The following is a 57464-nucleotide window of genomic DNA, read 5'->3' as shown; positions in this document are numbered from 1 at the left end:
GGGCAGAAACGTTTCTCGCTGGAAGGCGCCGAGACCGTCATCCCGATGATGGATGCCGCGATCGATCAGGCCGCCGAGCACGGACTCGACGAGGTCGTCATCGCAATGCCGCACCGCGGCCGGCTCAACGTGCTGGCCAACATCGTCGGCAAGCCCTACTCGCAGATCTTCGGCGAGTTCGAGGGCAACCTCAATCCGTCGCAGGCCCACGGCTCCGGCGACGTCAAGTACCACCTCGGCGCCACCGGCACCTACCTGCAGATGTTCGGGGACAACGACATTGCGGTGTCGCTGGTCGCCAACCCGTCGCACCTGGAGGCCGTCGACCCGGTGCTGGAGGGCCTGGTCCGCGCCAAGCAGGATCTGATCGACTTCGCCTCCCCCGAGGAGCACGAGGCGTTCTCGGTGGTGCCGATGATGCTGCACGGTGACGCCGCGTTCGCCGGCCAGGGTGTGGTCGCCGAGACCCTGAACCTGGCGCTGCTGCGTGGGTACCGCACCGGCGGAACCATCCACATCATCGTCAACAACCAGATCGGCTTCACCACGTCACCGCACGACTCGCGGTCCAGCGAGTACTGCACCGACGTCGCGAAGATGGTCGGCGCGCCGATCTTCCACGTCAACGGTGACGATCCCGAGGCCTGCGTCTGGGTGGCGAAGCTGGCCATGGACTTCCGGCAGCAGTTCGGCAAGGACGTCGTCATCGACATGCTGTGCTACCGCCGCCGCGGGCACAACGAGGGCGATGACCCGTCGATGACGCAGCCCGGCATGTACGACGTGATCGACACCAAGCGCGGTGTCCGCAAGACCTACACCGAGGCGCTGATCGGCCGTGGTGACATCTCGATGAAGGAGGCCGAGGACGCGCTACGCGACTACCAGGGCCAACTGGAGCGGGTGTTCAACGAGGTCCGCGAGCTGGAGAAGCACGAGATCGAGCCGAGTGAATCGGTGGAATCCGACCAGCAGACCCCGAAGGGGCTGAACACCGCCGTCGACAAGTCGGTACTGGCCCGGATCGGTGACGCGCACCTGGCCGCGCCGGAGGGCTTCAACGTCCATCCCCGGGTGCAGCCCGTGCTGGAGAAGCGCCGCGAGATGGCCTACGAAGGCAAGGTGGACTGGGCGTTCGGCGAGCTGCTGGCACTGGGATCGCTTGTCTCCGAAGGTAAGACGGTTCGGTTCACCGGCCAGGACGTCCGGCGTGGCACGTTCACCCAGCGGCACGCGGTGATCATCGACCGCAAGACCGGCACCGAGTTCACACCGCTGGATCTGCTGACCGCGGATGCCGACGGCAACCCGACCGGTGGACGCTTCATGGTCTACGACTCGGCGCTGTCCGAGTTCGCGGCGGTGGGCTTCGAATACGGCTACTCGGTGGGCAACCCCGAGGCGATCGTGTTGTGGGAGGCCCAGTTCGGCGACTTCGTCAACGGCGCACAGTCCATCATCGACGAGTTCATCTCCTCCGGTGAGGCCAAGTGGGGCCAGCTCTCCGACGTCGTGCTGCTGCTGCCGCACGGCCACGAGGGCCAGGGACCCGACCACACGTCGGGGCGCATCGAACGCTTCCTGCAGGTGTGCGCCGAGGGTTCGATGACCGTGGCGATGCCTTCGACCCCGGCGAACTATTTCCACCTGCTGCGCAGGCACGCCCTCGACGGTATCCACCGGCCGCTGATCGTCTTCACCCCGAAGTCGATGCTGCGCAACAAGGCTGCGGTCAGCGAGGTCAAGGACTTCACCGAGATCAAGTTCCGCTCGGTGCTCGAGGAGCCCACCTACGAAGAGGGCATCGGCGAGCGGTCCACGGTGAAGCGGGTGCTGCTCACCAGCGGCAAGATCTACTACGAGCTGGTGGCCCGCAAGGCCAAGGAGAAGCGCGACGACGTGGCGATCATCCGCATCGAGCAGCTCTACCCGCTGCCGCGGCGCCGGCTGGCCGCCACGCTCGACGAGTACCCCAATGTGTCGCAGTTCTTCTGGGTGCAGGAGGAGCCGGCCAACCAGGGTGCCTGGCCGACGTTCGGGCTCTCGCTGCCGGAGTTGTTGCCGGAGAAGCTGACCGGGATCAAGCGGATCTCCCGGCGGGCGATGTCGGCTCCGTCCTCGGGTTCCTCGAAGGTGCACGCGGTCGAGCAGCAGGAGATCATCGACGAGGCGTTCGCGCCGTAATCTCGTTCGGACCAGAGAATGGGGCGGGATTCCGAAAGGGGATCCCGCCCCTTTTTCGTGCCGGCGACGGCCCCGGAATAGCCGGGCCGGCGGATCGCTTGTAGATGCTGCCCGACGCGGTCTCGCGCGGACATCACGACAAGGAGAGGCACGCGCGTGAACTATTCGATCATCGGCTCGGGCAACATCGGCTCGGCTGTCGCCACTCAATTCGCCCGCACCGGAATCGATGTCGCCGTCGCCGGTTCACGGGGCCCCGAGTCGGTGGCGCCGCTGGCCGAGCGGTTGGGCTCGCACATTGCGCCGACCGCGGTCGCCGAGGCCCTGACGGCCGACGTCGTGGTGCTCGCAGTCCCGTTCGAAGCCGTACAAGGGTTGTTGGAGCAGGTCCCCGACTGGGGTGGGCGCATCATCGTCGACGCGACGAACGCCATCGACTACACCGACTTCTCCCCCGCCGACCTCGGCGGACGTGCATCCTCGGATGTGGTGCAGGACTGGGCCGTCAACGGCCGGGTGGTCAAGGCGTTCGGTCACACCTGGGCCAAGGTGCTCGCCCGTGAACCCGGTGACGGCAACGGCGGTCGCCGGGTGCTGTTCGTATCCGGCAATCATACCGACGCCAACGCACAGGTCGCCGGGCTGATCGAAGCACTCGGGTTCGAGGCGGTCGATCTCGGCCGCAACGATCAAGGCGGATTGTTGCAACAGTTCGGAGGGCCACTGACCACACGAAGCTTCATCTCGCAGGCGATCAGCGGCAGCACGCCGCCCGAGATGGATCTCGCCGGCGCGTCCTGAGCGGTGGTGACCTCAGGGGTCAGAAGCCGAGCAGTCCCAGCGGGATCGGCGACTCACCATTGGCCAGCGATGTCATCGCCCCGGGGCAGAACGCCGAGATCGCGAACCCGGTGAACATGGTGGCCGGCCCAATGGGACGCCCGATCGTGTCCGACACCTGCCCGGCGACATCGGCGAGGTTCTGACCCCCGTCGGCCAGCATCGGGCACACCGACTGTCCCGCCGAGACGGCATCGGCCGGGTTGATACCGCTCAGGCCCGAGCCGTCCAGGGTGTTCAGGAAGTCGCCGGCCGGATCGGCCTGGGCGGGGGCGGCGGCCAGCAGACCGGCGGACAAGACAGCACCGGCGGCAACCGCGAATCGCAAACGCATCATGGTGGGGGCATCGCTGCGCGCGCAGGCTTCGTTACAGCGCAACGCACAAAGTGCACCACCGAGCAACCAATGGGATGCGTTCTGCCACTGGGCATCGCGAGACGGTCGTCACATCATGATCGGATGCACCTTCTGACTGTCGATGACCGTGCCGTCCGGGTTCAGACAGCAGGTGACCCCGAGAACACGCCGGTGCTGTTGTTGCACGGCATCTCGCGCAGCCTCGAGGACTGGTCCGAGCAGGTGGAGCGGCTGTCGCGGCGCTTCTATGTGATCGCTCCGGACCAACCGGGGTTCGGGTTCTCGGCACGCCGCGACGGGCCCGCCGATCTGGTGGCGCTTGCCGACGGGGTGGCCGGCACCCTCGCCGAACTCGGCGAGAACCGCCCGTGTCACGTCATCGGCAATTCGCTCGGCGGGGCGGTCGCCATGCAGCTGCTGGCGTCCCACCCCGACCGGGTGGCCAGCCTTACCCTGGTCAACAGCGCCGGCTTCGGCGCCGAGGTCACCCCGCTGCTGCGGATGTTGTCGCTGCCCGGGCTGGGCCGTTATGCCGCAACCCACAGCACCCCGGCCGGCACCCGGCTGATGGAACGCCGGATCTTCGCCGATCCGGCGCTGGCCACCCGCGAGCGCGTCGAGCACGCGCTGCGCATCGCCGCGCAGCCCGGCACCGGGGCGTTCCTCTACGAGATCGCCAACCATCTCGGCACCGCCCGCGGGGTACGGGCGCAGTGGCGTGACGGGCTGCTGGCCGCGGTGGCCGCGCATCCCCGGCCCACCCTGGTGATCTGGGGTGAGCGCGACCGCATCCTGCCCGCGGCACACCTGGAGGCGGCCCGGCGGCAGTTCCCCGGCGCCCAGGTCCATCTGTTCGCCGGCACCGGGCACATGCCACAGATCGAGCGGCCCGACGAGTTCGCCGACCTCGTCACCGCGTTCGTGGAGAACGGGCCGACCCTGTCGGCATCGGTACCGCCGGTAACGGCTAAGGTCGAACGCAATCGAGCAACAGTTGGTCACGACAGGAGTGTGCGCATGGAGGGCTTCGCCGGGAAAGTTGCCGTCGTCACGGGAGCAGGATCGGGCATCGGGCAGGCCCTGGCCGTCGAGCTCGGCCGTTCGGGCGCCAAGCTGGCGATCAGCGATGTCGACACCGAAGGCCTGGCCGTCACCGAGGAGCGGCTGAAGGCCATCGGCGTGGAGGTCAAGGCCGACCGCCTCGACGTCACCGAGCGGGAGGCCTTCGAGATCTATGCCGACTCGGTCAAGCAACACTTCGGCAAGGTCAACCAGATCTACAACAACGCCGGCATCGCCTACAGCGGTGACGTCGAGGTCAGCTCCTACAAGGACATCGAGCGCGTGATGGACGTCGACTTCTGGGGCGTCGTCAACGGCACCAAGTCCTTCCTGCCGCACCTGATCGAGTCCGGCGACGGTCACGTCGTGAACGTCTCCAGCCTGTTCGGCATCTTCTCGGTGCCCGGCCAGGCCGCGTACAACTCGGCGAAGTTCGCGGTGCGCGGCTTCACCGAGGCCCTGCGCCAGGAGATGGCCGTGGCCAAGCACCCGGTCAAGGTGACCTGCGTGCATCCGGGCGGCATCAAGACCGCGATCGCGCGCAACGCCACCGCCGCCGAAGGCATCGACGTGCAGAAGATGGCCAACGCCTTCGACAAGAAGCTCGCCAAGACCAGCCCGGAGAAGGCCGCCAAGATCATCCTGGAAGCCGTCCGCAAGGACCGCGCCCGGGTCCTCGTCGGCGCCGACGCGAAGATCCTCGACGTGTTCGTGCGGATCACCGGTTCGGGCTATCAGAAGCTGTTCTCGACGGTGGCCAACGGCCTCATCCCGAAGTGACTAGTGACCGAGCGGGTGGGCGTCCAGCCAGGCACTGGCCACCGCCCCCGGCTCGGCCCCACCGGCCACCTCGGCGCGCATCTGCGCCAGCGCATCGGTGTCGAGCACTCCGGCCAATTCGTTGACCGAACGTAACTGCGTCTGGCTCAAGGTGTTCCGGCGGAAAACCGGCACCACGTTCTCGGCGCGGATCAGCGCAGTCCGGTCCGACAGCATGGTCAGGTCCTCCGGGAAATCGGGGGCCGCCGCCGACGTCCAGGCGATGTCGATCTGACCGCTGCGCAGCGCCGCCCACAGCACCTCGGCGTCCGGGAACTCCTCGGAGGCCGGTGGTGTGCAGGTGCCGAACGACTCCGGTAGCCGCGCCCCTTCCACCGCGCCGGGTTTCAGCGAATCGCAGCGGGCGATCAGCGCGGTGACGTCACCGGCCTCCCACTTCGCGGCGGTCGGCGCGGTCACCGCGACGACCGGCTTGTCCGATGTGCCGTCGGCATAGTCACCGGCGCCCAACCCTTCGGGCAGTGCTCCGACCATGGCGCGATACACCTGCGCCGCCGACCGCGCCGCGGCGTCGGGGGCGAACCGGGTCAGGACGTCACCGGTGAATGCCGGGGCCACATCGATCTCGCCGGAATCCAGCGCCGCCAACGGATCCGGCGTGTTCTGCACATGCGCCGGGCTGCCGTAATAGCGCAACGCGGCGGCATACAGGTGCGCCAGCAGCGCCGACTGCCCGTCGGCACCGACCGACACCGACGGCGGGGGCGGCGCCTGCCCGCCACAGCCGGCGATCAGCAGCGCGACCAGCGCGACTGCCCACCGCCGCATCGTCGACCGGATCTCAGACGCCGGAGGCTTCCGCGACCGCAGCGGCCACCGCGGGACCCACCCGCGGGTCCAGCGCGCTCGGCACGATGTGGTCGGTCGCGAGGTCGTCGCCCACGACCGAGAAGATCGCATGCGCGGCAGCGACTTTCATCTCCTCGGTGATGCGGCGCGCACCGGCGTCCAGCGCACCCCGGAACACACCGGGGAAGGCCAGCACATTGTTGATCTGGTTCGGGAAGTCGCTGCGACCGGTGGCCACCACCGCTGCGTACTTGCGTGCGGCGTCGGGATGGATCTCCGGGTCGGGGTTCGACAGCGCGAACACGATGCCATTGGGCGCCATCGTCGCGATGAACTCCTCGGGCACCAGACCGGCGGAGACGCCGAGGAAGACGTCGGCGCCGGTGAGCGCCTCGGCCACGCCGCCGGTGAGTCCGCGCGGGTTGGTGCGCTGGGCCAGTTCGGCCTTGAAGGAGTTGAGGTCGCTGCGACCGCTCTCCACGATGCCCTTGCTGTCCAGCACGACGATGTCGCTGATCCCGCTGTTGAGCAGGATGTTGGTGCAGGCCACCCCGGCCGCACCGGCACCGGAGACCACGACCTTCAGGTCGTGGATGTCGCGGTCGAGCACCTTGACCGCACCGAGCAGTGCGGCGAGCACCACGATGGCGGTGCCGTGCTGATCGTCGTGCATGACCGGGCAGTCCAGTGCCTCGATGACGCGTCGCTCGATCTCGAAGCACCGCGGTGCGGAGATGTCTTCCAGGTTCACCGCGCCGAACGTGGGCCGCAGCCGGATCAGCGTCTCGACGATCTCGTCGGGATCCTTGGTGTCCAGCACGATCGGGATGGAGTTCAGCCCACCGAAGGTCTTGAACAACGCGCTCTTGCCCTCCATGACCGGCAGCGAGGCCGCGGGGCCGATATCGCCGAGGCCGAGCACCGCGCTGCCGTCGCTGACCACGGCCACCAGACGGTTCGCCCAGGTGTACTTCTTGGCCAGCGTCGCATCGGCGGCGATGGCGCGGCTGACCTGAGCGACACCCGGGGTGTAGGCGATGGAAAGTGCGCGCTGGGTGTCCAGCGGTTCCTTCAATTCGACCGAGAGTTTGCCACCCTCGTGGGCCGCGAAGATCTCCGCGTCATCAATGACAACCTGTGGGGTCTTGACCAATTCCGACACGGCCGTCACGTTACTTCACCCAAGGAACTCACAGGCACCGGTTCCCTGTCCGTGAGAGGTTGGAAACGCGACTGACGAGTAACATTCGGCCACGGGGCATGCGGTTGCGCCCCCCGATGATGGAGGTCGCGATGCCGTCTTTCCGCCCCCTGCCACCGTCGATGCTGAGGCCGGCCGGGCGCCGGATGCCCGACCTTCCCGACGCTTCGGGCATTCACGTCCCGGTCTCGCAGTCGGTCGTCGACTGCGGCGTCTACAGCGAGGGCGCCCGTCTGCCGGGCAAGTACACCCATGCCGCCGCGCTGAACAAGGTGCGCGAGATCGAAGCCGGCGGCGGCAGCGCGTTCGTCTGGATCGGCCTGCATGAACCCGACGAGCATCAGATGCAGGCCGTCGCGGAGGTGTTCGGGCTGCACGAGCTGGCCGTCGAGGACGCGGTGCACGCGCACCAGCGGCCCAAGCTGGAGCGCTACGACGACACGCTGTTCCTGGTGCTCAAGACGGTCAACTACGTCGAGCACTCCTCGATCAGCAATGCCCGTGAGATCGTCGAGACCGGCGAGATCATGGTGTTCGTCGGCGCCGACTTCGTCGTCACCGTGCGCCACGGCGACTTCAGCGGCCTGGCGGGCGTGCGCAAGCGGATGGACTCGTCACCTGCAAGTTGCGCGCTCGGACCGTACGGCGTCATGCACGCGATCTCCGATCATGTCGTCGATGCCTACCTCGACGTCACCGATCTGATCGAGACCGATATCGATGCCATGGAGGAGAACGTCTTCTCGCCCACCAGCACCACCGACATCGAGCACATCTATCTGCTCAAGCGCGAGGTCGTGGAGTTGCGCCGGGCGGTCGCGCCGCTCAGCCAGGCGCTGCAGCGCATCGGCAGCGATCACAACGACCTCATCTCCAAGGAGGTGCGGCGCTACATGCGTGACGTGCTCGACCACAACACCCAGGCCGCCGACCGGATCGCCAGCTATGACGAGGTGCTGAGCTCGCTGGTGCAGGCCGCGGTGGGCAAGGTGTCGATGCAGCAGAACACCGATATGCGCAAGATCTCGGCCTGGGTGGCGATCGCCGCGGTGCCGACCGCGCTGGCCGGCATCTACGGGATGAACTTCGATTACATGCCCGAGCTGCATCAGGTGTGGGGCTACCCGGCGGTGCTGCTGCTGATGCTGGGCGTGTGCACGCTGCTGTACCGGACGTTCCGGCGCAACCACTGGCTCTGAGACCGGGCCGCAGTGGTCAGGACGGCTCGGAGGCGCGGCGGTTCGCGTCGAGCACGTCCACCCCGTCGCTGCGCCAGGCCTCGCGCATCGCCTCGGCGCCCTTGAGCCGCACCCAGGCCGCTTCGGTCGGGGTGATCGGGGTGGCCTGCAGGATCGTCACATCCGACAGCGGATCCGGTAGTGCCACATCCTCGATATCGCTGGGGCCCAACAGGAATGCGGTGAACGGCGCGTTCTCGAACAGCGGGCCGCTCAGATCGATCAGCGCATCGGGTTCCAGCACCAGTCCTTCCACCGAGGGCGCGGCCGCCAGCACCGCCATCGACCGGGCCAGGCCGGCGGGGCTCGGTGGCCGTAGCGACACCACCACCTCGGCCCGCGGCCCGTGCTGGGTGTCGGTGACGAAGTCGGTGGGGTCCACCATCGGATAGCGCGAACAGCCCACCGAGACAAAATGGTTGACGCCGCCGGCGTCAGGTCCGTAGCGCAGCACCGAGATCCGCTCCGCGCCCAGGAAGGTGACATTCGCCTCGGCCGGGTCGCCGAGCACACCGGCGGCGGTGAAGTGCGCCTGCAGCCGGTTGCGCACCTCAGACGGTACGTCGACCACTAGCCGGCGGGCGGGATGGACAGATTCACCCCGGTGTCGCCGTCGAAGATGATCAGCTTGGAGGTGTCCACCGCCAGCTCCGCCTTCTTGCCGGCGGACACCTTCGAATCGGCCGAAACCCTTGCCACGAACTCGTTTTCGCCGGCACCGGATTCGGCGGCCAGTTCGGCGAGCTGAGCCGACTTCGCGCCGGATCCCTCGGTGCGGAAATGCAGGTACTTGTCGGCGCCCAGGGACTCCACCAGGTCGACGTCCACCTCGAAGGTGAGGCCCTTGATCCGGGTGTAGGAATCGACCAGCGCGGCGTCGTCGAAATGCTCGGGACGCAGGCCGGCGATCACGTTGGTGGGCTTGGGATGCTGCGCCAGGACCCGCTGCGCCTCATCGGTGAGCACCACCTCGTCACCGAACGGCAGCTTGATACCTCCGTCGGTCAACGACGCCGGGAAGAAGTTCATGCCGGGCGAGCCGATGAAACCGGCGACGAACAGGTTGGCCGGGGTGTTGTAGAGCTCTTCGGGAGTGCCGATCTGCTGTGCCACGCCGGCCAGCATCACCACCACCCGGTCCCCCAGCGTCATCGCCTCGGTCTGGTCGTGGGTGACATACACCGTGGTGGTGCCCAACCGGCTCTGCAGGCGCGCGATCTCGGTGCGCATCTGCACGCGCAGCTTGGCGTCCAGGTTCGACAGCGGCTCATCCATCAGGAATGCCTTGGGATCACGCACGATGGCCCGTCCCATCGCCACCCGCTGGCGCTGCCCACCGGAGAGCTGCCCGGGCTTGCGGTCCAGCAGCTCCGCCAGATCCAGGATGCTCGCGGTCTCTTCGACCTTGCGCGCGATCTCGTCCTTGCCGAGCTTGGCCAGGGTCAACGGGAACGCGATGTTCTGCCGCACCGTCATGTGCGGGTACAGCGCGTAGGACTGGAACACCATGGCGATGTCACGGTCCTTGGGCGCCTTGTCGTTGACCCGCTCCCCGCCGATGCGCAGATCTCCGGAGCTGATGTCCTCCAGGCCCGCGATCATGTTCAGGGTGGTCGACTTACCGCACCCGGACGGTCCGACCAGGATGATGAACTCGCCGTCGGCGATGGTCAGCGACAGGTCCTTCACCGCCGTGGCACCGCCGGCATAACTCTTGGACACGTTCTCCAGCACGATCTCGGCCATGAATTACCCCTTCACCGCGCCGGAGGTCAACCCGGCCACGATCCGTCGCTGAAATATGAGCACAAAGATGATGATCGGGACGGTGATGACCATCGCCCCGGCCGCGATCGACCCGGTCGGCTCCTCGAACTGYGAGCTTCCGGTGAAGTTGGCGATCGCCACCGGCGCGGTGATCGCCCGCTCGGTCGCCGTCAGCGACAGCGCCAGCAGCAGGTCGTTCCAGGCGAAGATGAACACCAGGATGCCTGCGGTGACGATGCCGGGGGCCGCCAGCGGCGCGATCACCTTGCGGAAGGCCTGCCCCGGCGTGGCGCCGTCCATCTTGGCCGCCTTCTCCAGATCCCATGGGATCTCCTTGAAGAACGCGGACATGGTGTAGATCGCCAGCGGCAGGGCGAAGGTGATGTAGGGAATGATGAGGCCCGGCCAGGTGTCGAACAGCCCGAGCCGGCGCTCGATGTTGAAGATCGGTGTCACCAGGGAGATCTGGGGGAACATCGCGATCAGCAGTGCCACCCCGACCAGAACCTTCTTGCCGGGGAAGGCCAGCCGCGCGATCGCGTAGGCGGCCATACCGCCGATGACGACCGCGATCACCGTGGTGATCAGGCCGATGCCGATGGAGTTGACCAGCGCCGAGGTGAAGATGTTGCCCTCGAAGATGGCCTTGTAGTTCTCGAAGGTGATCTCCGCCGGAATCAGCTTGCCGTCCTTGACCGTTGACGACGACTTCAACGACAGCGACAGGATCCAGAGCACCGGGAACAAGGCGTACAGCACCACGATGACGTTGATGACCGCCCAACCGGTCGCGCGGCGGGCCCCCACGTTCTCCGCCATCTAGCGGCCCTCCTCGTCCGCGCCGGGTGCCGATGCACCGAAGATCTTGATGAATATGAAGGCGATCACCGCGACGCACAGGAAGATCAGCACGCTGATGGCCGACCCCAATCCGAGGTTGAATGCCTTGAACAGGTTGTCGTAACCGAGGATCGACACCGACCCGGTGTCGTTCGCACCACCGGTCAGCACATAGATGTTGTCGAAGATGCGGAACGCGTCCAGGGTTCGGAACAGCAGCGCCACCAGGATCGCGGGTTTGATCAACGGGATGATGATCTTGGTCAGCCGCTTCCAGCCGCCGGCCCCGTCGACCTGCGCCGCGTTCAGCAGATCCTGCGGCACCAGCGCCAGACCGGCCAGCAGCAGCAGCGCCATGAACGGCGTCGTCTTCCACACCTCGGCCAGCACCACGATGGCCAGCGACGGAAGTTGTTCGGTGAGTGGCGCGCTGCCGGTCGGGAGCAGGTTGGCCAGATACCCGGTGCCGGGCGTCCAGGCGTAGTACCAGCTGTAGGACGCCGCGACGGTGACGATGCCGTAGGGCACCAGGATCGCGGTGCGCACCGTGCCCCTGCCGAAGATGGTGCGGTGCATGACCAATGCCAGGGCCATGCCGAGCACGAACTCGATGGCCACCGAGACAATGGTGATGCCCAGCGTCACGGCGAACGCCGTCCACCAGTACCGGTCGGTGAGGATGGTCTGGTAGTTCTCCAGGCCGATGAACTCGACGTCGTCGGGGGCGGCCAGGTTGTAGCGCTGCAGGCTCAGCCAGACGGCGTAGAAGATCGGGTAGGCCGTCACCGCCAGCATCAGGAAGACGGCCGGGCTGATCAGCCAGAAGGCCAACCGCCGTTCGGCGCGCGTGTCGTCCGAGCCGATCTTGGCGCTCACGGAATCAGCCCCTTGCCGTCGATGGCCTTCTGTACCTGCACGGCCAGTTCGTCCGCGGTGCGTTCCGGGTCGATGTCGGTGATCGGCGCCAGCGCGGCGGAGATCCGGGTCGACACCGCCTGATACACCGGCGTCGCCGGGCGCACCGCGGCGTTGGTCAGCTGTTGCCGGATGATCTCGTACTGCGGGTACTTCTGCTGGAAGGCCGGATCGTCGTACAGCGAGGCCCGCACCGCGGGCAGGCCGCCCTCGACCGAGGTGTAGCGCTGGTTGTCGACATTGCGCAGGCAGCGGATGGCCTCGAACGCCTCGGCCTTGTGCTGGGTGTTCTTGCCGACGGCCAGGTTGAGACCACCGAGGGTCACCCGCGCGGGCTCGCCGTCACGCACGCCCGGGAACGGCGCGAAACCGAACACCTTCTTGCTGGCCTCATACGCGACATCGAACTGTTCGTCGGTCGGCGAGAAGCTGCCGGAGTCGTTGATCGCGCCGGCCAGCGCGGGATCCTCGTTCAGCGGCAGGAACGAGACACCACCCTTGACGGCGTTCTCCAGCATGGAGGGCAGCACGAACGGCCAGTTGACCTCCAGTGCGGCTTTGCCCTGTTCCAACGCCAGGCGTGCGGTGCCCTCGTCGGTCTGGGTGATCGACGGGTCCGCACCCGGTGCGGTGGCAACGTCTTTGATGATCTGCAGCGCCTTGACGGTGGCCGCCCGGTGCTCGGGGGTGTCGGTCAGCGTGACGGTCTTGCCGTCGTCGGAGAGCACCTGCCCCCCGGCGCTTTCCAGCAGCGTGTTGAACCACACCACCAGACCTTCGTACTGCTTGCCCTGCACCGCGATCCAGCTGGGTCCGCCTGCGGCGTGCTGGCGCTTGGCCTCTGCCACCATCGCGTCCCAGTCAGCCGGCGGTGCGGGCATCAAATCTGCTCGGTACCAGAGCAATTGAGTGTTGGTCGTGATCGGCGCCGCGTACAGCTTGTCCTGCCACTTGGCAGTCTCCAGCGGGCCGGGCAGCGTATTGGCTCCTGCATCGGATTCAGCCTGGCCCGCGGGATCATCCGACAGCGGCAACGCCCAACCGGCTTCGGCGAATTCGGCCGTCCACACCACGTCCAGGGCCATCACGTCGAGCGATTTGTCGTTACCGGTGAGCCGGCGTGCGAGCTGCAGCCGTTGATCGTCGGCACCCTTGGGCAACGACACCTGCTTGATGGTGAACCGGCCGCCGAGCTGCTCGTTGCACTTCTCGGCCACCGCCGTGAACGTTGCCATCTCGTTGGCCGGCGTGTAGTAGCTGATGACGGTGCCGCCCTCGGCCTCGCCGCACGCCGTGGTCACCGAACCGACCGTCAGCGCGGCCATCACCCCGGCGCAGAGTCGTCGCTTCAGCACTTCCGGCCTCCGTCTGCGTTGATGGCACCGCCGGAGCGGCTCCGGGCGAGAACGTCCCGCGGGGCAAACCTAGGGCTATAAGCGCGTAATATGCAACCGTTTCCTGGGCGCGTCGCCCATCAGATCGTCAAGCGCGCCAAAAGATCCCGCCCCTGCTCGGCGCTCTGCGGGTCACAGAGGACGTCATAGCGGCCAGCGACAAGCTGCATGGTGGAGCTGAAATCTCTTGTGCCACGGGCCATCGCATACGGGATGGCCGAGGTGATGAGGCCGAAGAACACGCCCGCGATCAGACCGGTGGCCAGCGCACCCCACGGGCTCGGACTGAAGAACCCGAGAATCAGACCGATGAACAGGCCCAGCCACGCGCCCGAGAGCACGCCGCCGCCGATCACCTTCGGCCAGGACAGCCGGCCGGTCACCCGTTCGACCTGCATCAGGTCCACACCCACGATGGTGACCTGCTGGACCGGAAACTGTTGATCGGAGAGGTAATCCACCGCGCGCTGCGCCTCGGCGTAGGTCGGGTAGGCCCCGATCGGCCAGCCCTTCGGTGGGGTCGGCAGTGCCGCCGGGTTACGCACACCCGGCCTGCCGACGGGATCCTTGCCGGGTTGGAGGGGACCGGTCATAGCTACTCGTTCTCCTTCGTTCGCGTCAGCGCCCCACGACCTGTGCAGACGGGTACGCGTCCTGCGGGTTCGATGGCACAACCCTAGCCCCCGACAGGCCGGCGCGTGCCGCTGCCCTGCAGTCGAATCACCCCGGGTACCAGCACGTACGCTAGGTTTGAGTGATGACCAATCCGGGTGAGGACGCAGGGGCAACGCCACCATCGGATGCGAGTTCCGGTACGGAACCGACGTCCGCCGGTTACGAGGCACCGCCGATCGAGCAGTCCCCCGCCGAGCCCTCCCAGCCAACAGCGCCGAGCTATCCCGACTACTCGCCGCCGCCGGCCTACGGCGGCTATGACGCCCCGCCGAGTTACCCGCAGCCCGACGCCGCACCGCCGAACCATGGGACGCCCGGTTACGACCCGGCCGCCGGTTATCCCGCACCCGGATTCACCCCGCCGGACTATTCGTCCACCGGCTATCCGCCCCCGCCTCCCGGCTACGGCGCGCCCCAGGGCGCCCCGCCGTTCGGTGGACCGCAGTACGGCGCACCCCAGTACGGCGGGCCGCCCCCGGGTTATCCGCCGGCGCCGCCCTACGGCGCGGTGCCGGGCTACGGCGGATACGGGCCGCCGCCGCAACCCGGGACCAATTCACTGGCCATCGGGTCGCTGGTCGCCTCACTGGTCGGAGTCATCTGCGGGATCGGGTCGATCATCGGCATCGTGCTCGGCGTCGTCGCGCTCAACCAGATCAAGCAGAACAACCAGGGCGGCCACGGACTTGCGGTGGCAGGTATCGCGGTCGGTGCGCTGACGCTGGTGTTCAGCCTCATCCTGGCCTTCGCGGTGCTGTGAGCGGCGGTTCACAGCAGCCGGCTCCCGGCGACCCGAACGCACCGTGGGACTACCCGGCTGATCCGGGTCTGCCGCCGCCGATCCATCCCGGCCCGCAGGCCGGGTTCCCCGGGGGACCGGGTTTCCCCGGCGCACCCGGCTTCGCACCGCCCGGCTACCCGGTGTACCCGGGGTATGACCCGTACCGGCCGGCGAAACCGCTCGGCACCAACGGCAAGGCGGTCGGCGCGCTGATCGCCGCCCTGGTCGGCCTGCTGTTCTGCGGCGTGCCCTCGGTGGTCGGCCTGGTGCTCGGTGTCATCGCCATGCGCGAAACCAGGCGCACCGGCCAGGACGGCTACGGTCTGGCCCTGGCCGGAACCATCATCGGCGGTCTGGTCACCGCCGGCCTGGTGCTGATGATCCTGCTGTGGATCGGCGTCATCGCCAGCGGCTTCAGCCTGGTCTAAGCGGGCGGTTGATACGGCGCGCCGGAGCGCGTCATCCCTGCGGCACGTCCCTTACCCGCGACCACCAGGGCCATCTTGCGGCTCGCCTCATCGATCATCTCGTCACCGAGCATCACCGCACCGCGTGCGCCACCGGCCGCCGAGGTGTGCCACTCGTAGGCCTCCAGGATGAGCTCGGCGTGGTCGTAATCAGCCTGCCGCGGGCTGAACAGCTGGTTGCCCGCGGCGATCTGGTCGGGGTGCAGCACCCACTTGCCGTCGTATCCGAGCGCGGCCGATCGGCCCGCCACCCGCCGGAATCCCTCGACGTCGCGCACCTTCACGTAGGGCCCGTCGATCGCGTTCAGACCGCGGGCGCGCGCGGCGATCAGGATCTTCATCAGTACGTGGTGGTGGGCATCGCCGATGTCGTACCCCTCGGGCTGCCCGCCGACCTCCAGCGTGCGCATGTTGAGGCTGGCCGCCATGTCGCCGGGGCCGAGCACCAGTGCCTGCACCCGCGGGGCGGCGGCGATCGCGTCGATGTTCGTCAGGCCCAGCGCGTTCTCGATCTGCGGCTCGATGCCGATGCGGCCGACCGGCAGTCCGTGCGTCTTCTCCAGTTGGGTGAGCAGCATGTCCAGCGCGTGCACATGGGTGGCGTCGGACACCTTGGGCAGCACGATGATGTCGAGGTTCGCCCCGGCACCCGCCACCACCTCGATCACGTCGGCGTGGGTCCACGGTGTCGTCCAGTCGTTGACCCGTACACCGCGCAGCGATCCGTCAGACCAGCCCGGCCCGGCCAGAGCCGCGGCCACCCGGGTCCGGGCCTCGGCCTTGGCATCGGCGGCCACCGCATCCTCCAGGTCGAGGAAGACCTGATCGGCGGCCAGCGTCTTGGCTTTCTCAATCATCTTGTCGCTGCTGCCCGGAACCGACAGACACGTTCGTCGGGGGCGATACACGTTGTCCACGCCCCTAGTCTCTACGCTTTGAGTCATGGCGGCGGTTACCCGGGTATATGCGGCCCGCCTGGCGGGCATGGTTGTCTTCGGCCCGGACGGCGAATCGATCGGCCGTGTCCGCGATGTGGTGGTCAGCATCAGCATCGTCCGCCAGCAGCCACGAGTCCTCGGCCTGGTTGTCGAACTGCTCACCCGCAGAAGGATTTTCGTGCCGATCCTGCGGGTCACCGCCATCGAGCCCAGCGCCGTCACGCTCACCACCGGCAATGTCTCACTGCGCCGGTTCTCCCAGCGCCCCGGTGAGGTGCTGGCGCTCGGCCAGGTGCTCGAGACGCGCGTGCGGGTCGACGATCCCGACCTCGACCAGCTCGCCGGACTCGATGTGGTCGTGGTCGATCTGGGTATCGAGCAGACCCGCACCCGGGACTGGGTGGTCACCAAGGTGGCGGTACGCCCGCAGCGCCGGCTGGGGCGCCGCAGCAATGTCTATCCCGTGGACTGGCAGCACGTGCACGGGCTGACGCCGTCGGGACTGGCCATGCCCGATCAGGGTGTCGCCCAGCTGCTCGAGCAGTTCCAGGGACAGCGCCCGGTCGAGGTGGCCGATGCCGTGCGCGAGCTGCCGCCCAAGCGGCGCTTCGAGGTCGTCAACGCGCTCGACGACGAACGCCTCGCCGATGTGCTGCAGGAGCTGCCCGAGGACGAGCAGGTGGCCGTGCTGCGCCAGCTCAAGACCGAACGCGCCGCCGACGTCCTGGAGGCGATGGATCCCGACGACGCCGCCGACCTGCTCGGCTCGATGGCGCCGGCCGACGCCGAACAGTTCCTGCGCCGGATGGATCCCGAGGACTCCGAGGACGTGCGACGGCTGCTCAGCCACTCGCCGAACACCGCCGGCGGTCTGATGACCTCCGAGCCGGTGGTGCTGGCACCGGACACCACGGTCGCCGAGGCACTGGCCCGGGTCCGCGATCCCGATCTGACGCCCGCGCTGGCGTCGCTGGTCTTCGTGGTGCGCCCGCCCACCGCCACGCCGACCGGCCGCTACCTGGGCTGTGTGCATCTGCAGCGGCTGCTGCGCGAACCGCCGGCCGCACTGGTCAGCGGCATCGTGGACAAGGACCTGCCCAGCCTGCGCCCGGAGCAGACCCTCGGGGCACTGACCCGCTATTTCGCCGCCTACAACCTGGTCTGCGGGCCGGTGGTCGATGAGGAGCACCATCTGCTCGGCGCGGTGTCGGTCGACGACGTGCTCGACCATCTGCTGCCCGACGACTGGCGCGAACGCGAAGCCGAGTCGCTGATCGTCACCACGGAGAAGGCGACTTGAGCGACCGGATCGACACCCCACGGGCTTCCCGGCGGCGATTCACCCCGCAGTTCGACGTCGAGGCCGCGGGCCGCTTCGGTGAGCGGTTCGCACGGTTCCTGGGCACCGGCCGCTATCTGGCGATCCAGACGGTGTTCGTGATCGTCTGGATCCTGCTGAACCTGTTCGCGCTCACGCTGCAGTGGGATCCGTACCCGTTCATCCTGCTCAACCTGGCCTTCTCCACCCAGGCCGCCTACGCCGCGCCCCTGATCCTGCTGGCGCAGAACCGCCAGGAGAACCGCGACCGGGTCGCGCTGGAGGAGGACCGCCGCCGCGCCGAGCAGACCAAGGCGGACACCGAGTACCTGGCCCGCGAGCTGGCCGCGCTGCGCCTGGCGGTCGGCGAGATGGCCACCCGTGACTACCTGCGCCGCGAACTCGAGGAGTTGCGCGAGATGCTGGTCGAGTTGGTGCCACCCAAACCGAAGAAGAGCAAGGGCAAACGCGCCGCCGAACCGGTGTCACCGATCGATGAGCCGGAAACCGATTCCTAGCCGCCTGCGCGCCGATGAAAATCCTTGCCACCCATACCCGCACCACGGAGACATGCGACTAGGTATGGTGACCTGGTTCACAAACGGTCGGGTACCGCAAATCTAGGACGGTTGAGTGGTCAAAGGGGGAGCCTCCGCCCTCGCTGCAGCGCGGCACGGAGCAAGTCGACTGATGCGCACCGTGGCTGATTCGGCTCCGAGTACCCGTGGATTGCTGGGAATCGCCATCCTCACCCCGCTGGTCCTGACGCTGGGCGTCGGGGCCTCCGCGCCCATCGTGAAGCCGGTCCTGGAGACCACCGTGACGCCGCTCGCGGCCGTCGTCACCACACCCGACAGCGATACCGGTGTCAGCGTGGTGGCCGCCGTGAAGGCACCCCGCCCGTTCCAGACCGCGGGCACCGCACTGTCCGCTCCCCCGCCGGCCGCCGTGGTGAGTGCCCCTGGCAACCTCCGCATTCCGACGGTCGCCCTCAACGCCTACCGCAACGCCGAACGGATGATGGCCTCGGCGGCGCCGACCTGCGGGATGAGCTGGAACCTGCTCGCCGGTATCGGCCGCATCGAGTCCATGCACGCCAACGGCGGCGCCACCGATGTCAACGGCACCGCGGTCAAACCCATTCTCGGACCCAGCCTGGACGGAACCCTGCCGGGCAACGAGGTCATCGTGCAGAGCCGCAACAACGAACGGGTGACCTACGCCCGGGCGATGGGCCCGATGCAATTCCTGCCGGGCACCTGGTCGCGGTATGCCTCCGACGGCAACGGTGACGGCAAGGCCGAGGTGCAGAACCTGTTCGACGCGACGCTGGCCGCCGCCCGGTACCTGTGCAGCGGTGGCCTGAACATGCGCGATCAGAGCCAGGTGATGACGTCCATCCTGCGCTACAACAACTCGGTCGCCTATGCGCGCAATGTGCTGGGCTGGGCCGCGGCGTACGCCACCGGTGTGGTGCCGGTGAATCTGCCGCCCATCACCGGACCGGTGCCCGCACTGGGCATGGGCAATGTGCACCTGGATACCAATGCCGAGGGCCTGGGGCCCGGTCTGCCGCTCAACGCGCTGGGATTGCCGTCGACCGACCCGATGGCCGTCATGCCGTTCTTCGATCTCGGCCGCGCCGATGTGGCGGATCGCCTGCCGGTGCCGCCGGGCCCGGGTGATCCCGCGGCTGTCCCGAACTGCGCGGTGTTCTGCCTCGGCGAGAACACGCCCGCTCCGGCGGCGCCGTTCAATCCGTTCGCACCGCCGCCCGCGGCAGCGCCGTTGAACCCGTTCGCACCGCCGCCCGCGGCAGCGCCGTTCAATCCCTTCGCGCCCCCGCCTCCGGCCGCCGCACCGTTCAACCCGTTCGCACCGCCACCCCCGGCTGCTGCGCCGGCCGCGCCGTTCAATCCGTTCGCTCCGCCGCCTCCCGCTGCGCCGGTGGCTCCCGGGCCGCTCGGCGCGGCACCGGGCCCCGCGCCCGGCCCGGTGGCCTGAGCGTCGGACGCCGCCCCGCGGTCTGAGCGGCCCGGCGGACCGTGGGTCTGTCGGCGCGGCCTAGACTCGCGGGTGATGTCCTCGCCTAATACCGACCTGGAAGCCGCGGTTCGCACCGCGCTCAGCAAGGTCGTCGATCCCGAACTGCGCCGCCCGATCACCGAAGTGGGCATGGTCAAAGGTGTCACCGTCGACGCCGATGCCGGCGTACACGTCGAGATCTACCTGACCACCTCGGCCTGCCCGAAGAAGAACGAGATCACCGACAAGGTGACCGCGGCGGTCACCGACGTCCCGGGCACCGGTGCGGTCAAGGTCACCCTGGACGTGATGAACGACGAGCAGCGCACCGAGCTGCGCAAGCTGCTGCGCGGCGACTCGCGCGAACCGGTGATCCCGTTCGCCCAGCCCAACTCGCTGACCCGTGTCTATGCGGTGGCCTCCGGCAAGGGCGGCGTCGGAAAGTCAAGTGTCACCGTCAATCTCGCGGCGGCGATGGCCGAGCGCGGTTTGTCGGTGGGTGTGCTCGACGCCGATATCTACGGCCATTCGGTGCCGCGGATGATGGGTGTCGTGGACCGGCCCACCCAGGTCGATTCGATGATCCTGCCGCCGATCGCCCATGACGTGAAGGTCATCTCGATCGCCATGTTCACCCAGGGCAACACCCCGGTGGTGTGGCGCGGCCCGATGCTGCACCGCGCGCTGCAACAGTTCCTGGCCGACGTCTACTGGGGCGATCTGGACGTGCTGCTGCTGGACCTGCCGCCGGGCACCGGCGATATCGCCATCTCGGTGTCGCAGCTCATCCCGGGCGCGGAGATCCTGGTGGTCACCACCCCGCAGTCGGCGGCCGCCGAGGTCGCCGAGCGCGCCGGTGCGATCGCTCTGCAGACCCGTCAGCGCATCGTCGGCGTGGTGGAGAACATGGCCGGGCTGACCCTGCCGGACGGCACCGTCATGAACATCTTCGGCTCCGGTGGCGGCGCCCAGGTGTCCGCGTCCCTGACCCGGGCGGTCGGCGCCGATGTGCCGTTGCTGGGTCAGATTCCGCTGGAGCCGAGCCTGGTCTCCGCCGGAGACTCCGGGGTCCCGCTGGTGTTGTCGACGCCGGACTCGCCCGCCGCCAAGGAACTGCGCAAGGTCGCCGATGCTCTCGGTGCGCGTAAGCGTGGCCTGGCCGGGATGTCGCTGGGCCTGGACCCCGCCGGACGTTAGGTCGCGTCGCTGTCGAAGCGGGCGCCGCTGGGCGGCTCGCTGCCGGTGACCGGCGGTGTCGGGTCCGGTGACGTCGGCTCGGGCGCGGGTTTCGGTGCGTCCGGGGACACCGGTTTGACCGGCTTGTCGAAGTTGCCGGTCAGGAACGAGTCGTCCCCGTCGAGCAGATGCTTGGTCAGCGCCGCCCGCGGCGTCATCCCGCGCAGCTTCTGCAACTCGCTCAGTGGTTCGCGCAGGTCGTCGAACTCCGGGCCGAGGTCCTGACGCAACTGGCTGGTCGCGCCGCTGAGGTACTCGCGCGCCTGGCGTACCGCCCCGGAGGTCCATCGGATCGCTCCGGGTAACCGTTCGGGGCCGAGGATGACCAGGCCGGCCACCACCAACAGCAGCATCTCGCCCCAGCCGACATTCGCGAACATGTTAGGGAGCGCCGTCGCCGATCGGGGTGACGGTCAGGGTGACCCGGCGACCGTCGCGGACGACCTCGATGGGGGCGGGCTCGCCGATCTTGAGCTGGCGCACGGCGACGACGAACTCGTCGGCGTCGGCGACATCGCGGTCTCCGACCTTGACCACCACGTCGTTCTCCAGGATGCCGCCACGTTCCGCGGGTCCGCCGACCTTGACATCGGCGATCTGCGCGCCGGAGGCCAGGTCATTGCTGGCCGAACGGGCGGTCAGACCGAGGGTGGGATGAGAGATCTTGCCGGCCTCGATGAGCTTCTGCGCCACATCCTTGACCTCGTTGACCGGGATCGCGAAACCCAGACCGCTGGCGCTGTCGGACAGCGACTTACCTGCGGTGTTGATCCCGATGACCTCGGCGGACATGTTGATCAACGGGCCACCGGAGTTGCCGTGGTTGATCGAGGCGTCGGTCTGCACACCGTCGATCACGGTGTCGGTGTCGGAGCCGTCGCCGGACAGCGGCAGCGGGCGGTGCAGCGCGCTGATGATGCCGTGGGTGACGGTGCTGCGCAGACCCAGCGGGGCACCCGCGGCGATCACCTGTTCGCCGACCTGCAGCTTCTCCGAGTCGCCCAGTTTGGCGACGCTGAGGTTGTCGACGTTGTCGACCTTGATCACCGCGAGGTCGGTCTTGGGGTCGCGGCCGACGAGGTTGGCCGGGACCTCCTTGCCGTCGTTGAACACGACGGTCATCTTGTACTTGCTCGGGTTGATCGCGGCCTCGGAGATGACGTGGTTGTTGGTCACGATGTAGCCACGCCCGTCGATCACGACACCGGAGCCCTGCGAGCCCTCCTGGTCGCTGGTGGCTTCGATGGTGACCACCGAATCAGCAACGGCGGCAGCAACTTCGGCGAACTGTCCGGCGGGCTCAGCGGGACGGTCACTGGTGTCCAGGGTGACCTTGGAGGTGGTGAAGGCCTCCACCACCTCGGCGGTCTTGCGGCCGACGACGCCGCCGAGGGCTCCGATGACCAGCGCGATGATCGCCAGGATCACCAGCGCGGTGATCGACACCCGGCGACCGAAGAGCACATCGCGCACGCCGAGCTTGCCCTGCGGCGCCTGCACGATGACCGGAGCGCTCGGTACGGCCGCAGGGGCCCCGAGTGCCGCAGGGGCGGACGGGTCGCGCCACGGATCGTCGATGTCGTCGGCGTCGGTGTCCCGTTCGGCTTCCAGCGCGCCGGCGTCGGCCGGGTGGCGCTGCAGCGAGTCGCCCGCGGCGTAGGGGCGTCCGAAGGCCTCGGCCAGGACCGGGTCCGGGGACAGGTTCTTGGGGGTGTACTCACCCTGGTCGCGGTGCTTGTCCTCGCCGAGGAACGATCCGGACACGCCGTCGGGCCGGCCGAAGGCGCGCTGTGAGGCCGGGTCGACGGGCGGACGCGAAACCGGACGGGGGGCCAGACGCGGGTTAGTGCCCGATTGGTCCTGATTGGTCACCCGTGCATCACTCCCCGGTCAAGCGCGCGCCATCGACGGCACCCGCAATTGAATCTCTTCGCATAAACCCTACCGGCGCTTGCGCCGGGCACGACCTGCGCCTTCAGCTACCTGCTGGGGAGCTTCCTCGGGGGCCGGTGTCTCGGGATTGCGGTCCGGTATCTGAGACAACAGACCGAGCAGAGAATTGGGCATCGCGATCGGGCAGGCGTCGCGCAGTGCCGACCGCGCCTGGCGCTGGGCATCAACCTCACCGGCGCACGACGGGCACAGCGACAGATGGTGTCCGGCGCGCAGATGCGCGGTCATCCGCAGCTCACCGTCGACGAAAGCCGCGATGGCCTCGGTGGACAGATGCTCGGTGGAGCCGAAACGGCGCGGCCCGACGGGCTCGCTGCTCTGCGATGCGAACTGCGCGGGCAGCCAGGAGAAAGCGCGACGGAACACATCGCCCGGGTCAGCCATCACCCGACTCCTCTCGGAACGCCGCGCCATTGAACACACACTGCTCATTTGAATGTAGCGCGGTAATCCGCGCCTCACACCCACGACGCTCAGGCGGAGGCGGTCAGCTGATCCGAATGCTTGGCCAGATGCTCACGCAGTGCCTGCCGACCGCGGTGGATACGGCTGCGGACGGTGCCCAGCTTCACACCGAGCGTCGCGCCGATCTCCTCGTAGGACAGACCCTCGATGTCGCAGAGGACGACGGCGGCGCGGAACTCCGGCGGCAGCGAGTCCAATGCGGCCTGCAGGTCCGGCCCCAGTCGCGAATCGTGATAGATCTGCTCGGGGTTGGGATCCTCGGCCGGAACCCGGTCGTAGTCCTCGGGCAGCGCTTCCATGCGGATGCGGGTACGGCGGCGCACCATGTCGAGGAACAGGTTGGTGGTGATGCGGTGCAGCCAGCCCTCGAAGGTGCCGGGCTGGTAGTTCTGCACGGAGCGGAACACCCGGATGAACGTCTCCTGGGTGAGATCCTCGGCGTCCTGCTGGCTGCCCGACAGCCGGTAGGCCAGCCGGTACACCCGGTCGGCGTGCTGGCGGACCAGTTCGTCCCAGGACGGCATGGCCGCCTTGTCGCCGGTGGCGTCGAACACCGCGGTGCCGGTCAGTTCATCGGAGGGCTCCACCCAGTCGCCGTCGGTGTACTGCTCCAGATGGGGCATGGACACCGGGCTGGCAACAGTGCTTCCGGCGCTTCCTGAGGCTGCGGCGTTGGCGATCGTGGGATCCTCCGAATCAAGGTGGCAGGCCGTTTTGGTCGGCGTCTGCGCGTTGTCGATGGAAACGTGGCCGAGGCCATCCGTATTCCGTGATCGCAAGCTTTCGCCGTGTTCCATGGGAAGTACCGTCTCCGACCGGGGTGTGCCTGGCATATGAGCAAACTGAACAATTCCTGAGAATGCGGATTACCCATGGTTCGACCAGGTAAAACCAGCGGAAATCGGGTGTGATTCTCGTATCAGGGGCGGGCGTGTCGGGGTGGCGCCGGTCGTCGTTCGCTCTACGCTGCGGGCATGGCCAGCACCGACGACGCCGCCCAGTCGATCGTCTCGCACGCGGAGGCGTCGATCACCGAGGACGCGGTGACTGCCGCTGCGCGCGAACGTGCGGTGGACAGCGGCGCGGGCGCGGTGACCCCCGCCGTCGGTGCGCTGCTGAGCGTGCTGGCCAGACTGACCGGCGCGAAGGCCGTCGTCGAGGTGGGCACCGGAGCCGGCGTGAGCGGCCTGTGGCTGCTGGCCGGTATGCGTGAGGACGGCGTGCTGACCACCATCGACGTCGAACCCGAGCACCAGCGGTTGGCCAAGCAGGCATTCACCGAGGCCGGCGTCGGGGCATCGCGTACCCGGCTGATCAGCGGCCGCGCGCAGGACGTCCTGACCAGACTGGCCGACGAGTCCTATGACCTGGTGTTCGTCGACGCCGCCCCGGCCGACCAGCCGCAGTACGTCGCCGAAGGTGTGCGGTTGCTGCGCCCGGGCGGGGCGATCGTGGTGCACCGCGCCGCACTCGGTGGGCGCGCCGGGGATGCCTCGGCCAACGACGCCGAGGTCGCCGCGGTGCGCGAGGCCGCCCGCCYGATCGCCGAAGACGAGCGCTTCACCCCGGTGCTGATTCCGCTGGGCGACGGCCTGCTCGCCGCGGCGCGCGACTAGCTCCTTTCCACAAGCAGTTCCCCGCGAGATTGCACGTGCCGCGGGGTCCACTCGCACGTCCACGCGGCAACCGCAATCTCGCGGCCAAACACCCTTGACGCTCGACTGAACGCGCGTTTAGTCTGTTGAACATGCGTTCAGCCGACGATCTGACCACCACCGCGCGGATCCGCGACGCCGCGATCCAACAGTTCGGCGAGCACGGGTTCAACACCGGTGTGCGGGCGATCGCCACCGCCGCCGGAGTCAGCGCCGGGTTGGTCATCCATCACTTCGGCTCCAAGGACGGCCTGCGCAAGGCCTGTGACGACTACATCGCCGAGCAGATCCGCAGCGCGAAATCGGAATCCATCCAATCCTCCGATCCGGCAACATGGCTCGCCCAGATGGCCGAGATCGAGCACTACGCGCCGATGATGGCCTACCTGGTGCGCAGCATGCAGTCCGGCAGCGAACTCGCGAAAGGCTTCTGGCAGAAGATGCTGGAGAACACCGAGGAGTACCTGGAGGCGGGCGTGCGGGCCGGGACGCTCAAACCCAGCCGAGACCCCAAGGCGCGGGCCAAGTACCTCGGAATGATGGGCGGCGGCGGGTTCCTGCTCTATCTGCAGTTGCACGACAACCCATCCGACGTGCGGGCGGTGCTGCGCGACTACGCCGAAGACATGGTGTTGCCCGCCCTGGAGGTCTACAGCAACGGCCTGATGACCGACTCCACGATGTACGACGCCTTCGTGGCCCAGCGCGAAAAAGGCGTCGCCTTCAGTGCACCCGAACAAGGAGAGCAGTGATGACCAACGCAGTCGAGATCAGCGCGCTGACCAAGAGATTCGGCCGGAGCACGGCACTGGACGGACTGGACCTGACCGTCGCCCCCGGCGATGTCGCCGGATTCCTCGGACCCAACGGCGCCGGAAAGTCGACGACCATCCGGATCCTGCTCGGCCTGCTGCGCGCCGACAGCGGCACCGTGCGACTGCTGGGCGGTGACCCCTGGCACGACGCGGTCGCGCTGCACCGCAGGATCGCCTACGTGCCGGGTGATGTCACGCTCTGGCCCAATCTGACCGGCGCACAGGCCATCGACTTCCTCGCCCGTCTGCGCGGCGGCCAGGTCGACACCCGCCGCCGCGATGAGCTGATCCAGCGGTTCGAGCTGGACCCGCACAAATCGGCCCGCACCTACTCCAAGGGCAACCGGCAGAAGGTCGCCATCGTCGCCGCGTTCAGCACCGACGCCGAGCTGTACATCCTCGACGAGCCGACCTCGGGCCTGGACCCGTTGATGGAGAAGAACTTTCAGCACTGCGTTGCCGAGGTGGCCGACCGCGGCGCGGCGGTACTGCTGTCCAGCCACATCCTCGCCGAGGTCGAAAAGCTCTGCGACAACGTCACCATCATCCGTTCCGGGCGCACCGTCCGTTCCGGCACGCTCACCGAACTGCGCCACCTGATGCGCACCACCGTCACCGCCCGCACCCGGGGTGATGGTGCACAGATGCACGAGCTGCCCTTCGTCCACGATTTCGCGGCGCAGGACGGGCAGATCAGCTTCTCGGTGGACCGCGCCGATCTCGACACCACCATGGACCGCCTAGCCGGCCTCGGTATCGACGAACTCGCCGTGGCGCCGGCCTCACTGGAAGACCTGTTCCTGCGCGAGTATCAGGGGGTGAGCTAGGTGAGCACCCCCGTCGCGCATGCCGACCACCGGGCCGGCGCCGCGCAGTCATCGTTGACCGGCACCGGCACCCTGCTCCGACTGGCGTTGCGCCGCGACCGCATCCGGCTCACGGTGTGGCTGGCCTTGCTCACCCTGATGATGGCCTACACCCCGGGTGCCCTCGAGGTGGCCTACCCGGGCGAGGAACAACGTCTTGCCCGCATCAACCTGATGCAGACACCGGCCGGGACCATCATGGGCGGCCCGATGTTCGGCGGCAACGAGACCGCACTGGGCGCCATGATCGCCAACGAACTGATGCTCACCATGATCGTGGCCACCTCGATCCTGGCCATCCTCACCGTCGTCAGGCACACCCGCCGCGACGAGGAGAGCGGCGCAGCAGAGCTCGTGCTGTCCTCGGTGGTCGGCAGGCACGCCCGCACCATCTCCGCATTGACATTGGTGGGCGCGGTCAATGCCGTACTCGCGGTCACGATGACCGTGGCGCTCGCCGGCTACGGTTTCGCCGTCCCGGACAGTGCGGCGCTCAGTCTCGGTATCACCGGGGCGGCAACAGTTTTCGGCGCCTTGGCGGCCGTCACCGCCCAGCTGTGGCGGCAGGCACGCACCGCGACGGGGGCGGCGATGGGCGCCCTCGCACTGGCCGTGCTGGTCCGCGGCATCGGCGATGTCATCGACCCCTCGGGCAGCGCCCTGAGCTGGTTCTCCCCCATCGCCTGGGCTCAGCAGATGCGGTCCTTCGTGGACGTGCGCTGGTGGCCGCTGCTCATGCTGATCGGGCTCACCGCAATGCTGGTGGCCACCGCCGTGATGCTGGAATCCCGGCGCCAGTACGACGACGGCATCATCAGGTCCAGCGGCGAACGTCCCGACGCACACGCGATACCCAATGTCTTTGTCCTGCACCTGACCCTGCAACGCGGCCAGTTGATCGGTTGGAGCGTCGGACTGTTCCTGGGCGGTCTGGCATTCGGATCGATGACGAAATCGCTGCTGAATGCGGCGCAGGAGAACGAACTGCTGGCGCGGGTGCTCGCCGTGTCGGGCACCGACGGTGTCTACACCACCATGTCGCAGTTCCTGGCGGCGGCAACCGGCGCCTATGTGGTCGCCGCCGTGCTGCGCACCTACAGCGACGAGGAATCCGGGCTGTCCGAGCCGGTGCTGGCCGCCGCGGTGTCGCGCTGGCAGTGGCTGTTGACGTCGGTGGCCGCGGCGCTGACCGGTGCGGCCGCGTTGTTGCTCTGCGCGGGGCTGGGCAATGGTCTGGGCGCCGGTCTGACCGTCGGCGAGCCGGCCACCGTGTGGCGGCTGACCCTGGCCGGTCTGGCCTTCCTGCCGGCCATGGCGGTGCTCGCCGCGATCGCCGCGCTCGCGGTCGCGCTGCGCCGGCCCTGGATCGGCTGGCTGGCCGTGGCATTCGTGGTGGTGTCGCTGTATCTCGGTGCGCTGCTGCGGTTGCCGCGATGGCTGCTGGACGCCTCCCCTGTCGGGCAGACGACCGCACCGACCGATTTCCCGCTCACCGCGCTGGCGACGATGGTGGCCGTCGCGGCCGCCGGGACGCTGCTGGCCGGGTGGATCTACCGAACAAGGGACGCGGTATGAAATTCATCGCACAGACGGTCCTCGGGCTGGTCTTCTTCGTCGCCGTCCTGTTCTGGCCGGCCGGCACCTTCGACTACTGGCAGGCGTGGGTCTTCCTGGCGGTGTTCATCGCGACGACCACCCTGCCGAGCATCTATCTGGCCGTCCGCCACCCGGACGCCCTGGCCCGGCGAATGAAGGCCGGCCCCACCGCCGAAAACCGCCCGGCGCAACGCATCATCATGACCCTCACGCTGGCGCTGGTGGTCGCGACGTTCGTGCTCTCGGCGCTCGATCACCGCTTCGGGTGGTCGCAGGTCCCGGTGTGGCTGGTCATCGTCGGCAATGTCCTGGTCGCCGTCGGGCTCAGTGCCGCCCAACTCGTCGTCGTGCAGAACAACTATGCGGCGGCGACCGTACAGGTCGAGGCCGACCAGCCACTGGTGTCCACGGGGCTCTACGGATTGGTGCGCCACCCGATGTACACCGGCGCGGCCGTCATGATGATCGGCACCCCGCTGGCCCTGGATTCGCTGTGGGGCCTGCTCGGCGTGGTGGCCTCGGCACCGGTGATCGCGGCACGCATCCGCGACGAGGAGCAGATGCTCACCGAGGAACTGGCCGGCTACCCCGAATACATGGCAACAGTGCGCTACCGGTTGGTGCCCCACCTCTGGTGATCGCACACCGGTTGGGGTGACGCCGTCGCCCTCGATACAGTGCTGGTCATGGCCGACAAAGCATGCCCGGGTAGCGGGAAGAGTTGGACGGTCGATATCGAGGGCAAACCGATATGCCCCCGGTGCCGCCGCTCGCTGGCCACCGTGGCCGGAAAAGGACGCAAGATCAAGGACCTGCCCGAGGTCCCCCGGCACGACAAGCCGTCGCGGGCGACCACCAGGAACACCCGCCGTCCGAACTGATCCGATCGGGCACCGTCCGGCCACATACTGAATCCATGGAGCTGCTCACCGGTTTCGGGCTGGCCACCGCGGCCGGACTCAATGCCTACATCCCGCTGCTGGCGCTGGGCCTGCTGTCGCGGTTCACCGAACTGGTGTCGCTGCCCGCGGGCTGGGCCTGGCTGGAGAACGGCTGGGTGATGCTCATCGTCGGGGTGCTGCTGACCGTCGAGATCGTCGCCGACAAGATCCCGGCGCTGGACTCGGTGAACGACGCCATCCAGACGTTCGTGCGGCCGACGGCGGGTGGCATCGTCTTCGGGTCGGGCACCGCCGCGCAGACCGCCGCGGTCACCGATCCGGGCGCTTTCGCGTCATCGGGCCAGTGGATCGGCGTCGTCATCGGCGTCGTCACCGCACTTGTCGTGTCGCTGACCAAATCCGCCGTACGCCCGGTCGCCAACATCGGGTCGGCAGGGATGGCAGCCCCGGTGCTGAGCACCGCCGAGGACGTCACCAGTGTGGGGTTGGTCTTCGTGTCGCTGCTGCTGCCGCTGTTGATCCTCGTCGTACTCGCCGCCGTCGCCCTCGCGGTGGTCCAGGTGTGGCGGTGGCGCCGGCGCCGCGCGCAGGCAGAGCGCTAGATCCAGATCCCCTTGCCGACGGCGACGATGCCGCCGGAACTGATCGAGAACCGTTCACGGTCCTTGTCCAGGTCGACGCCGACCATCTCGCCGGGTCCGACGACGACGTTCTTGTCCAGGATCGCCTTGCGCACCACCGCGCCGCGGCCGATACGCACCCCGGGCATCAGCACGCTGCCCTCGACGATCGCGCCGTCGTCGATGGCGACGTTGGACGACAGCACCGAATTGCGCACCGAGGCCGCCGAGATGATGCTGCCCGCGCCCACCACGGACTCCTGGGCGGAGCCGCCGTTGACGAACTTGGCCGGGGCCAGGTTCTCCGAGCCGCCACGGATCGGCCAGCGCTTGTTGTACAGGTTGAACACCGGGTGCACCGAGACCAGATCCATGTGCGCGTCGTAGAACGCGTCCAGGGTGCCGACATCGCGCCAGTAACCGTGGTCGCGTTCGGTGGCCCCGGGCACCTCGTTGTCGTCGAAGTCGTAGACGCCCGCCATCCCGTCGGCCACCAACCGCGGAATGATGTCGCCACCCATGTCGTGGTCGGAGGTGTCTTCGTCGGCGTCGGCCTTGATGGCGTCGATGAGCACCTTGGTGGTGAAGATGTAGTTGCCCATCGAGGCGAAGGTCGACTCGGGGTCGTCGGGGGTGCCTGGCGGGTCGGCAGGCTTCTCCACCCACCCGCGGATGCGGCCCGATTCGTCGGCGTCGATGCAACCGAAGGCCGAGGCCTCCGAGCGCGGCACCCGGATACCGGCCACCGTGGCACCCGCACCGCTCTCGATGTGGTGGGCCAGCATCTGCTCGGGATCCATCCGATACACGTGGTCGGCACCGAAGATGACGATGTAGTCCGGGTCCTCGTCGTAGATCAGGTTCATCGACTGGTAGATCGCGTCGGCTGATCCGGTGTACCACCGCGGTCCCAGCCGCTGCTGCGCCGGGACGGGCGTGATGTACTCCCCCGCCAAACCCGACAGCCGCCAGTTCTGCGAGATGTGCCGGTCCAGCGAGTGCGATTTGTATTGCGTGAGAACGCAGATCCGCAGGAATCGCGCATTCACGAGATTCGACAGAACGAAGTCGATCAACCGGTAGCCACCGCCGAACGGCACCGCCGGCTTCGCCCGGTCCGCCGTCAATGGGTAAAGGCGCTTACCTTCCCCCCCAGCCAGGACGATGCCCAGCACATGTGGCGCTTCCCTCATGCTGCCAACCTATCTGGCCTGCCGCGGTGCGGCTAGCCAATCGCCCGATCGAACTGCTGCGAGTCAAGGTGTTTGGGCGCTCGGGAACACGTGTGAACGCTGATCATGATTCGTGAACTGGATGAGGGGTGCGCGGCGAAGTTTCGCCGGTTACCGTGCACACCATGCGCGTGGCGATGATGTCTCGGGAGTATCCGCCGGAGGTCTACGGCGGGGCAGGCGTGCACGTGACCGAGCTCGTCGCCCAGCTGCGGCGACTGTGCGAGGTAGATGTGCACTGCATGGGCGCGCCGCGGGACACCGCGATCGTCGCGGCGCCCGACCCCGCGCTGGCGTCCGCCAACCCGGCGCTGTCCACGCTGTCGGCCGACCTGGTGATGGCCAATGCCGCCGCCGGGGCGACCGTCGCGCATTCGCACACCTGGTACACCGGGATGGCCGGGCATCTGGCCTCGCTGTTGCACGGAATCCCGCACGTGCTGACCGCCCATTCGCTGGAGCCGATGCGGCCGTGGAAGGCCGAGCAGCTCGGCGGCGGGTACCGGGTGTCGTCCTGGGTGGAACGCACGGCCGTGGAAGCCGCCGACGCGGTGATCGCCGTGAGCTCCGGTATGCGCAAGGACGTGCTGGCCACCTACCCGACCCTGGATCCCGCGCGGGTGCACGTGGTGCGCAATGGGATCGACACCGCGGTCTGGTTCCCGGCCGAGCCCGAGCCCGAGGGTTCGGTGCTGGCCGAGCTCGGCGTGGACCTCAACCGGCCGATCGTGGCGTTCGTCGGCCGGATCACCCGGCAGAAGGGTGTCGCGCACCTGGTGGCCGCGGCGCACCGCTTTGACCCCGACATCCAGCTGGTGCTGTGCGCAGGTGCACCCGACACCCCGGAGATTGCCGCGGAGATCAGTTCGGCGGTCCAGGATCTGGCCGCCGCACGTTCGGGCGTGTTCTGGGTGCGAGAGATGCTGCCGACCGGCAAGATTCGCGAAATTTTGTCGGCATCAACGGTTTTCGTGTGCCCTTCGGTGTATGAACCGCTGGGCATCGTCAACCTCGAGGCGATGGCCTGTTCGACGGCCGTCGTCGCCTCCGACGTCGGCGGCATTCCCGAGGTGGTGGCCGATCACGAAACCGGGTTGCTGGTGCACTACGACGCCAACGACACGGTGTTCTTCGAGACCCACCTGGCCGATGCGGTCAACGCACTGGTTGCCGAACCCGACCGGGCACGCCGCTACGGCGAGGCCGGGCGGCAGCGTTGTATCGAAGAGTTCTCCTGGGCGCGTATCGCCGAGGAGACCCTTGCGATCTACAACGTGGTGACGAGCTAGTTAGCTCGTCACGTTCTTGAGCTCGTCGCCCAGTGCGGCGGCCTCATCGGGGGTGAGCTCGACGACGAGCCGCCCTCCGCCTTCCAGTGGTACCCGCATCACGATGCCGCGCCCCTCTTTGGTCGCTTCCAATGGACCGTCACCGGTCCGGGGCTTCATCGCCGCCATCGTGTGCTCCCTCCGCATGAGCCGGCCCGCACTGAACGGACCCGATCAAGCCGGCGTCAACCGGCACAGAATTGCTACTGAACTAAACCTATTGTTCCCTATTGCGTCGCTGCAGTGTGAAAAGACCCGGCGAAACGCACCGACCGTGACCGGAAAGATAACGCTCACGCCGCCGCGGGCACCCAGCATGAGGCGATGTGATCGTCGACCATTCCCGTTGCCTGCATCAACGCGTAGGCCGTCGTGGGGCCGACGAAACGAAAGCCCCGACGCTTGAGTTCCTTGGCCATCGCTGTGGATTCCGGCGTGATGGCGGGCACCGCGGACAGCTCCGCGGGGCGGGTTCTCACCGCGGGTGCGAACGACCACAGCAAATCGGAGAGGTCGATGTCGAGGTCGGCGATGGCGCGGGCGTTGTTGATGGTGGCCTCGATCTTCGCGCGGTTACGCACGATTGCGGCATCCTCCATCAGCCGGGCGATGTCGCGGTCGGTGAACCGGGCGACCTTGTCGATGTCGAACCCCTTGAACGCGTGCCGAAACCCGTCACGCTTGCGCAGGATGGTCAACCAGGACAGACCACTCTGAAAGGCCTCCAGGCTGACCCGTTCGAACAGCGGCACGGTCCCGCGCAGTTGCTTGCCCCACTCAGTGTCGTGATACTCCCGGTAGAGCACTCCGTTGGGGCTGGAATCGGTTGGTACCCAGCCACATCGGATCCGTCCGTCATCGGCGACCGGCGCGGTCACGACTCGTCCGGCTTGGCGTGCGCAGCCTCGTGGACAGCCGGCCGGTCCTCGTTGTCCTCCAGCCCGTAGGCGGCACGCACCGTGTCCAACTCGCCACGCAGCGAATCGAGTTCGGCGCCCAGCCGGTCGAGCACCCAGTCCACCTCGCTGGTCTTGTAGCCGCGCAGCGTCTGGGTGAACTTGACGTCGTCGACGTCGGCACCGGTCACTCCCGAAGCCGGCAGCACGGTCGCCGTGGTGGCCCGCGGAAGTGGCGGCAACTGTTCGCCGCGGCCGAACAGCACACTGCCCAGGGCAAACAACACCGTGCCGACCAGGATCAGCACCACCAGGTACATCAGTATCAGTGTCACGCCTCGATACTGCCCTACCCGTGTGACAAGGAAGACCCCTAGCGCGGGCGCAACGTGTTCATCGGGGGCCGGTCGGCCAGCGACACCGTGGAGGTGCGCGGGGTGTAGTCGTCACCGTCGGCGAAGAACTGTGTCAGCCCCACCCCGGAGTCGGGAATGCCGCAGCGGCTCAGCAGCGTGGCGATCACCTGCCGGCTCATCGCGGCCAGCTCGGTCAGCGGGCGGTTGCGGTGCTCGCGGACCCCCAGATTGACCTGCGCGATGCCGTCCAGGCCCAGCCGGTCATAGGTGTCGATGAGCAGGCCGATCTCGACGCCGTAGGCGGGCGCGAACGGTACCGAGGTGAGCAGTTCACGGGTGCCCGCGTACTCACCGCCAAGCGGCTGCAGCAGGCAGGTCAGCTCCGGTCGCAGGGCCGCCAGCAGCGGCCGTGCCACGAGCTCGGTGACGCGACCGCCGCCGTTCTTGTCCTCRCTGCCGCTGACCTTGAGYGGCCGCCGGTAGAACCCCTTGACCAGGTGCACACCGTCGGTGGTCAGCAGCGGGCCCAGCAGCTTGGGCACGAACATCGGATCGGGGTCGATCAGGTCGGAGTCGACAAAGACGACCAGGTCACCGGTGGTCGCAGCGAGCGAACGCCACAACACCTCACCCTTGCCGGGGTTGGTCGGCACCTCGGGCAGCGCCTGTTCCCGGCTCACCACGCGGGCGCCGGCGGCGACCGCCCGGATCTCGGTGTCATCGGTGGACCCGGAGTCCAGCACGATCAACTCGTCGACCAGCCCGCCCAGCAGCGGGGTGATGGTCTCCACCACCGAGGCGACGGTCTCTTCCTCGTTGAGCGCCGGGAGCACCACCGAGATGGTGCGGCCCGCCTTGGCGGCGATCAGCTCCTCCACGGTCCAGGACGGCCGGCCAAAGCTGTGGTCTGCCATCCAGCGGTGCCCTGACACAGCGTCAGTCTCGTTCATTGCGGTCAGTTCTGGTGTCAGCTCAGATAGCACCGTCATGCCAGTCCCCTCACCGTGCGCGTCGGTGGACGCGATCCGTGGATCGACGCGACCATTTCCAGTACGCGTCGAGTGGGGCCGACCTCATGCACCCGGAACATGGCTGCTCCATCGGCGGCGGCCAAAGCCGTCGCCGCCAGCGTGCCCTCCAGGCGTTCGGTCAGTCCCACACCCAGAGTCTCCCCGACAAAATCCTTGTTGCTCAGGGCCATCAGGACAGGCCATCCCGTGTTTACAAGATCTTTTACGTGGCGCAACAAACTAAGGCCGTGGTAAGTGTTCTTGCCGAAATCGTGGGTCGGATCGATCAAGATCGCGTCCGGGGACACCCCCACCGACACGGCGTGCTCGGCCGCAGCGGTGACTTCGGCGATCACATCGTCGACCACACCGCGTTCGCTGATGCCGTAGTTCACCCGGAACGGCCGGGTCCGCGGGATGGCGCCGCCGGTGTGTGAGCAAACCAGTCCGGCACCGAACTCCGCGGCGACCTCCGGCAGGCCGGGGTCGGCTCCGGCCCAGGTGTCGTTGATGAGGTCCGCACCGGCCGCGCAGGCCTGTTTGGCGACCGTCGCGCGCCAGGTGTCCACGCTGATGAGTTGATCGGGATAGGCACCGCGCAGCCATTCGATGAACGGCACCACCCGCGCGATCTCCTCGTCGGCATCCACGGTGTTACCCGGGCCCGCCTTCACCCCACCGATGTCGATGACGTCGGCGCCGTCGGCGATCTTGCGGTGGGCGGCCTCCATGGCGGCCTCGTCGGTGAACGTGGCGCCGCGGTCGTAGAACGAATCCGGTGTGCGGTTGACGATGGCCATGATCATCGCCCGGTCACCGGCGACCGGGCGGCCCAGCCACGTCATTTTCCCGTCGCTGCGCTCACCCCTGCCTGTCAACTGCACACTCCCAGGCTACGGCCAAGCGATTTCGGCGTGATGTGTTGCGCTGACCGCAGCGGATCACGCCGAAATGGTTCAGGACTTCGGGCGCTTGCCGTCCTTGACCTCGTCGACGTACTCCGGATAGAAGGGCACGTAGCCCTCCTCGCGCCCGGCCAGCACGTAGAGCGGGTCCTCGATGTCCTCGCCGTAGCCCTGCTTGCGCAGTTCGACCTTCTGGCTCTTGAACGTCGAGGTGTGCGCCAACTCCGGCACGATCCGGATGAACAGCGGCACCGCGTAGGGCGGCAGATGCGCGTAGGCGGTCCGCGCCAAGGCGGCCCCGTCGAACTCGGCCCCCGACTTGAGTTGCAGCGCAACCATGCCCGCTCGGCCACCGGCGCCGGGCACCTCGACGCCGAACACGGTCGCCTCCTCGACCTGCGCATCGCTGGACAGGCCGGCCTCGACCTCGGTGGTCGCGACGTTCTCGCCCTTCCACCGGAAGGTGTCGCCGAGCCGATCGGCGAAGGCGGCGTGCCCGAAGCCCTGGGAACGCATCAGGTCCCCGGTGTTGAACCAGACGTCGCCGTCCTTGAATGCGTCACGCACCAGCTTCTTTTCAGACGCCGACTTGTCGGTGTAGCCGTCGAACGGCTGGAAGCTGCTGACCTTGGACAGCAGCAGGCCGGGCTGTCCGCGTTTGACCTTGCGCAGCCTGCCGTCCGCGGCGCGCGCAGGTTCCCCGGTGTCGAGGTCGTATTCGACGAAGGCCACCGGGCTCGGGCAGATGCCGGTCGACTTGGACACATTGAAGACGTTGACGAAGGCGGTGTTTCCCTCACTGGCGCCGTAGAACTCGCAGACCCGCGGGATGCCGAAGCGTTTGGTGAACTCGTCCCAGATGGCAGGGCGCAGTCCGTTGCCGACGATGACGCGCACCTTGTGTGCGCGGTCGGTCGGCTTGGGCGGCTGGTTGAGCAGGTATCCGCAGATCTCACCGATGTAGACGAACGCGGTGGCCTCATGACTGATGACCTCGTCCCAGAACCGCGACGCGGAGAACGACTTGCCCAGTGCCAGTGCCGCTCCTGCGTTCAGCGCGGAACCGACCGACACCGTGAGCGCATTGTTGTGATAGAGCGGCAGGCAGCAATAGAGGGTGTCGTTGCTGTTCAGGCGCAGGCCGAGCCCGCCGAATCCGGCCAGTGCGCGCAGCCAGCGGTAGTGGGTCATCACACTGGCCTTGGGCATGCCGGTGGTGCCCGAGGTGAAGATGAAGAACGCCTTGTCCTTGGCCAGCACCGCCGCGGTGGCGGCCGGGTTGGTGGTGGGCGCGGTGGTGGCGGCCTGCCGCAACTCTTCGACGGTGACCAGGCCTTCGGTCTCCACGCCGCTCTCGGTGATCGGTTCCACCAAGTCGGATTCGGCGATGATGGCCTTCGCGTTGAGCAGACCGATGCTGTGGGCCAGGACGTTGCCACGCTGATGGTAGTTGAGCATGCCGGCGGTGGCTCCGCATTTGACGGTGGCCAGCATCAGCAACACCGAGTCCGGGGAGTTGCGCAACATGATGCCGACGACGTCGCCGTGGCCCACTCCCCGGGCGGCCAGCACCGCGGCGTAGCGGTTGACGGTCTCGTTGGCCTGCCGGTAGGTGATCTTCTGATCTTCGAACTTCAGGAACACCCGGTCGCCGTACTGCGCGGCGCGGTCCTGGAAGACCTTGCCGATCGAGGTCTTGGCGGTGGGCCGGGCACCCATGCCCGTGACCACACCCCGCACGATCGCCGGCGCGTCCATCAGCAGCCCGGGAATCTTGGTGGCGATGTCGAGCAGGCCGACGCTGGTACGCGTTGTGTCGTCACTCATGGCCGTCAAGCCTAGTGACCGGGGCTACATGCGCTGAGAGCCGTCTCAACATCGGTGACGAGCACCAGCCGGTCCAGGGCGCGTTCGCCGACGTAACCGGTGTCGACCAGGCCCCGTAGCCAGCTCAGCAAGCCGTCGTAGTGGCCGAATGGGTCGAGCATGACGATCGGCTTGTCATGCATGCCCAGGTAGCCCGCCGTCCACGCTTCGAAGAACTCCTCCAAGGTGCCGATACCGCCGGGCAGGGCGATGAACGCGTCGGCGCGGTCCTCCATCACCTGCTTGCGTTCCCGCATGGTGTCGGTGACCACCAGTTCGTCGGCGGCGACGTCGGCGAGTTCCCGGTGCACCAGGGCCTTGGGGATGACGCCGATGGTGCGCCCGTTGCGCTGCCGGGCCCCGTCGGCCACCGCGCCCATCGCCGAGACGTTGCCGCCCCCGGATACCAGCGTCCACCCGCGGTCCGCGATGCCGCGGCCGACGTCGGTGGCGAGTTCGAGCAGTTCAGGGTGCGTTGGGCCGGACGCGCAGTACACGCAGACGGCCCACGGGCTGGTTTCGGACACAAGTGAGAACGTACCGCCGGTTTCGCCATGACCGCATGGYCGCCCGCCATACACTGCGGCTGTGTCTGAGCCGTCGAGCGACGCTGCTGCGGACGCGCTGGGCCGCGCGGATCTCGGGGCCGCCGAGGAACTGGCCCGGGCGGCATTGAGCGAGGGCGGATCACTGTCCGCGCGGTTGACGTTGGCGCAGGCCCTGGCCTGGCAGGGCCGCGGGAACGATGCCGACGCGGTGCTCGCCGAGGTCGACCCCGCGACCCTGACCGAGGCCGACCTGATCGCGTGGGCGCTGCCCCGGGCGGCCAATCAGTTCTGGATGCTCGACGAGCCCGAGCGGGCCACCGCCTTCCTGCGCGCGACACGCGCCAAGCTGCGTTCCGCGACCACCGTCGACGCGTTGCTGAGCACCTTCGCCATGAACGCCGGTAGCCCGCAGCGTGCGCTGGAACTCGCCGACTCTGTGCTCGCGACGCCGGACGCCGACCGTCGGGCGATCGGCTGGGCGGCTTCGGCGGCGGCGTTGTCGTCGGCCCGGATGGGCCTGTTCTCTTCGGTCGACACTTTGGCCGCCCGGGCGGTCGCGTCCGGCAATCCCGGGCTGCTGCGGTTCACCTCCGCTTTCGGGCAGACCACCGCGCTGATCCTCACCGGCGAGCTGGATCGCGCCGAGGCGCTGGCGCGTGACCTGGTGTCAGTGGCCCAGCCGTCCCGGGCGATCGGACAGCTACTGGTGGCCGATGTGCTGTTGGTGCGCGGTGCCCTCGACGAGGCTGTGCCACTGTTGCGCGAATCCGCCGCCGCGCTGGCAGTGACCGGATACTCGTGGGGACCGCTGGCGTGGATGCTGCTGGCTCAGGCGCTCGGGCAGCAGGGACTGGCGGTCGATGCGGCCAAAGCGCTCTCGCGCGCGGAGTCGCGACACGGGTTGAAGTCGATGCTGTTCGCCCCTGAACTGGCGCTGGCCCGGGCCTGGACCTGCGCGGCGCGACGGGACGCGGTGGGAGCGATTGCCGCCGCGCGCGAAGCGGCGCGCACCGCTTCGCGGGGTGGCCAGTCTGCTGTGACATTGCGCGCACTGCACGACGCTGTCCGTCTCGGCGACGCCCGAGCCGCCGAAAGCGTCGCCGCGCTCGAATTGGATTGCGTCTTCGCTCGTTTGACGCTCGAACATGCGCGAGCGCAGGCAGTTCAAGATCAAGAGGGGCTGGACTCCGTTGCTAAAAGGTTTGCAGCGCTCGGAATGTCGAGAAGGCCTCTGAACGCCCCGCCGGCCGCACCGGCGGAGCGCTCGCACGTGCTCTGATCAAGACTCTCCACACAGACGGCAAACCCTTTAGGGTGACGTCCGTCAGTTGATTGCGATTACAAGGAGCGCAACCATCAGGGAGCAGGACGCGAGCGCGGCAGTCCGGAAGAAACGCCTCGACATTCAGGGCATGCGCGCCATCGCCGTCGTGCTGGTCGTGTTGTTCCACGCGGAGATACCGGGATTCGGCGGCGGATACGTCGGCGTCGACGTCTTCTTCGTCATATCCGGTTTCCTCATCAGCACCCACCTCCTCGAAGGACTGCGGACAAACGGCCGCATCGGCTTCGCATCGTTCTACGCCCGTCGTGCCCGCCGCCTGTTGCCGGCAGCCTTCGTCGTCATCGTCGCCACGGTGCTGGCCGCCCGACTCCTGGTCTCGCCGATCCAATTCGGCTATGTGGTCAAAGACGCCATGGCCGCGRCCTTCTACATCCCCAATCTCTGGTTCGCCTACAACGCGACGGACTACCTCGCGGAGAAGACCCCGTCGCTGTTCCTGCACTACTGGTCCCTGGGCGTCGAGGAACAGTTCTATCTGCTGTGGCCGTTGCTGCTGGCGATCTTGTTCCGATTCTTCAAGGCGCGCTGGACGATGGCGGTCGCCATGTCGGCGATCATCGCGGTGTCCTTCGCGGTCTGTCAGTACTCCACGACCTACACGCAACCCGACGCGTTCTTCCTGCTGCCGGCCCGGGTGTGGGAGTTCGGGCTCGGCGCGCTGGTGGCCCTCGCACTGCTCGACGGACGAAAGCTGTTCTCGCCGCGCATCGCTGCCGCGCTGGGGTGGGCCGGCCTGGCGGCGATCATCGGTGCCGGCATGGTCTTCACCACCAAGACCGTCTATCCCGGTGCGGCGGTGGCCATCCCCGTGCTGGGCGCCGCCCTGCTGATCGCCGCGGGCACCGCGCCGGGCGGCCCGGCCGGAATGCTGAGCGTGCGGCCGGCCACCTGGATCGGCGATATCTCCTACTCCCTGTACCTCGTGCACTGGCCGGTGTTGATGCTGCCGGTCGCTGCCGGCGCTTATATGGAACACCTGCCGATGTGGGCGCGCATCGCGCTCGCGCTGGCCTGTGTGCCAATGGCGTGGCTGGTCTACACCTACGTCGAGATTCCCGGTCAGCGACTGAGGTGGCTCACGACGGCGCGGCCACGCCGCACCTTCGGTGTGGCAGTGGGCGCCATGACGACGGTCGTGGTGACGGCCCTGACGGCCGGCCTGGTGGTCCAGTCCCGGCTGGACAACGGTCAGCCTGCCGAGCCGATCGTGCTCAGTGCGAGCCCCGCGGGCACCGGGTACGTGCCGACGAATCTGATCCCGACGCTGGCCGAGGCGGACAACGACCAGCCGGTCGTCTACGACAACGGCTGCCACCGCAATCTCAGTCAGACCGAGCTCGCGGACTGCGTCATCGGTTCCAACCCTGCCGCTCCACGGGTGGTGCTGTTCGGGGATTCACATGCCGCGCAGTGGTATCCGGCGCTGCGGCCGCTGGCCGAGAGCGGCGAGGTGCGCCTGGAGTCGCATACCAAGAGCAGTTGCCCGGCCGCGCCGCCGTCGAATATTGCCTCGACCAGTTGCCCGACGTGGATCGAGAATGTGGCGAGCAAGCTCGCCGCAGATCCGCCGGCGCTGGTGATCATGGGCAACTTCGGGAAGTTGTACTTCCCCGGCGAAGAGAATCGCGGACAGCTCTGGCGCGAAGCGCTGACCGCGGCGGTCGAGCGCCTGCCCACCCAGTCGCATCTGGTCCTGCTGGCCGACACCCCGTCCACCGGAACCACACCGTCGATCTGTCTGTCCCGCTTCATCGATGACGCCGACTACTGCGCGCTCGACAGAACCGAGGCACTGGATTCCGAGTTACGGGCCGTCGAGCGGTCCGTCGCCGAGCAGTACGACAACGTCTCCTACCTCGATTTCACCGAACTGTTCTGCAATGCCACCAAGTGCCCCAGCGTCATTGGCGACACGCTGGTCTATCGCGATGGCAGCCACATCACGACCGAGATGAGTCGGGTGCTCTCCGGCGCGTTCATCGCGGCGGCCGAAAGCTACCTGCGCCCGCCGACGACCACGGGACCGACGCCACCCGGTCAGGACATTCTCACCATGTTCAAGGCCGCTCGACCTGCACCACTTCGGCCGGTCGGGATCAACTGAGGTAATTCGGCTCCGCGCAACGTGTCTGACTGTTCAGCCAATCCGGCGTCAGACCACAGTGAGCCACAAGTTTGCGGCCCTACTGTGAGCGTTGGCAGAAGGAGCCGGCAATGAGACGCATTGCAGTAACCGCAGCAACGATCGCCATCACGGCCGGCGTGCTCTTCACCGCGGCACCCGCCCAAGCTGACGAGCCGGACAAAACGTCGGAGACGTCGAGCACCAAGGTGATTCACCACCGTTTCCAATTGCATTATCTGGATCGCGACCCCCATATGACACCCCGCGGCATGACCCACAGCGTGCGGCACGCACACCGCCCGGGAACTTAGTCGGCAACTTTGCCCCACACTTCGGCGGCTTTGCGGTAACGTGGCGATGGCTAACACTTGGCAGAACATGCCATAAGCGCGGTCATTGCGGTCGAGGGGACGGCCCGGACGGCGCGCACGGCAGCGACGTGACCTGGGGGGTCAGRCCTTGAAGAAAATTTCCGTGACGACGGGGTTCGTCGTCACCGCCATCGGTGCGCTCGTACTCGTGACACCGTATCGGCCGAAGGACTGGGTCTCACGGCGCTATGCGTGGGATCCGAACGCGCACGAATATCACCGTCCCCGTTCGAGTTCCCGACGCTGAACCCCGCTACAAAAAAGCTGCATCGAGCGGGTCTGCCGCCGTTTTAAGATTGCTCGAGGAGCAATTCGGGGGACGGTGATGTTCAGGTGAGTGCGCTCGACGGGTTTCTGTCGACCTGGGACAAGGCGCGGGACACGTTCGGTTCGGGTGTGCCGCAGACCGGCGAGCAGTTCGATCAGAGCGCACAGTTCGAATCGCTGCAGTCGACGGTGCAGACCGCCGCGCCCGGATCGAACTGGACGGGCATCGCCGCCGACGCCTACGGCGCGGTCAACACCGAGCACGCCCGCGTCCTCGGTGAGCTCGCCAAACTGGACAGGCGGCTGGCCGCCCACGTGAACGAGTCCGCCAATGTCGTTGCCACCGGCCGGCAGAACCTGGACAACCTGCGGCAATGGGTTGTCGCCGCGGCGGCTTCGGTGCCGCCGGGCAAGAACCGCGATCAGTTGTTGATGCCGATTGTGCAGCGCGGACTCAGCGAACTCACCGGGATCGTGACGTCGTCGAACGACGAGCTCGCCCGGGTTGCCGGTGACATCACCAAGCTGGGCCCGGAATGGGATGCGCTCAAGGACCAGAAGATGGGCGGGACCGGCGAGGGCGAGGCTGAGGACGACGACGTCCAGCTGGTCAGCAATGAAGAAGAGATGACCGCGCTCCCGATCGAGGAGCAAGCCGCTCGGGATGTCGAGGACGCGCTCCAGGACGGCGATCAAGGTGCCGCCGAGCGAGTCAACAACGCCCTTGATTCGATCAGCCCGGGCACCCCGCTGAGCCCGGAGCAGAACGCCTATCTGTCACAAATGCAGAAACAGCAGAAAGACATGAGCGTCTCCGAACTCAAAGACGCCAATGAACGCCTCGGCGACAAAGGCAACATCATCGCCGACTCGTGGCAGTTGATGAGCAACGATGACGTCGAGATCACCGGTGGCGCCGAGGGGCCGGTCAAGGGATCTGCAAGCCAATTGCCCGACGAGGTGCGGTTCGCGCTGGAGAAGGCTGATTTCGCCCCCCTTGGCGAGTACGGCGAACGGCCGACATCGCTGTACTACGGCGATCGCATCACCGACATCGCCGACATCGTCAAAGACGGAGATCCGAAGTTTCAGACCGGTACAGAACTTGACCGCCAACTCATCCTCGCCGCGGACAGGGTGATGGACGCCGAACAATCCCATGGAGGGCTGGACAACGGTCGGTCAACCGCGCAGGCCTTGTTCGAGGCAGTCGACGACGACCATCAGATCGTCAATGACCACCTCATGGGCAGGAATGGCGTGGACGTCGACGATTTCCTGCACGACGTGAACACGATTGATTGGCAGGACGACGGCAAGGCTGCGGGATACCTGTTCAGCTGGACCAACGAGGACAGCTTCGGCACCCCGGAGGAGGCCGAGCGTGCCGCTGAAACCGCTGAAAGATATGCCGAGTACCTCGGTGTTCATCGCCCAGACCTGTTGGATATCGACGGCCAGACGTTGGGTCAACTGAATCCCGAACTGACCCAGCGGTATGCACACGGACTCGTGCCGTTTGTAGACGACATGGGCGGGATATCTGGGGCGGGCGGGCCATTCGAGATTGACGACAACAAGTCAAGGCAAGACGGATTGATGTCCAACGCCAAAGGCGTTTTCGCGGTCTTGAACACCGACGCAGACGCAGCGAATCTGATCAACTCGACCGCATACGACATGGCGATGAAAGAGGAGACCGCATTCGCCATGGATGCGAAGGACCCACAGTCCCAGGCCCACCTGGAAGCAGCGGCGACCATGCGCGGCTTGGTAGATGTCGGTGCCCACGAAGCATTCCAGGCATTCGAGGCGAACGGACACCAAGCCGAAGCAGATGAGACGCAGTGGAAGAAGAATGGGTTTGACGCCGCCGTGGCCGGCTTGGGAACCGGCGGTTCGATGATCCCCGGAGTCGGAGTAGTGGCCGGCCCGACAATTGCTCAGGTCGGTGCAGTATTCGGTCAAGAGCTGTTCGAGAATGCTCCTCCCCCGGTAGATCGACCTCTTCCGCAGATGGCGGAGACCAGGGCGAGCACCGTCCTGCTGGAGTCGATGCTCGCGACCAATCAGAACGTGTCACTTCCGGAGGGGTACGTCGACGGTAACCCTCCGCGGATAGTCCAACCCGACGGCGTCAGCGACGGCGATTTTGCCACCGCTATAAATCAAGCGATGGGTAGTTACACCGTCCTGGTGGATGGTGACGGAGCGGATGAGATCTACGCAGATCGCTACAACCTGATGATCCAAGACCCGGACATCGTGAAAACACCCAACGCAGATGAGGGTGAAGGGTGATGGCCGGCCGCTTTGCGCGATTATCGGCGATCATTGGCGCGGCCGTTTTGATCGCAAGCGTCGGGTGCGCGCCGCAGGCGCAGAAAGCCCCGGAGTCGCCGCCCGCCGGTTGGCCAGAAGCATTGAACGACTTCACCGTTGCGTGGACCGCTGGGCCAGGCATTGACCTGACTGCAAGGCCTGTTGTCGTCGCCAGGGCCTACATAGAGTCGTACTACCTTGCTGACCTATCTGATGATGAGAAGTATCTCTATCCGGGATTTGCACAGGCAGTCGATGCCAACGAACCTGACGGACCCGACGGAACAGAAGAACTCTGGCCGCCTTTCGATGGGCCCGACACGTGGGTCGGCACCTTTCGGCAACACATCGTCCGAAYAGAGAAGTCGGACCAAAACGTCGCGATATACGGATGCCTCTACACGTACGACAGCGGCGTACTCATCGGCGATAAGTTCAAGGCGGCCACCGAAAGTGGCGAGTATGGCGGCATCAACGCTTTTCGAGTCGAGCTGAAAGCTCCTACCATTGAGGAAAAGCTTCCCCCCCAGGAGGGACCCTCGCGGGCGCCGTTCACAAATGTCTTTGGTGAATGGCGCGTGACCAACCACCAGGGTGGCTATGTCCTCACGGCGGAGTGGCCCGATAACTTTCGCGACAAGCAACAGTGTCTAAAGCACGCCCCAAATGCACCAGAAGATCGCCAATTCTTCCCTGCGCGGACATATAAGCGATCCGACTTCCCGGTACTGCCTGCGACTCCTGGTTGGCCGGCCGAAGCGGCCCCAGCGACGAAGTAGAGATCGGCAAGGAGCAATGAATCGCCTCGCTGTTCAACTCGCACCGATCGCTCGCCGCCGTGTGAGATCGTTCGGAAGCATCGTCGCAGCAGCGCTGTTCATGGTGACGGGGTGCACACCGCAGCAGACGGCCGAGACCCCCGAGTCACCACCCGCCGGATGGCCAGAAGCCTTGAGCGACTTCAGCATGACGTGGACCGGCGAACCGGGTATTGATCTGACCACGGGCCCGGCAGTCGTCGTGCGGGCCTACATCGAGTCGTTCTACCTGGCGCATGTCACCGACGATGCGAAGTACCTGTACCCAGGCTTCGCGCAGTCAGTCGAGGTCAACAACCCCGATGGTCCTGAAGGCACGGAGGAACTCTGGCCGTTGACCGATCAACCTCGCACGTGGATAGGCACCCTACGGCAGCACATTCTCCGAGTCGAACAGTCGGAGCAGAACGTGGTTGCCTTCGGATGTATGTACACGTACGAAAGCGCGATCGTGCAAGGTGACGAGATCAGGAAGAACACCGAACCAGGTCCCTACGGCGGAATAAGCGCGTTCCGCGTCGGACTGAAAGCACCGAACACCGGCGACACTCAGGACTCCCAGTCGGGACCGTCGCGCGCGCCGTCAACGAATGTGTTCGGCGAATGGCGCGTGACCAACCATCAAGGTGGCTACTTACTCACATCCGAATGGCCAGATAGAGGACAAGACATAGACGAGTGTCGGGCTCGTGCTGGCGGGACGACCGCGAGCCGACAAACTGTCCCTGAGCGGGCATACACGAAGTCAGATTTCCCAGCGTTGCCACCAACTCCCGGTTGGCCGCCCGATCCCGACAACGGCGGTGGAGGTTGAGACCCCACGTTGCCGGCCATTCCCGGCTGGCCGGCCAAGGCCGCACCAGCGACGGAGTAGCAGTGGGCGGCTACCAATGGACATGAACCGGCTCGCTGCTCAATGCTTGATGACCGCGCCCCGACGTGCGCGGTTGTTCGGAAGCATCGTCGCAGCAGCGCTGTTCATGGTGACGGGGTGCACACCGCAGCAGACGGCCGAGACCCCCGAGTCACCACCCGCCGGATGGCCAGAAGCCTTGAGCGACTTCAGCATGACGTGGACCGGCGAACCGGGTATCGATCTGACCACGGGCCCGGCAGTCGTCGTGCGGGCATATGTGGAGTCCTACTATCTCGCTTATCTCACCGATGACGAGAAGTACCTGTATCCGGGGTTTGCGCAATCAGTCGATGCCAATAACCCCGACGGGCCGGATGGGACTGAAGGCCTTTGGCCGCTCCGCGATGGGCGACCTCGCGCGTGGGTTGGCACCTTCCACCAACACATTCTCCGAGTCGACCAGTCCAATCAGGGCGCCACGATTTACGGATGCCTCTACACGTACGACAGCGGCGTGCTCGTCGGCGACAAGTTCAAGGCGGCGACCGAACCTGGACCATACGGCGGCTTCAGCCCTTTTCGGATCGGGCTGAAGGGGCCTGGAAATGGCGAACCTGCAGCGCCACAACAAGGACCGTCACGCGCACCGTTCACAAACGTCTTCGGAGGATGGCGCGTGACCAACCACCAGGGTGGCTACGTCCTCACGGCAGAGTGGCCTGACAGGGGAAAAGAAATCGAGCAATGCCGAGCCCAGGCCGCCACGTCGCCCGAGAGCCGCCAATTCTTCCCTGCGCGGACATATAAGCGATCCGACTTCCCGGTACTGCCTGCGACTCCCGGTTGGCCGGCCGATGTCGGTACTGCGACAAGCTAGTTCCGGTGCGATGCCTGAACACCTCGGGCGCCAGAGTCCGCGGCCGGCCATCCCGGCCGGCCGCTGTGATCCGACCAGATGAAACCGGGTGCAGGCTCACTTTCAGCGAACCCTGCGCCACTCCCCAGCCGGATGCCAGTTCGGGGTCCTAACGTGACCCTTGCCGAAGGAGTCAGCGATGACGCCTCGCCGGCACGGCACACAGCTTTGCCATCGCAGCCACCATGCCGTTCACCGCAACGCCAGCCCGGACGGACGAACCGGACTCCGCATCGACGGGTCCGGGTACCGGGATGGTTCCCCACCGATTCGAGCTGCACAGCCTCGACCGTGACACGTCGTCGTTAGCTAATCTCGCTCCCCAGCCAAGGTGACCGATCAAGATCGGTCTCGCACCGACATTCTCGCGTCATGACCATTGCCATAACCGGGCAATCATTCGGAACATGCAGATTGCGACAGTTGAATGTGCAATCACCGCATACGCGAAATGTCGTTACCTCAGCTAGAGGAAAAGCCCGAGATGTAGGCGTAAAATAAAACTTGGCTAACTATTGACAGTTGGAGCCAAAAATGAAAAACATCATCATTGGTGCTATCGCCGCGGCAATCACCGCCGGCACGCTCATCGCCGCACCACCAGCCCTGGCCGAACCCCAGGATCCCACCGAGGATCCAACCCAGGAAGTCACGGATGATGGTCCGTTCGGCGGGCCGTTTGAGTTTCCGGTCGACTTCCCGCGGCTGATGAACGACCCGACCTACGGGCCGAGGGGGCCCAGCGGCGGGGTCCGAGAGGTTCGCTCGGTCCACTCGGCCTACTCGATCCCAGCCTCGAACCCGACCGCGTAGGACTCGGCTCGCAACCCGGATGGCGTTGCCACCCGGGCCGCAGTCTAATGCCCGCACCCGCACGAAAACTCCCGCCCAACACGCCCCCGCGTCGGCCATAGAATTAGCTGCGAACGACAGGGGCTGACACATGACCGATCCACTCTTCGTCCAGACCGACGGCGTGCGGAACTACTCAGAGCTGCACTCCCAGGTGGTCTCCGGACTGTCCGGGCTTACGGCTGCCGAAGGCACCGGCGTGCAGAACAGCCATGGCGCCATCGCCTCGGCCGTGAGCGGCGCGCTGAGCAATGTCCTCGGCGGACGCGGCAGCACCCTGGGCGTCACCTCGACATCGGCCTCCACCATTGCCGATCTGCTGCAGAAAGCAGCCAGCGCGTACGCCGCGGGCGACGAGGAAGGCGCCTCGCGCCTGCAGGCCGCCGCCGATGCATTGGAAGGCAAGGGCGAGCCCGGCGGCAGCGGCGGCGCCCCTGGAACATCCGGCGCGGGCAGTCCGGCCGCGGCTGGCGGCGACATGATGGGTCAGATGGGCCAGATCATGGGTCAGGTCGGCCAGCAGGTCGGCCAACTCGCCCAGTCCGTCACCGCGCCGCTGCAAGGGCTGGCTCAAGGCCTGCAACAAGGCGCACAGYAGGTGATGCAGGGCGTTGCGCAAGCCACCCAACAGGCTTCACAGCAGGCCGCCCAGGCAGCCCAGGCCGCGAAGCTCAAAGAGGGTGAGAAGTCCGAAGAGGAACGCGACGCGGAGCGTGAGCGCGAAGACCAGGCCGGCAAGCGCGAAAAGTCCGAACCCGCCCCGGCCCACGAGGCGCAGGCCGGCCCGAGCTCCCCGTCGGGTCGCGCGCCCGTCGAGGCTCCCCAGCCGGCCCGTCCCGCACCGACCCGTCCCCAGATCGATTAAGTCGCCACCAACACCCCGTCGGCCAGCAGCAGCCTGCGCTGGACACCGATGTTGGCCAGGAAGCTCTCATCGTGGCTCACCACGACGAACGCTCCCCGATAGGCGTTCAGCGCCGACTCCAGCTGAGCGACGCTGGCCAGATCGAGGTTGTTCGTCGGTTCGTCCAGCAGCAGCAATTGCGGCGCCGGCTCGGCGAACAGCACGCACGCCAACGTCGCGCGCAACCGCTCCCCACCGGAGAGCGCACCGATCGGCAGATCGATACGGTCGCCCCGGAACAGGAACTGCGCCAACAGATGCCGCCGACGGGTCACCGACATCGCCGGGGCGTAGGCCGCCAGGCAATCGGCCACCGACGCCTGCTCCTCGAGCAGATCCAGCCGCTGCGACAGATACGCGATGCGACCGTCACCGCGCTGCAGCTCCCCCGTGTCGGGCGGCAGGTCACCGGAGATGATCCGGAGCAACGTCGACTTTCCCACGCCATTACCGCCGGTCAGCGCGATGCGTTCCGGCCCGCGGATATCGATATCGAGTCCCGCGAAAGTCCTTGACGCCAAATCGGTTCCGCTGAACATCACGCGGCCGGTAGGAACCTCGGTGTCGGGCAGATCCAGGGCCAGCACATCGTCATCGCGCAACGCGCGCTCGGCGTCATCGAGTCGGTCCCGGGCGTCGCTGACCCGCCGGGCGTGCATATCGTCGGCCTTGGCCGCCGACTGCTGAGCGTCCCGTTTCAGTTTGCCGGCAACAATTTTCGGCAGGCCCGCGTCCTTGAGATTGCGTTTCGCGGTCGACGATCGCTTATCGGCTCGCTCGCGCGCCTGCTGCATCTGCTGCTTGTGCCGTTTGAGTTCCTGCTCGGCATTGCGGATATTGCTTTCGGCAACATCCTGGGCAGCCTGCACCGCCGCCTGGTAATCGCTGAATCCGCCGCCGTAGAACGAGACCTCACCGGCACGCAACTCGGCGATCGAGTCCATCCGGTCCAACAGCACCCGGTCGTGACTGACCACCAGCAGGCAACCGCCGAAATCTTCCAAGGCGTCGTAAAGCCGTTGGCGGGCATCGATATCCAGATTGTTGGTGGGCTCGTCGAGCAACAGGACATCGGGTCGGCGCAGGAGTTGAGCCGTCAGCCCCAACGACACCACCTGACCACCCGACAACGTGGACAACGGGCGGTCCAACCCCAGGTCCAGTCCGAGCCGATCCAGCTCGGCGCGCGAACGTTCCTGGATATCCCAGTCGTCACCGATGGCGGCGAACACGGCCTCGCCGGCATCACCGGCGGCCAGCGCGTCCAGCGCGGCGACCACCGGCGTCACCCCGAGCACGTCGGACACGGTGTGCTCGGCCAGGAACGGCAGGTTCTGCGGTAGATATCCCAGTATTCCGTCGACCACCACGGCGCCGGCCGACGGCGTGAGTTCACCGGCGATCAGGCGCAGCAACGTGCTCTTACCGGCGCCGTTGGGCGCCACCAGCCCGAACCGGCCGCGTCCGAACGAGCAGGACAGATCCGTGAACACCGGTGTGTCATCGGGCCAGTGGAACGACAGATGGGAACAGACAATAGACATGCGGGAACTCCAAAAGGAGAGAGAGGTTTTACGGACGACAGGTGAGATCTCGGGAACTACCCGGAGATGTCGTCGATTCCCAGCACGTGAACCATGCTACCGAATCGGGTCAAGCGATTAAGTACGCCCGCAGCGTCTCGGTGGTGGCGGTGATCGCCGCGATGTCGACATGCTCGTCGACCTTGTGCGCCAGGTTCGGATCCCCGGGACCGTAGTTGACCGCGGCAATGCCCAGCGCGGCGAACCGTGACACATCGGTCCAGCCGTATTTGGCGCGCACCTGTCCGCCGGCCGCGGCCACCAGCGCTGCGGCCGCGGGGTTGGCCAGCCCGGGCAGCGCGCCGGCGGCGGAATCGGTGACCTGCAGCGACACGTCCAGACCCTCGAGCACCTCGTGCACGTGCGCGATCGCCTGCTCGACGCTGCGGTCGGGAGCGAATCGGAAGTTGACGGTCACCGTCGCCGCATCCGGGATGACGTTGCCCGCGACACCGCCATCGATGCGCACCGCGGAAAGTCCCTCGCGGTACACACAGCCGTCGATGTCCACGCTGCGGGCCTCGTACCGCGACAGCCGGTCGAGTACGGCACCGAGTTTGTGAATGGCGTTGTCGCCCAGCCAGGATCGTGCCGAGTGCGCCCGTGTTCCGGCTGCGCTCGCAACGATCCGGATGGTGCCCTGGCAGCCGGCCTCGATGAACCCGCCGGAGGGCTCACCGAGGATCGCGACGTCGGCGGTCAGCCAGTCCGGGAGCTCGCGCTCGATGCGGCCCAGTCCGTTGGCGCTGGACTCGATCTCCTCGCAGTCGTACATGACCAGGGTGAGGTCGTGGGCGGGCTCGGCGATGGTGGCGGCCAGGTGCAGGAACACCGCATCGCCAGACTTCATGTCCGAGGTGCCACAGCCGTACATCCGGCCGTCTTCGACGCGGCTGGGCAGGTTGTCGGCGGCCGGCACGGTGTCGGTGTGCCCGGCCAGCAGCACCCGTGACGAACGGCCCAGATTGGTGCGGGCCAGCACGGCGTCACCATTACGGATGACCTCGAAGTGCGGCGCCTGCTCACGCAGCGCCACCTCGATCTCGTCGGCGATGCGCCGCTCGTGGCGCGACTCGCTGGGGATGTCCACCAGCGCGGCGGTCAGTGCGATCGGATCGGCGCGCAGGTCTAGCCCCATGGGCACTGAGGTTAGTCCAGTAGCGTGTAGCCCCGTGACTGCTGCATCTGGCTTCGGCCTGGCCACCATCGCCGCCGAAGGAACCGTCCTGGATACCTGGTTTCCCGCTCCTGAGCTGACTGGCGACGGATCCACGGGCACCACGCGGCTGTCGGTCGCCGAGCTGACCGACAACCTGGCCGATCTGACCGGCCCGGACACCGACCGTGATGTCGAGGTCGTCGCGGTGCGCACCACCATCGCCTCGCTGGATGACAAGCCCGCCGACACGTTCGATGCCTACCTGCGGCTGCATCTGCTTTCCCACCGCCTGATCAAGCCGCACGAGGCCAATCTCGACGGCATTTTCGGGCTGCTGGCCAACGTGGTGTGGACGAACTTCGGGCCGGCCGCGGTCGAGGGCTTCGAGCTGGTGCGTGCCAAGCTGCGTCGCCGCGGGGCGGTCACGGTGTACGGCATCGACAAGTTTCCCCGGATGGTCGACTACGTGACTCCGACCGGGGTGCGCATCGCCGACGCCGACCGGGTGCGTCTGGGCGCGCACCTGGCATCCGGCACCACCGTCATGCACGAGGGTTTCGTGAACTTCAACGCCGGCACCCTGGGCAACTCCATGGTGGAGGGCCGCATCTCGGCGGGCGTGGTGGTCGACGACGGCTCCGACATCGGCGGCGGCGCCTCCATCATGGGCACCCTGTCCGGTGGCGGCAAAGAAGTCATCAAGGTGGGCAAACGTTGCCTGCTGGGCGCGAACGCCGGGCTGGGCATCTCGCTGGGCGACGACTGCGTCATCGAAGCCGGGCTTTATGTCACAGGCGGCACCAAGGTGACCACCGCGGACGGTCAGACCGTCAAGGCCAAGGAACTCTCGGGTTCGAGCAACCTGTTGTTCCGCCGCAACTCACTGTCCGGTGCGGTCGAGGTCGTCAAACGCGACGGCACCGGCATCACCCTGAATGAGGCGCTGCACGCCAACTAGCTTGCTCCGAGCGGTTATTCGGCGGCGAGGATGCAGAACTCGTTGCCCTCCGGATCGGCCAGCACCACCCAGGTCTGCTCGCCCTGACCGATGTCCACTCGGCGCGCGCCGAGTGCGAGCACCCGGTCGACCTCGGCCTGCTGGTCCTCGGGCGTGAAGTCCAGGTGCAGACGGTTCTTGACCACCTTGTCCTCGGGCACCCCGAGGAACAACAACTCGGCCCCGTGCCCCGGCGGGGGTGTCAGAAAAGCGTCACCGTCGGAGTCGACGCGCAACGGCCAGCCCAGGACCTCGCTCCACCACGCCCCCAGCGCCGCCGGGTCGCGTGCGTCGACGGCAATCTGGCTGAGCCTCAGCATGGGCGCCGCCTCATTTCGCCAGTTCCTTCTTGAGCACCTTGCCCATCGCATTGCGTGGCAAACTGTCCACCTTGCGCACCTCCCTGGGCCTCTTGTGTACCGAAAGCTGTTCGGCGACAAAGTGGATGAGTTCATCCGGGTCCGCGTCGCCGACGACRAAAGCCACGATCCGCTGCCCCAGATCGTCATCGGGCACTCCGACCACGGCCACCTCGTCGACACCCGGATACCCCAGCAGAACGGTTTCAATCTCCCCGGCGCCGATCCGGAATCCGCCCGATTTGATCAGGTCGACCGATTCGCGCCCGACGATACGGTGCATTCCTTCGGCGTCGATCACCGCGACATCACCTGTGCGGTACCAGCCTTCGGCGTCGAAGGCCTCAGCCGTGGCATCAGGCCGATTGAGGTACCCGCTGAAGTTGGTGGGGCTCTTCACCTGGAGTTGTCCGATCGATTCGCCGTCGTGCGGCACGGGCTGACCTTCGTCATCGACCAACCGGGTCTGCACCCCGGCCACCGGTAGGCCCACCCAGCCAGGCCGGCGTTCGCCGTCGACCCGGGTGCTGATGGTGATCAGCGATTCGGTGCTGCCGTATCGCTCGACCGGCGCATGTCCGGTCAGCTTCACCAGATCCTCGAACACCGGCGTCGGCAGCGCCGCGCTGCCCGACACCAGCAGCCGTGCCGACGAGAGCGCCCGAGCGGACTCGGCATCGGCGGCGATGCGCGACCACACCGTGGGCACCCCGAAGTACAGCGTGCCCGCCGCTTCGGCGTAGGCCTGTGGTGTCGGTTTCCCGGTGTGTACGAACCGGTTTCCGATCCGCAGCGACCCCAGCAACCCGAGCACCAGACCGTGCACATGGAACAGCGGCAAGCCGTGCACCAGGGTGTCCGCAGCAGTCCACTCCCAGGCCTGCGCCAGCGCGTCGATATCGGCGGCGATGGCGCGCCGACTGATCGTGACGCCCTTGGGCAAACCGGTCGTGCCGGAGGTGTACATGATCATCGCCGTCGACTCGGGTCGCGGCTCGGCGTAGCGGTGCCAGGACCGGGCGTGCATCCGCACCGGGATATGCGGCAGTCCTTCGCTTTCGGCAGGTAGTTCTCCGAGCCAGGCCTGCACACCGGAATCGCTGAGCAGGTGTGCCCGTTCGGTGACCCCGACGTCTGCGGGGACCGGCACGAACGGCACCCCGGCGATCAGGCAGCCGATGACGGCCAGCACCGTCGTCGCAGTGGGTGTGGCAAGGATCGCGACCCGCTGCGCCCGCGCGACACGTTCGGCAACAGAGGTGCCCGCTCCCACCAGGTCACTGCGGCTCAGCGACACACCGTCGATACGCACCGCGTCGGCCAGGTCGTGCCCGGCGGCCACGGCGGCCGGGTCCAGCGAGGTCAGCAACACCCTGGTGAGGCTACTCTTGGCCCATGGGACCGATCGAGCGGATGTCCAGTCGTGAGGTCTACCGCAACAGCTGGATGACGGTGCGCGAGGACGCGATCCGGCGACCCGACGGCAGCCACGGCATCTACGGCGTGATAGACAAGCCCACCTACGCGCTGGTGGTCGCGCGCGACGGTGATCTCTTCCATCTCGTCGAGCAGTTCCGCTACCCGATCGGTTTGCGTCGCTGGGAGTTCCCGCAAGGTACCGCGCCCGACCGGGCCGACCTGGAGCCCCTCGAACTGGCGGCCCGCGAACTCCGCGAGGAAACGGGCCTGCGGGCGGATTCGCTGGTCCGGATCGGGCAACTGGACGTCGCGCCCGGGATGAGCAGCCAGCGCGGCTGGGTGTTCCTGGCGACCGGGTTGACCCAGGGTGAGCACGAGCGCGAGCACGAAGAGCAGGACATGCACAGTGCCTGGTTCACCGGCGCGCAGATCGAACAGATGATCCGCGACGGAGACATCACCGATGCACAGACGATCGCCGCGTGGACGATGGTGCGGTTACAGCGCGACACCCCCGCTCAGCCGCGTCGAGGAGATCCCCACCAAGACGGGTAGCCGACTACTCACACCACCACACCCGGATGTCGCCATAGTCGGCGGTATAGGGGGTGGCCAGATGCCCACGAAGGCGACGAACATCGACGATGTCCTCGACAACCTCGGGACGATCATCGCCGACACCAAGAGGCGGTCCGACCCGCTGGGATGCTTTGCCGCGCTCTACCGTCAGGTCACACTCGGTATCAAACGCGGCATCAAGGACGGCCTCTTCGATGACGGGCCCCGGATGTCGCGGTTCGATGCGCAGTTCGCCAACGCGTACTTCGCCGCGTACGAACAGTTCGGCAAGGGCAGGAAGGCCAGCCGCGCATGGCATTTCGCGTTCGAGCGAACCCTGTCCGCGGACACCATCGTCCTGCAGGACCTCCTGTTGGCGATCAATGCCCATATCAACCTCGACCTCGGCGTGGTGACCGGCACCGAGTTCGCTCGGACCAAACTGCCCAGCTTTCAGCGCGACTTCGACCGCATCAACGAGATTCTGGCGTCGGTGATCCCCATGGCCCGCGATGCCATCGAAGAGTTCTCCCCGAGACTGGCCGAACTGACCACCGTCGGCGGTTCCGATGTGGCGCTGGCCCTGGACTTCAGTGTGGAGGCGGCCCGCGACGAAGCTTGGCGGACCGCCACGGTCGTCGCGCACACGCCGCGCACCATCCGACCTCTGCTGGTCGAGACGATAGATGCCCGCACCAAGCTGCTGGGCCGCGTCGTCGCCGCGCCGCCTGAACCCATCGGGTCGGTGGTGCGTCACATCCGCCGGGCGGAAAGCACCGACGTACCGGCCATCATCACCGCACTCGACGCTCTGGTGTGATCGGTCGGCGGCGGTTCGCACATCACGGCGGACGAGCACCGTCACAATGTGGTCTCTAATTGACGCTGCTGACATGACGATCAGCGGTTTTGTCACAGCCCCCCGCTACCTTTAGGTCAGCTGATCTTTGACTGAATAGGGAAAGGGATGTTGGTCCGTCGACTGTGCACTGCGTTGGCAGCCGTCCTCGTGGCCGGCCTCGCTCCCATGCCCTCCGCCGCCGCTGTCGGCCAGGGATGGAACGGCCGCTACAACGTCGTGACCTATGCATCGCAGAAGAACGGCACCAGCGTCGCCGCCCGCCAAGCCGAAGGTGATCTGAGCGCCGTCTACACGTTCGCGACGGCCTGCGCCGGCAGTACCTGCGTCGCCACCGTGCTGGACGGTCCCGCGCCCTCGAACCCGACGATCCCGCAGCCTCAGCGCTACAAATGGACCGGCGAGAAGTGGACCTTTGCGTACAACTGGCAGTGGGAGTGCTTCCTCGGTGACAGCACTCCGCGGGTGTTCAGCCCGGCGCAGTCCTGGGTGTCCTACACACCCCAGCCCGACGGCACCCTGCAGGGCAGTTGGTACACCGACATCCTCAGCGGTCCATGCCGGGGCAATGTGCTGATGCCCGCCGCAGCATTCCCCGCCCCGTAGGGCCGTAATACACCGGTCATCTCAGGGGAAACCCCGCGAAACCTCGTTCTCCCAGGATGGCGGCATGGCTGCACCCACGCCCACGGTCCGCCCGGTCGATGAAGTTCCGCCGCTGAAACGGTTACTGCCACTTGGCATCCAGCATGTGCTGGCGATGTATGCCGGCGCGGTCGCGGTACCGCTGATCGTCGGTGGGGCGATGGTCGGCGCAGGCCAACTCGAGCAGTCCGACATCGTGCACCTGATCATGGCGGACCTGTTCGTGGCCGGGATCGCGACGATCATCCAGTCAGTTGGATTCTGGCGCTTCGGCGTTCGGTTGCCGCTCATGCAGGGTGTCACCTTCGCCGCGGTCGGCCCGATGATCACCATCGGCTCCAATCACGGCATCACCGCCATCTACGGCTCGGTGATCGCCTGCGGTCTCTTCATGATCCTGCTCGCCCCGGTGTTCGGGAAACTCATCCGATTCTTCCCACCCCTGGTGACCGGGACCATCATCCTCATCATCGGGGTCTCGCTGATGCGGGTGGCCGCCGGTTGGTTCGGCGGCGGCACCGCTGCCGGGCCGGACTTCGGCTCGCCGACGGCGATCGGTCTGGGGTTCTTCACCCTGGCCACGATCATCGTCATCGAGCGGTTCGCGCCCGAGGCGCTGCGCCGGGTGTCGATTCTGCTCGGTCTGCTCATCGGCACCGTCGTGGCGATCCCGTTCGGCCTCACCAACTGGGAACATATGGGTGACTACACCTGGATCGGATTCGTGACCCCGTTCCAGTTCGGCGCCCCGACGTTCGAGATCAGCTCGATCATCGCGCTGCTCATCGTGGGCATCGTGATCATGACCGAGACCACCGGCGATATCGTCGCGGTCGGCGAGATCGTGGACGAGAAGATCACCCCGCAGAAGCTCGCCGACGGTCTGCGCGCAGACGGCCTCGGCACCGTGATCGGCGGCATCTTCAACACGTTCCCGTACACCGCGTTCGCCCAGAACGTCGGCCTGGTCGCCATCACTGGCGTGCGGACCCGGCACGTGGCGACGGTCGCCGGGATCATCTTGATCCTGCTCGGGCTGCTGCCCAAGATGGCCGCCGTCGTCGAAGGCATCCCGCTGCCGGTGCTCGGCGGTGCCGGGGTGGCACTGTTCGGCATGGTGGCGGCCAGCGGTGTCCGGACGCTGACCAAAGTCAAGTTCACCAACACCAACGTCCTGGTGGTGGCGATCTCGGTCGGGGTCGCCATGCTGACCGAAGCCAAGCTGTAC

General features: G+C 66.9%; 56 protein-coding genes and 2 pseudogenes (1 of these 58 running past the window's edge). 32 read left to right on the top strand and 26 right to left on the bottom strand.

From position 1 onward, the window contains the following. Both AC1DTF_RS15525 and AC1DTF_RS15520 read left to right on the top strand, forming a co-directional pair. Positions 1-2184, top strand: the 3' portion of a protein-coding gene (locus AC1DTF_RS15525; RefSeq protein WP_477474708.1) for a multifunctional oxoglutarate decarboxylase/oxoglutarate dehydrogenase thiamine pyrophosphate-binding subunit/dihydrolipoyllysine-residue succinyltransferase subunit. 1593 nt of this gene lie to the left of the window's left edge; only the last 2184 of its 3777 coding nucleotides appear in the window; the start codon falls outside the window, past its left edge; its stop codon occupies positions 2182-2184. Between the two features lie 156 nt (positions 2185-2340). Further along, positions 2341-2985, top strand: coding sequence for an NADPH-dependent F420 reductase (locus AC1DTF_RS15520; protein WP_477474707.1), 645 nt, complete (start codon positions 2341-2343; stop codon positions 2983-2985). A 19-nt stretch (positions 2986-3004) separates the two neighbouring features. Here the strand turns inward: AC1DTF_RS15520 and AC1DTF_RS15515 are convergent, their stop codons facing one another. Then, positions 3005-3361, bottom strand: a complete 357-nt coding sequence (locus AC1DTF_RS15515) for a DUF732 domain-containing protein (RefSeq protein WP_057165844.1) — start codon at positions 3359-3361, stop codon at positions 3005-3007. Positions 3362-3430: 69 nt separating this feature from the next. On the opposite strand from AC1DTF_RS15515, the pseudogene AC1DTF_RS15510 reads away from it, so the two are divergent. Both AC1DTF_RS15510 and AC1DTF_RS15505 read left to right on the top strand, forming a co-directional pair. Further along, positions 3431-4276, top strand: a pseudogene (locus tag AC1DTF_RS15510) (alpha/beta fold hydrolase); the annotation flags it as partial. A 123-nt stretch (positions 4277-4399) separates the two neighbouring features. After that, entirely contained in the window at positions 4400-5224 is an 825-nt protein-coding gene (locus tag AC1DTF_RS15505) for an SDR family NAD(P)-dependent oxidoreductase (RefSeq protein WP_057166001.1), read from the top strand. Here the strand turns inward: AC1DTF_RS15505 and AC1DTF_RS15500 are convergent, their stop codons facing one another. After that, a complete protein-coding gene (locus tag AC1DTF_RS15500; RefSeq protein WP_477474706.1) occupies positions 5225-6052 on the bottom strand; it encodes a glycine betaine ABC transporter substrate-binding protein in 828 nt (275 codons plus the stop codon). A gap of 13 nt (positions 6053-6065) precedes the next feature. Beyond that, positions 6066-7235 carry an NAD(P)-dependent malic enzyme gene (locus AC1DTF_RS15495; protein WP_057166000.1) on the bottom strand — a complete coding sequence of 390 codons (1170 nt, stop codon included), beginning with the start codon at positions 7233-7235 and terminating at the stop codon, positions 6066-6068. A gap of 131 nt (positions 7236-7366) precedes the next feature. Between AC1DTF_RS15495 and corA the strand changes: the two genes are divergently transcribed. Continuing rightward, positions 7367-8473 carry a magnesium/cobalt transporter CorA gene (gene corA, locus AC1DTF_RS15490; protein WP_477474705.1) on the top strand — a complete coding sequence of 369 codons (1107 nt, stop codon included), beginning with the start codon at positions 7367-7369 and terminating at the stop codon, positions 8471-8473. Between the two features lie 16 nt (positions 8474-8489). Here corA and AC1DTF_RS15485 read toward each other — a convergent pair whose 3' ends face one another. The 6 genes from AC1DTF_RS15485 to AC1DTF_RS15460 form a co-directional block, all read right to left on the bottom strand. Beyond that, positions 8490-9083, bottom strand: coding sequence for a suppressor of fused domain protein (locus tag AC1DTF_RS15485; RefSeq protein WP_477474704.1), 594 nt, complete (start codon positions 9081-9083; stop codon positions 8490-8492). Continuing rightward, the gene (locus AC1DTF_RS15480) at positions 9083-10258 is read right to left on the bottom strand and encodes an ABC transporter ATP-binding protein (protein WP_057165841.1); all 1176 of its coding nucleotides are present in this window, start codon (positions 10256-10258) and stop codon (positions 9083-9085) included. The genes AC1DTF_RS15485 and AC1DTF_RS15480 overlap by 1 nt, the downstream gene beginning before the upstream one ends. A gap of 3 nt (positions 10259-10261) precedes the next feature. Beyond that, positions 10262-11086 carry a carbohydrate ABC transporter permease gene (locus tag AC1DTF_RS15475; RefSeq protein ID WP_200962077.1) on the bottom strand — a complete coding sequence of 275 codons (825 nt, stop codon included), beginning with the start codon at positions 11084-11086 and terminating at the stop codon, positions 10262-10264. Positions 11087-11098: 12 nt separating this feature from the next. Next, positions 11099-11995 carry a carbohydrate ABC transporter permease gene (locus AC1DTF_RS15470; RefSeq protein WP_057165839.1) on the bottom strand — a complete coding sequence of 299 codons (897 nt, stop codon included), beginning with the start codon at positions 11993-11995 and terminating at the stop codon, positions 11099-11101. Further along, positions 11992-13389 (bottom strand): ABC transporter substrate-binding protein, encoded by a 1398-nt coding sequence (locus AC1DTF_RS15465; RefSeq protein ID WP_477474703.1) that lies wholly within the window; start codon positions 13387-13389, stop codon positions 11992-11994. The genes AC1DTF_RS15470 and AC1DTF_RS15465 overlap by 4 nt, the downstream gene beginning before the upstream one ends. Positions 13390-13508: 119 nt before the next feature. Continuing rightward, a complete protein-coding gene (locus AC1DTF_RS15460) occupies positions 13509-14021 on the bottom strand; it encodes a YflT domain-containing protein (RefSeq protein ID WP_156409043.1) in 513 nt (170 codons plus the stop codon). 164 nt (positions 14022-14185) lie between these two features. On the opposite strand from AC1DTF_RS15460, the gene AC1DTF_RS15455 reads away from it, so the two are divergent. Next, entirely contained in the window at positions 14186-14863 is a 678-nt protein-coding gene (locus AC1DTF_RS15455) for a DUF4190 domain-containing protein (protein WP_477474702.1), read from the top strand. Beyond that, positions 14860-15312, top strand: coding sequence for a DUF4190 domain-containing protein (locus AC1DTF_RS15450; protein WP_477474701.1), 453 nt, complete (start codon positions 14860-14862; stop codon positions 15310-15312). Before AC1DTF_RS15455 ends, AC1DTF_RS15450 begins: the two co-directional genes overlap by 4 nt. On the opposite strand, the gene AC1DTF_RS15445 is transcribed toward AC1DTF_RS15450, so the two are convergent. After that, positions 15309-16268 (bottom strand): HpcH/HpaI aldolase/citrate lyase family protein, encoded by a 960-nt coding sequence (locus tag AC1DTF_RS15445; protein ID WP_477474700.1) that lies wholly within the window; start codon positions 16266-16268, stop codon positions 15309-15311. The genes AC1DTF_RS15450 and AC1DTF_RS15445 overlap by 4 nt on opposite strands. A 25-nt stretch (positions 16269-16293) precedes the next feature. Here AC1DTF_RS15445 and AC1DTF_RS15440 point away from each other — a divergent pair, with 25 nt between their 5' ends. The 4 genes from AC1DTF_RS15440 to AC1DTF_RS15425 all read left to right on the top strand — a co-directional run bounded on the left by AC1DTF_RS15440 (position 16294) and on the right by AC1DTF_RS15425 (position 20829). Beyond that, positions 16294-17589 (top strand): magnesium transporter MgtE N-terminal domain-containing protein, encoded by a 1296-nt coding sequence (locus AC1DTF_RS15440; protein WP_057165836.1) that lies wholly within the window; start codon positions 16294-16296, stop codon positions 17587-17589. Next, on the top strand, positions 17586-18125 hold the full coding sequence (locus tag AC1DTF_RS15435; protein ID WP_057165835.1) for a DUF1003 domain-containing protein: 540 nt from the start codon (positions 17586-17588) through the stop codon (positions 18123-18125). The genes AC1DTF_RS15440 and AC1DTF_RS15435 overlap by 4 nt, the downstream gene beginning before the upstream one ends. A gap of 172 nt (positions 18126-18297) precedes the next feature. Continuing rightward, entirely contained in the window at positions 18298-19611 is a 1314-nt protein-coding gene (locus tag AC1DTF_RS15430) for a lytic transglycosylase domain-containing protein (protein WP_477474699.1), read from the top strand. Between the two features lie 75 nt (positions 19612-19686). Then, the gene (locus tag AC1DTF_RS15425; RefSeq protein WP_057165833.1) at positions 19687-20829 is read left to right on the top strand and encodes an Mrp/NBP35 family ATP-binding protein; all 1143 of its coding nucleotides are present in this window, start codon (positions 19687-19689) and stop codon (positions 20827-20829) included. On the opposite strand, the gene tatB is transcribed toward AC1DTF_RS15425, so the two are convergent. The 4 genes from tatB to sigE form a co-directional block, all read right to left on the bottom strand. Continuing rightward, positions 20826-21248: a Sec-independent protein translocase protein TatB gene (tatB, locus tag AC1DTF_RS15420; protein ID WP_057165832.1), complete on the bottom strand. Its 423-nt coding sequence runs from the start codon at positions 21246-21248 to the stop codon at positions 20826-20828. The two genes, AC1DTF_RS15425 and tatB, sit on opposite strands and share 4 nt — an antisense overlap. A gap of 1 nt (position 21249) precedes the next feature. After that, a complete protein-coding gene (gene htrA / locus AC1DTF_RS15415) occupies positions 21250-22740 on the bottom strand; it encodes a serine protease HtrA (protein WP_477474698.1) in 1491 nt (496 codons plus the stop codon). Positions 22741-22809: 69 nt separating this feature from the next. Then, positions 22810-23205 (bottom strand): anti-sigma E factor RseA, encoded by a 396-nt coding sequence (rseA, locus tag AC1DTF_RS15410; protein WP_057165830.1) that lies wholly within the window; start codon positions 23203-23205, stop codon positions 22810-22812. An 89-nt stretch (positions 23206-23294) separates the two neighbouring features. Then, a complete protein-coding gene (gene sigE, locus AC1DTF_RS15405; protein ID WP_057165829.1) occupies positions 23295-24083 on the bottom strand; it encodes an RNA polymerase sigma factor SigE in 789 nt (262 codons plus the stop codon). Between the two features lie 177 nt (positions 24084-24260). On the opposite strand from sigE, the gene AC1DTF_RS15400 reads away from it, so the two are divergent. The 7 genes from AC1DTF_RS15400 (at position 24261) to AC1DTF_RS15370 (ending at position 29722) form a co-directional block, all read left to right on the top strand. After that, positions 24261-24902, top strand: coding sequence for an O-methyltransferase (locus AC1DTF_RS15400; RefSeq protein WP_477474697.1), 642 nt, complete (start codon positions 24261-24263; stop codon positions 24900-24902). A gap of 131 nt (positions 24903-25033) precedes the next feature. After that, on the top strand, positions 25034-25693 hold the full coding sequence (locus AC1DTF_RS15395) for a TetR/AcrR family transcriptional regulator (protein WP_057165827.1): 660 nt from the start codon (positions 25034-25036) through the stop codon (positions 25691-25693). Beyond that, complete coding sequence (locus tag AC1DTF_RS15390; RefSeq protein ID WP_057165826.1) at positions 25693-26583, top strand: ABC transporter ATP-binding protein; 891 nt, start codon at positions 25693-25695, stop codon at positions 26581-26583. The genes AC1DTF_RS15395 and AC1DTF_RS15390 overlap by 1 nt, the downstream gene beginning before the upstream one ends. Continuing rightward, entirely contained in the window at positions 26584-28197 is a 1614-nt protein-coding gene (locus tag AC1DTF_RS15385; RefSeq protein ID WP_477474696.1) for an ABC transporter permease, read from the top strand. Further along, complete coding sequence (locus AC1DTF_RS15380) at positions 28194-28856, top strand: methyltransferase family protein (protein WP_477474695.1); 663 nt, start codon at positions 28194-28196, stop codon at positions 28854-28856. The genes AC1DTF_RS15385 and AC1DTF_RS15380 overlap by 4 nt, the downstream gene beginning before the upstream one ends. A 48-nt stretch (positions 28857-28904) precedes the next feature. Continuing rightward, positions 28905-29099 (top strand): hypothetical protein, encoded by a 195-nt coding sequence (locus tag AC1DTF_RS15375; protein ID WP_156409041.1) that lies wholly within the window; start codon positions 28905-28907, stop codon positions 29097-29099. 35 nt (positions 29100-29134) lie between these two features. After that, positions 29135-29722 carry a DUF4126 domain-containing protein gene (locus AC1DTF_RS15370; RefSeq protein WP_057165822.1) on the top strand — a complete coding sequence of 196 codons (588 nt, stop codon included), beginning with the start codon at positions 29135-29137 and terminating at the stop codon, positions 29720-29722. On the opposite strand, the gene glgC is transcribed toward AC1DTF_RS15370, so the two are convergent. Continuing rightward, positions 29719-30933: a glucose-1-phosphate adenylyltransferase gene (gene glgC, locus AC1DTF_RS15365; protein ID WP_057165821.1), complete on the bottom strand. Its 1215-nt coding sequence runs from the start codon at positions 30931-30933 to the stop codon at positions 29719-29721. The genes AC1DTF_RS15370 and glgC overlap by 4 nt on opposite strands. A gap of 164 nt (positions 30934-31097) precedes the next feature. Here glgC and glgA point away from each other — a divergent pair, with 164 nt between their 5' ends. Continuing rightward, positions 31098-32261 (top strand): glycogen synthase, encoded by a 1164-nt coding sequence (gene glgA / locus AC1DTF_RS15360; protein WP_477474694.1) that lies wholly within the window; start codon positions 31098-31100, stop codon positions 32259-32261. On the opposite strand, the gene AC1DTF_RS15355 is transcribed toward glgA, so the two are convergent. The 7 genes from AC1DTF_RS15355 to AC1DTF_RS15325 form a co-directional block, all read right to left on the bottom strand. After that, entirely contained in the window at positions 32262-32429 is a 168-nt protein-coding gene (locus tag AC1DTF_RS15355; RefSeq protein ID WP_005059648.1) for a DUF3117 domain-containing protein, read from the bottom strand. It abuts the gene before it with no gap. A gap of 164 nt (positions 32430-32593) precedes the next feature. Then, positions 32594-33178 (bottom strand): DNA-3-methyladenine glycosylase I, encoded by a 585-nt coding sequence (locus tag AC1DTF_RS15350; RefSeq protein ID WP_477474693.1) that lies wholly within the window; start codon positions 33176-33178, stop codon positions 32594-32596. After that, positions 33175-33531, bottom strand: a complete 357-nt coding sequence (locus tag AC1DTF_RS15345) for a DivIVA domain-containing protein (protein ID WP_057165817.1) — start codon at positions 33529-33531, stop codon at positions 33175-33177. Before AC1DTF_RS15345 ends, AC1DTF_RS15350 begins: the two co-directional genes overlap by 4 nt. Positions 33532-33569: 38 nt before the next feature. Then, positions 33570-34502, bottom strand: a complete 933-nt coding sequence (locus AC1DTF_RS15340; protein ID WP_156409040.1) for a glucosyl-3-phosphoglycerate synthase — start codon at positions 34500-34502, stop codon at positions 33570-33572. 35 nt (positions 34503-34537) lie between these two features. Next, a complete protein-coding gene (gene folP / locus AC1DTF_RS15335) occupies positions 34538-35407 on the bottom strand; it encodes a dihydropteroate synthase (protein ID WP_477474692.1) in 870 nt (289 codons plus the stop codon). 111 nt (positions 35408-35518) lie between these two features. Next, positions 35519-37294, bottom strand: coding sequence for a long-chain-acyl-CoA synthetase FadD6 (gene fadD6 / locus AC1DTF_RS15330; protein ID WP_057165815.1), 1776 nt, complete (start codon positions 37292-37294; stop codon positions 35519-35521). Between the two features lie 11 nt (positions 37295-37305). After that, positions 37306-37860, bottom strand: coding sequence for an LOG family protein (locus AC1DTF_RS15325; RefSeq protein WP_057165814.1), 555 nt, complete (start codon positions 37858-37860; stop codon positions 37306-37308). A gap of 82 nt (positions 37861-37942) precedes the next feature. Between AC1DTF_RS15325 and AC1DTF_RS15320 the strand changes: the two are divergent. From AC1DTF_RS15320 to AC1DTF_RS15285, 8 genes and pseudogenes are all read left to right on the top strand, one after another. Continuing rightward, a pseudogene (locus AC1DTF_RS15320) lies at positions 37943-39160 on the top strand (AAA family ATPase); the annotation flags it as partial. Positions 39161-39293: 133 nt separating this feature from the next. Continuing rightward, entirely contained in the window at positions 39294-41330 is a 2037-nt protein-coding gene (locus AC1DTF_RS15315; RefSeq protein ID WP_477474691.1) for an acyltransferase family protein, read from the top strand. A 725-nt stretch (positions 41331-42055) separates the two neighbouring features. Continuing rightward, positions 42056-44290: a TPR repeat domain-containing protein gene (locus AC1DTF_RS15310; RefSeq protein ID WP_477474690.1), complete on the top strand. Its 2235-nt coding sequence runs from the start codon at positions 42056-42058 to the stop codon at positions 44288-44290. Continuing rightward, positions 44290-45090 carry a hypothetical protein gene (locus AC1DTF_RS15305; protein ID WP_477474689.1) on the top strand — a complete coding sequence of 267 codons (801 nt, stop codon included), beginning with the start codon at positions 44290-44292 and terminating at the stop codon, positions 45088-45090. Before AC1DTF_RS15310 ends, AC1DTF_RS15305 begins: the two co-directional genes overlap by 1 nt. A 16-nt stretch (positions 45091-45106) precedes the next feature. After that, positions 45107-45943: a hypothetical protein gene (locus AC1DTF_RS15300; protein WP_477474688.1), complete on the top strand. Its 837-nt coding sequence runs from the start codon at positions 45107-45109 to the stop codon at positions 45941-45943. Between the two features lie 133 nt (positions 45944-46076). After that, positions 46077-46862 carry a hypothetical protein gene (locus tag AC1DTF_RS15295; protein ID WP_477474687.1) on the top strand — a complete coding sequence of 262 codons (786 nt, stop codon included), beginning with the start codon at positions 46077-46079 and terminating at the stop codon, positions 46860-46862. 573 nt (positions 46863-47435) lie between these two features. Beyond that, positions 47436-47714, top strand: coding sequence for a hypothetical protein (locus AC1DTF_RS15290; protein WP_477474686.1), 279 nt, complete (start codon positions 47436-47438; stop codon positions 47712-47714). A 130-nt stretch (positions 47715-47844) separates the two neighbouring features. Then, the gene (locus AC1DTF_RS15285; protein ID WP_477474685.1) at positions 47845-48618 is read left to right on the top strand and encodes an ESX-1 secretion-associated protein; all 774 of its coding nucleotides are present in this window, start codon (positions 47845-47847) and stop codon (positions 48616-48618) included. Here the strand turns inward: AC1DTF_RS15285 and AC1DTF_RS15280 are convergent. Then, a complete protein-coding gene (locus AC1DTF_RS15280) occupies positions 48615-50201 on the bottom strand; it encodes an ABC-F family ATP-binding cassette domain-containing protein (protein ID WP_477474684.1) in 1587 nt (528 codons plus the stop codon). The two genes, AC1DTF_RS15285 and AC1DTF_RS15280, sit on opposite strands and share 4 nt — an antisense overlap. A 109-nt stretch (positions 50202-50310) precedes the next feature. Further along, positions 50311-51378 carry a succinyl-diaminopimelate desuccinylase gene (gene dapE / locus AC1DTF_RS15275; RefSeq protein WP_477474683.1) on the bottom strand — a complete coding sequence of 356 codons (1068 nt, stop codon included), beginning with the start codon at positions 51376-51378 and terminating at the stop codon, positions 50311-50313. Here dapE and dapD point away from each other — a divergent pair. Continuing rightward, positions 51377-52357, top strand: coding sequence for a 2,3,4,5-tetrahydropyridine-2,6-dicarboxylate N-succinyltransferase (gene dapD, locus AC1DTF_RS15270; protein WP_477474682.1), 981 nt, complete (start codon positions 51377-51379; stop codon positions 52355-52357). The two genes, dapE and dapD, sit on opposite strands and share 2 nt — an antisense overlap. A gap of 14 nt (positions 52358-52371) precedes the next feature. Here dapD and AC1DTF_RS15265 read toward each other — a convergent pair whose 3' ends face one another. Both AC1DTF_RS15265 and AC1DTF_RS15260 read right to left on the bottom strand, forming a co-directional pair. After that, positions 52372-52716, bottom strand: coding sequence for a VOC family protein (locus AC1DTF_RS15265; RefSeq protein WP_057165804.1), 345 nt, complete (start codon positions 52714-52716; stop codon positions 52372-52374). Positions 52717-52726: 10 nt separating this feature from the next. Continuing rightward, positions 52727-54127, bottom strand: a complete 1401-nt coding sequence (locus AC1DTF_RS15260; protein ID WP_057165803.1) for an acyl-CoA synthetase — start codon at positions 54125-54127, stop codon at positions 52727-52729. A gap of 23 nt (positions 54128-54150) precedes the next feature. On the opposite strand from AC1DTF_RS15260, the gene AC1DTF_RS15255 reads away from it, so the two are divergent. The 4 genes from AC1DTF_RS15255 to AC1DTF_RS15240 form a co-directional block, all read left to right on the top strand. Next, on the top strand, positions 54151-54729 hold the full coding sequence (locus AC1DTF_RS15255; protein ID WP_057165802.1) for an NUDIX domain-containing protein: 579 nt from the start codon (positions 54151-54153) through the stop codon (positions 54727-54729). Between the two features lie 61 nt (positions 54730-54790). After that, the gene (locus tag AC1DTF_RS15250; protein ID WP_477474681.1) at positions 54791-55552 is read left to right on the top strand and encodes a DUF5995 family protein; all 762 of its coding nucleotides are present in this window, start codon (positions 54791-54793) and stop codon (positions 55550-55552) included. 147 nt (positions 55553-55699) lie between these two features. Then, entirely contained in the window at positions 55700-56197 is a 498-nt protein-coding gene (locus tag AC1DTF_RS15245; protein WP_057165800.1) for an Rv2253 family sensor-like surface protein, read from the top strand. Positions 56198-56261: 64 nt separating this feature from the next. Next, positions 56262-57464: nucleobase:cation symporter-2 family protein (locus AC1DTF_RS15240; RefSeq protein WP_477474680.1), on the top strand; the 1203-nt coding region annotated here is incomplete at its 3' end.

The organism is Mycobacterium sp. P4_H6 (assembly GCF_056400845.1).
This window is presented reverse-complemented; position numbering and strand designations above follow the sequence as displayed.

Bases quoted from the DNA above. Each gene is read 5' to 3' on its own strand.
- AC1DTF_RS15515 (WP_057165844.1), bottom strand. From the start codon at position 3,361: ATGATGCGTTTGCGATTCGCGGTTGCCGCCGGTGCTGTCTTGTCCGCC.
- AC1DTF_RS15505 (WP_057166001.1), top strand. From the start codon at position 4,400: ATGGAGGGCTTCGCCGGGAAAGTTGCCGTCGTCACGGGAGCAGGATCG.
- AC1DTF_RS15500 (WP_477474706.1), bottom strand. From the start codon at position 6,052: ATGCGGCGGTGGGCAGTCGCGCTGGTCGCGCTGCTGATCGCCGGCTGT.
- corA (WP_477474705.1), top strand. From the start codon at position 7,367: ATGCCGTCTTTCCGCCCCCTGCCACCGTCGATGCTGAGGCCGGCCGGG.
- AC1DTF_RS15480 (WP_057165841.1), bottom strand. From the start codon at position 10,258: ATGGCCGAGATCGTGCTGGAGAACGTGTCCAAGAGTTATGCCGGCGGT.
- AC1DTF_RS15460 (WP_156409043.1), bottom strand. From the start codon at position 14,021: ATGACCGGTCCCCTCCAACCCGGCAAGGATCCCGTCGGCAGGCCGGGT.
- AC1DTF_RS15455 (WP_477474702.1), top strand. From the start codon at position 14,186: ATGACCAATCCGGGTGAGGACGCAGGGGCAACGCCACCATCGGATGCG.
- AC1DTF_RS15440 (WP_057165836.1), top strand. From the start codon at position 16,294: ATGGCGGCGGTTACCCGGGTATATGCGGCCCGCCTGGCGGGCATGGTT.
- AC1DTF_RS15430 (WP_477474699.1), top strand. From the start codon at position 18,298: ATGCGCACCGTGGCTGATTCGGCTCCGAGTACCCGTGGATTGCTGGGA.
- AC1DTF_RS15425 (WP_057165833.1), top strand. From the start codon at position 19,687: ATGTCCTCGCCTAATACCGACCTGGAAGCCGCGGTTCGCACCGCGCTC.
- tatB (WP_057165832.1), bottom strand. From the start codon at position 21,248: ATGTTCGCGAATGTCGGCTGGGGCGAGATGCTGCTGTTGGTGGTGGCC.
- rseA (WP_057165830.1), bottom strand. From the start codon at position 23,205: ATGGCTGACCCGGGCGATGTGTTCCGTCGCGCTTTCTCCTGGCTGCCC.
- sigE (WP_057165829.1), bottom strand. From the start codon at position 24,083: ATGGAACACGGCGAAAGCTTGCGATCACGGAATACGGATGGCCTCGGC.
- AC1DTF_RS15395 (WP_057165827.1), top strand. From the start codon at position 25,034: ATGCGTTCAGCCGACGATCTGACCACCACCGCGCGGATCCGCGACGCC.
- AC1DTF_RS15390 (WP_057165826.1), top strand. From the start codon at position 25,693: ATGACCAACGCAGTCGAGATCAGCGCGCTGACCAAGAGATTCGGCCGG.
- AC1DTF_RS15380 (WP_477474695.1), top strand. From the start codon at position 28,194: ATGAAATTCATCGCACAGACGGTCCTCGGGCTGGTCTTCTTCGTCGCC.
- AC1DTF_RS15375 (WP_156409041.1), top strand. From the start codon at position 28,905: ATGGCCGACAAAGCATGCCCGGGTAGCGGGAAGAGTTGGACGGTCGAT.
- AC1DTF_RS15370 (WP_057165822.1), top strand. From the start codon at position 29,135: ATGGAGCTGCTCACCGGTTTCGGGCTGGCCACCGCGGCCGGACTCAAT.
- glgC (WP_057165821.1), bottom strand. From the start codon at position 30,933: ATGAGGGAAGCGCCACATGTGCTGGGCATCGTCCTGGCTGGGGGGGAA.
- glgA (WP_477474694.1), top strand. From the start codon at position 31,098: ATGCGCGTGGCGATGATGTCTCGGGAGTATCCGCCGGAGGTCTACGGC.
- AC1DTF_RS15355 (WP_005059648.1), bottom strand. From the start codon at position 32,429: ATGGCGGCGATGAAGCCCCGGACCGGTGACGGTCCATTGGAAGCGACC.
- folP (WP_477474692.1), bottom strand. From the start codon at position 35,407: ATGACGTGGCTGGGCCGCCCGGTCGCCGGTGACCGGGCGATGATCATG.
- fadD6 (WP_057165815.1), bottom strand. From the start codon at position 37,294: ATGAGTGACGACACAACGCGTACCAGCGTCGGCCTGCTCGACATCGCC.
- AC1DTF_RS15300 (WP_477474688.1), top strand. From the start codon at position 45,107: ATGAATCGCCTCGCTGTTCAACTCGCACCGATCGCTCGCCGCCGTGTG.
- AC1DTF_RS15290 (WP_477474686.1), top strand. From the start codon at position 47,436: ATGAAAAACATCATCATTGGTGCTATCGCCGCGGCAATCACCGCCGGC.
- AC1DTF_RS15280 (WP_477474684.1), bottom strand. From the start codon at position 50,201: ATGTCTATTGTCTGTTCCCATCTGTCGTTCCACTGGCCCGATGACACA.
- dapD (WP_477474682.1), top strand. From the start codon at position 51,377: ATGGGCACTGAGGTTAGTCCAGTAGCGTGTAGCCCCGTGACTGCTGCA.
- dapE (WP_477474683.1), bottom strand. From the start codon at position 51,378: ATGGGGCTAGACCTGCGCGCCGATCCGATCGCACTGACCGCCGCGCTG.
- AC1DTF_RS15265 (WP_057165804.1), bottom strand. From the start codon at position 52,716: ATGCTGAGGCTCAGCCAGATTGCCGTCGACGCACGCGACCCGGCGGCG.
- AC1DTF_RS15255 (WP_057165802.1), top strand. From the start codon at position 54,151: ATGGGACCGATCGAGCGGATGTCCAGTCGTGAGGTCTACCGCAACAGC.
- AC1DTF_RS15250 (WP_477474681.1), top strand. From the start codon at position 54,791: ATGCCCACGAAGGCGACGAACATCGACGATGTCCTCGACAACCTCGGG.
- AC1DTF_RS15245 (WP_057165800.1), top strand. From the start codon at position 55,700: ATGTTGGTCCGTCGACTGTGCACTGCGTTGGCAGCCGTCCTCGTGGCC.